Annotated in this window: 42 protein-coding genes and 1 pseudogene (1 of these 43 running past the window's edge); 11 read left to right on the top strand and 32 right to left on the bottom strand. The window is 59.5% G+C overall.

Annotation, left to right across the window (positions count from 1 at the left end):
* Nucleotides 1-2,559: the 3' portion of an ATP-binding protein gene (locus RIN49_RS19195; protein WP_309121771.1), read on the top strand. The gene continues 495 nt to the left of window position 1, outside the view; only the last 2,559 of its 3,054 coding nucleotides appear in the window; the start codon falls outside the window, past its left edge; the stop codon is at nucleotides 2,557-2,559.
* A gap of 16 nt (nucleotides 2,560-2,575) precedes the next feature.
* Here the strand turns inward: RIN49_RS19195 and RIN49_RS19190 are convergent, their stop codons facing one another.
* Nucleotides 2,576-3,709 carry a response regulator gene (locus tag RIN49_RS19190; protein ID WP_309121770.1) on the bottom strand — a complete coding sequence of 378 codons (1,134 nt, stop codon included), beginning with the start codon at nucleotides 3,707-3,709 and terminating at the stop codon, nucleotides 2,576-2,578.
* 90 nt (nucleotides 3,710-3,799) lie between these two features.
* On the opposite strand from RIN49_RS19190, the gene RIN49_RS19185 reads away from it, so the two are divergent.
* Complete coding sequence (locus RIN49_RS19185; RefSeq protein ID WP_309121769.1) at nucleotides 3,800-5,509, top strand: alpha/beta hydrolase family protein; 1,710 nt, start codon at nucleotides 3,800-3,802, stop codon at nucleotides 5,507-5,509.
* Between the two features lie 52 nt (nucleotides 5,510-5,561).
* Here the strand turns inward: RIN49_RS19185 and ligA are convergent, their stop codons facing one another.
* The 9 genes from ligA to RIN49_RS19140 form a co-directional block, all read right to left on the bottom strand.
* Nucleotides 5,562-7,592, bottom strand: a complete 2,031-nt coding sequence (gene ligA / locus RIN49_RS19180; protein WP_309121768.1) for an NAD-dependent DNA ligase LigA — start codon at nucleotides 7,590-7,592, stop codon at nucleotides 5,562-5,564.
* 147 nt (nucleotides 7,593-7,739) lie between these two features.
* Nucleotides 7,740-10,034: a DNA helicase PcrA gene (gene pcrA / locus RIN49_RS19175; RefSeq protein ID WP_309121767.1), complete on the bottom strand. Its 2,295-nt coding sequence runs from the start codon at nucleotides 10,032-10,034 to the stop codon at nucleotides 7,740-7,742.
* A gap of 54 nt (nucleotides 10,035-10,088) precedes the next feature.
* Nucleotides 10,089-10,784: a heptaprenylglyceryl phosphate synthase gene (pcrB, locus tag RIN49_RS19170; RefSeq protein ID WP_309121797.1), complete on the bottom strand. Its 696-nt coding sequence runs from the start codon at nucleotides 10,782-10,784 to the stop codon at nucleotides 10,089-10,091.
* Between the two features lie 168 nt (nucleotides 10,785-10,952).
* Entirely contained in the window at nucleotides 10,953-11,183 is a 231-nt protein-coding gene (locus RIN49_RS19165) for a hypothetical protein (protein ID WP_309121766.1), read from the bottom strand.
* A 167-nt stretch (nucleotides 11,184-11,350) separates the two neighbouring features.
* Nucleotides 11,351-12,337: a pectinesterase family protein gene (locus tag RIN49_RS19160; RefSeq protein WP_309121765.1), complete on the bottom strand. Its 987-nt coding sequence runs from the start codon at nucleotides 12,335-12,337 to the stop codon at nucleotides 11,351-11,353.
* The gene (locus RIN49_RS19155) at nucleotides 12,337-13,374 is read right to left on the bottom strand and encodes an alpha/beta hydrolase (protein WP_309121764.1); all 1,038 of its coding nucleotides are present in this window, start codon (nucleotides 13,372-13,374) and stop codon (nucleotides 12,337-12,339) included. Before RIN49_RS19155 ends, RIN49_RS19160 begins: the two co-directional genes overlap by 1 nt.
* Before the next feature lie 136 nt (nucleotides 13,375-13,510).
* Complete coding sequence (locus tag RIN49_RS19150) at nucleotides 13,511-14,308, bottom strand: spore coat protein (protein ID WP_309121763.1); 798 nt, start codon at nucleotides 14,306-14,308, stop codon at nucleotides 13,511-13,513.
* Complete coding sequence (locus tag RIN49_RS19145; RefSeq protein ID WP_309121762.1) at nucleotides 14,308-14,556, bottom strand: hypothetical protein; 249 nt, start codon at nucleotides 14,554-14,556, stop codon at nucleotides 14,308-14,310. Before RIN49_RS19145 ends, RIN49_RS19150 begins: the two co-directional genes overlap by 1 nt.
* A gap of 164 nt (nucleotides 14,557-14,720) precedes the next feature.
* The gene (locus RIN49_RS19140) at nucleotides 14,721-17,228 is read right to left on the bottom strand and encodes a U32 family peptidase (RefSeq protein WP_309121761.1); all 2,508 of its coding nucleotides are present in this window, start codon (nucleotides 17,226-17,228) and stop codon (nucleotides 14,721-14,723) included.
* 174 nt (nucleotides 17,229-17,402) lie between these two features.
* On the opposite strand from RIN49_RS19140, the gene RIN49_RS19135 reads away from it, so the two are divergent.
* Complete coding sequence (locus RIN49_RS19135; protein ID WP_309121760.1) at nucleotides 17,403-18,371, top strand: sugar phosphate isomerase/epimerase family protein; 969 nt, start codon at nucleotides 17,403-17,405, stop codon at nucleotides 18,369-18,371.
* Between the two features lie 125 nt (nucleotides 18,372-18,496).
* On the opposite strand, the gene RIN49_RS19130 is transcribed toward RIN49_RS19135, so the two are convergent.
* The 4 genes from RIN49_RS19130 to RIN49_RS19115 form a co-directional block, all read right to left on the bottom strand.
* Nucleotides 18,497-19,231 (bottom strand): glucosamine-6-phosphate deaminase, encoded by a 735-nt coding sequence (locus RIN49_RS19130; protein ID WP_309121759.1) that lies wholly within the window; start codon nucleotides 19,229-19,231, stop codon nucleotides 18,497-18,499.
* A gap of 55 nt (nucleotides 19,232-19,286) precedes the next feature.
* The gene (locus RIN49_RS19125; protein WP_309121758.1) at nucleotides 19,287-20,540 is read right to left on the bottom strand and encodes a hypothetical protein; all 1,254 of its coding nucleotides are present in this window, start codon (nucleotides 20,538-20,540) and stop codon (nucleotides 19,287-19,289) included.
* Between the two features lie 152 nt (nucleotides 20,541-20,692).
* Nucleotides 20,693-21,607: a helix-turn-helix domain-containing protein gene (locus RIN49_RS19120; protein WP_309121757.1), complete on the bottom strand. Its 915-nt coding sequence runs from the start codon at nucleotides 21,605-21,607 to the stop codon at nucleotides 20,693-20,695.
* Between the two features lie 92 nt (nucleotides 21,608-21,699).
* On the bottom strand, nucleotides 21,700-21,906 hold the full coding sequence (locus RIN49_RS19115) for a DUF2759 family protein (protein WP_309121756.1): 207 nt from the start codon (nucleotides 21,904-21,906) through the stop codon (nucleotides 21,700-21,702).
* A 250-nt stretch (nucleotides 21,907-22,156) separates the two neighbouring features.
* On the opposite strand from RIN49_RS19115, the gene RIN49_RS19110 reads away from it, so the two are divergent.
* The 6 genes from RIN49_RS19110 (at nucleotide 22,157) to RIN49_RS19085 (ending at nucleotide 29,706) form a co-directional block, all read left to right on the top strand.
* Nucleotides 22,157-23,932, top strand: coding sequence for a sensor histidine kinase (locus RIN49_RS19110; protein WP_309121755.1), 1,776 nt, complete (start codon nucleotides 22,157-22,159; stop codon nucleotides 23,930-23,932).
* The gene (locus RIN49_RS19105; protein WP_309121754.1) at nucleotides 23,922-25,388 is read left to right on the top strand and encodes a helix-turn-helix domain-containing protein; all 1,467 of its coding nucleotides are present in this window, start codon (nucleotides 23,922-23,924) and stop codon (nucleotides 25,386-25,388) included. The genes RIN49_RS19110 and RIN49_RS19105 overlap by 11 nt, the downstream gene beginning before the upstream one ends.
* A gap of 159 nt (nucleotides 25,389-25,547) precedes the next feature.
* Entirely contained in the window at nucleotides 25,548-26,858 is a 1,311-nt protein-coding gene (locus RIN49_RS19100) for an ABC transporter substrate-binding protein (RefSeq protein WP_309121753.1), read from the top strand.
* Between the two features lie 99 nt (nucleotides 26,859-26,957).
* The gene (locus RIN49_RS19095) at nucleotides 26,958-27,836 is read left to right on the top strand and encodes a carbohydrate ABC transporter permease (protein WP_309121752.1); all 879 of its coding nucleotides are present in this window, start codon (nucleotides 26,958-26,960) and stop codon (nucleotides 27,834-27,836) included.
* Nucleotides 27,826-28,713 (top strand): carbohydrate ABC transporter permease, encoded by an 888-nt coding sequence (locus RIN49_RS19090; protein WP_309121751.1) that lies wholly within the window; start codon nucleotides 27,826-27,828, stop codon nucleotides 28,711-28,713. Before RIN49_RS19095 ends, RIN49_RS19090 begins: the two co-directional genes overlap by 11 nt.
* Nucleotides 28,714-28,818: 105 nt before the next feature.
* Nucleotides 28,819-29,706 (top strand): SHOCT domain-containing protein, encoded by an 888-nt coding sequence (locus RIN49_RS19085; RefSeq protein WP_309121750.1) that lies wholly within the window; start codon nucleotides 28,819-28,821, stop codon nucleotides 29,704-29,706.
* Nucleotides 29,707-29,772: 66 nt separating this feature from the next.
* Here RIN49_RS19085 and RIN49_RS19080 read toward each other — a convergent pair whose 3' ends face one another.
* The 3 genes from RIN49_RS19080 to uvrB all read right to left on the bottom strand — a co-directional run bounded on the left by RIN49_RS19080 (nucleotide 29,773) and on the right by uvrB (nucleotide 35,176).
* Nucleotides 29,773-30,111, bottom strand: coding sequence for a hypothetical protein (locus RIN49_RS19080; protein ID WP_309121749.1), 339 nt, complete (start codon nucleotides 30,109-30,111; stop codon nucleotides 29,773-29,775).
* Between the two features lie 129 nt (nucleotides 30,112-30,240).
* A complete protein-coding gene (gene uvrA / locus RIN49_RS19075) occupies nucleotides 30,241-33,141 on the bottom strand; it encodes an excinuclease ABC subunit UvrA (RefSeq protein ID WP_309121748.1) in 2,901 nt (966 codons plus the stop codon).
* A gap of 37 nt (nucleotides 33,142-33,178) precedes the next feature.
* Nucleotides 33,179-35,176, bottom strand: coding sequence for an excinuclease ABC subunit UvrB (uvrB, locus tag RIN49_RS19070; protein ID WP_309121747.1), 1,998 nt, complete (start codon nucleotides 35,174-35,176; stop codon nucleotides 33,179-33,181).
* 79 nt (nucleotides 35,177-35,255) lie between these two features.
* Between uvrB and RIN49_RS19065 the strand changes: the two genes are divergently transcribed.
* Entirely contained in the window at nucleotides 35,256-36,452 is a 1,197-nt protein-coding gene (locus RIN49_RS19065; protein ID WP_309121746.1) for a glycosyltransferase family 4 protein, read from the top strand.
* Nucleotides 36,453-36,504: 52 nt separating this feature from the next.
* Here RIN49_RS19065 and RIN49_RS19060 read toward each other — a convergent pair whose 3' ends face one another.
* The 9 genes from RIN49_RS19060 to ftsE form a co-directional block, all read right to left on the bottom strand.
* Nucleotides 36,505-42,792 (bottom strand): CARDB domain-containing protein, encoded by a 6,288-nt coding sequence (locus tag RIN49_RS19060; protein ID WP_309121745.1) that lies wholly within the window; start codon nucleotides 42,790-42,792, stop codon nucleotides 36,505-36,507.
* Between the two features lie 8 nt (nucleotides 42,793-42,800).
* The gene (locus RIN49_RS19055; RefSeq protein ID WP_309121744.1) at nucleotides 42,801-43,967 is read right to left on the bottom strand and encodes an S-layer homology domain-containing protein; all 1,167 of its coding nucleotides are present in this window, start codon (nucleotides 43,965-43,967) and stop codon (nucleotides 42,801-42,803) included.
* Between the two features lie 264 nt (nucleotides 43,968-44,231).
* Complete coding sequence (locus RIN49_RS19050; RefSeq protein ID WP_309121743.1) at nucleotides 44,232-44,642, bottom strand: hypothetical protein; 411 nt, start codon at nucleotides 44,640-44,642, stop codon at nucleotides 44,232-44,234.
* Between the two features lie 52 nt (nucleotides 44,643-44,694).
* Entirely contained in the window at nucleotides 44,695-45,165 is a 471-nt protein-coding gene (locus RIN49_RS19045; protein WP_309121742.1) for a hypothetical protein, read from the bottom strand.
* Nucleotides 45,166-45,317: 152 nt separating this feature from the next.
* On the bottom strand, nucleotides 45,318-46,652 hold the full coding sequence (locus RIN49_RS19040; protein WP_309121741.1) for a PDZ domain-containing protein: 1,335 nt from the start codon (nucleotides 46,650-46,652) through the stop codon (nucleotides 45,318-45,320).
* A gap of 103 nt (nucleotides 46,653-46,755) precedes the next feature.
* Nucleotides 46,756-48,225 (bottom strand): S41 family peptidase, encoded by a 1,470-nt coding sequence (locus RIN49_RS19035; protein WP_309121740.1) that lies wholly within the window; start codon nucleotides 48,223-48,225, stop codon nucleotides 46,756-46,758.
* Nucleotides 48,226-48,343: 118 nt separating this feature from the next.
* Nucleotides 48,344-49,564: a murein hydrolase activator EnvC family protein gene (locus tag RIN49_RS19030; RefSeq protein ID WP_309121739.1), complete on the bottom strand. Its 1,221-nt coding sequence runs from the start codon at nucleotides 49,562-49,564 to the stop codon at nucleotides 48,344-48,346.
* 19 nt (nucleotides 49,565-49,583) lie between these two features.
* Nucleotides 49,584-50,501, bottom strand: a complete 918-nt coding sequence (ftsX, locus tag RIN49_RS19025; RefSeq protein ID WP_138195972.1) for a permease-like cell division protein FtsX — start codon at nucleotides 50,499-50,501, stop codon at nucleotides 49,584-49,586.
* Entirely contained in the window at nucleotides 50,491-51,177 is a 687-nt protein-coding gene (gene ftsE, locus RIN49_RS19020; RefSeq protein ID WP_309121738.1) for a cell division ATP-binding protein FtsE, read from the bottom strand. The genes ftsX and ftsE overlap by 11 nt, the downstream gene beginning before the upstream one ends.
* Before the next feature lie 213 nt (nucleotides 51,178-51,390).
* Between ftsE and RIN49_RS19015 the strand changes: the two genes are divergently transcribed.
* Complete coding sequence (locus RIN49_RS19015) at nucleotides 51,391-52,932, top strand: VanW family protein (protein ID WP_309121737.1); 1,542 nt, start codon at nucleotides 51,391-51,393, stop codon at nucleotides 52,930-52,932.
* Nucleotides 52,933-53,132: 200 nt separating this feature from the next.
* Here RIN49_RS19015 and RIN49_RS19010 read toward each other — a convergent pair whose 3' ends face one another.
* The 6 genes and pseudogenes from RIN49_RS19010 to RIN49_RS18985 all read right to left on the bottom strand — a co-directional run.
* A complete protein-coding gene (locus RIN49_RS19010; RefSeq protein ID WP_309121736.1) occupies nucleotides 53,133-53,819 on the bottom strand; it encodes a DUF559 domain-containing protein in 687 nt (228 codons plus the stop codon).
* A 225-nt stretch (nucleotides 53,820-54,044) separates the two neighbouring features.
* Nucleotides 54,045-54,542, bottom strand: coding sequence for a DUF4188 domain-containing protein (locus RIN49_RS19005; protein ID WP_309121735.1), 498 nt, complete (start codon nucleotides 54,540-54,542; stop codon nucleotides 54,045-54,047).
* Between the two features lie 8 nt (nucleotides 54,543-54,550).
* On the bottom strand, nucleotides 54,551-55,207 hold the full coding sequence (locus tag RIN49_RS19000; RefSeq protein WP_309121734.1) for a TetR/AcrR family transcriptional regulator: 657 nt from the start codon (nucleotides 55,205-55,207) through the stop codon (nucleotides 54,551-54,553).
* Nucleotides 55,204-55,422, bottom strand: a complete 219-nt coding sequence (locus tag RIN49_RS18995; RefSeq protein WP_309121733.1) for a 2TM domain-containing protein — start codon at nucleotides 55,420-55,422, stop codon at nucleotides 55,204-55,206. Before RIN49_RS18995 ends, RIN49_RS19000 begins: the two co-directional genes overlap by 4 nt.
* Nucleotides 55,423-55,537: 115 nt before the next feature.
* Entirely contained in the window at nucleotides 55,538-56,965 is a 1,428-nt protein-coding gene (gene argH, locus RIN49_RS18990; RefSeq protein WP_309121732.1) for an argininosuccinate lyase, read from the bottom strand.
* 92 nt (nucleotides 56,966-57,057) lie between these two features.
* Nucleotides 57,058-57,671 (bottom strand): annotated as a pseudogene (locus tag RIN49_RS18985) (argininosuccinate synthase domain-containing protein); the annotation flags it as partial.

Below are 57,671 nucleotides of genomic sequence, written 5' to 3'. Positions count from 1 at the left end.
GACGACGACGAGCCGACGATCGAAATTCTGATTCACGCTTCGTCCCATGCGGGTCCCGGCGGCATTACGCAAACGACCCGTTTCGGAACCGTGGACGCGATTCATTCCCGAACCTTGCTATCGACCGGTTTGCAAATCGGATTATGCATCATATTTTTGATCCACGGCTTGTACGCGGCCATGCTGGTCTTCTTCGGGGTCGCCAATAGAGGACTGCTTTATTTTGCGCTCGTCATGATCTTGGGGATTCTCATCGTATTGGTCGCGGACGATCGGCTGCTCTTCGTGTGGTTTCCGCTCCCTTACGAATATACGACCAAAATTTGGATCCTATCCTATGTCGGCGTCGTAGCATTCCTGCCCCCGTTGCTCGACCATATGTTTCCCGGCTGCGGAAAGCCCGGATTGTTGCGGGCCTTCGCCGTTTACTGCGCCGTCTACGCCTTGTTCGTACTGCTGACGCCGGCCCGGTACGTCATGTCCGCATTGTTCGTAGTGTCCTCCATTCTGCTGTTGTCTACGATTCTCTCGGGACTCATCTTGAAGAATGCGATCCGGAAGAGCAAGGATGTTATGTACGTGCTTTGCGGCATCGCCGCGATCGGCGCGAACATCGTCTGGGCCATTATCGAAAGCAGAACGACGTTGGAGTTGATGCATTACCCGTTCGATCTGGCCATCGCCGTGCTGGCGTTCGCAGCCTTCTGGTTCAAGCGATTTTTCCAGGCCAGACATGAAGCGATCCTTCTTGCGGACAAGCTTCAGCAGGCCAATCGGGAGAAGGATCGTTTCCTCGTCAATACGTCGCACGAGCTTCGAAATCCGCTCCACGGCATCATGAACATTACGCAAAGCGTGTTGGACGACTCGGTTCGCCCGGTCCCGGAAGAACACAAGAGAAGGTTGGAAATCCAGGTTGCGGTAGCCAGACGGATGTCCTTGATGCTGGACGATTTAATCGACGTCACTCGTCTGAAAGAAAGCACCGTCCGATTGCAGATCGGCAACGTGCGCATTCGGCCGGTCGTCGACGGCATCCTCGAGATGCTCCGATTCATGCTGGACGGCAAACCCGTCGCTTTGCTCATCGACGTTCCCGACGAATTCCCGGCCGTCAAGGCCGACGAAAACAGACTCGTACAAATATTGTTTAATCTTCTGCATAATGCCATCAAATTCACGGATGAAGGCAGCATCTCCGTCTACGCCGAGCGAACGGACGCGGCGGCGCATATTCATATTCGGGATACGGGAATCGGGATGGACGAGAGCACGCGGCAGCGGATCTTCCTGCCGTACGAGCAAGGGGATTCGGAACGGGCGAATGCCGTCGGAGGCTTCGGACTCGGGTTGAGCATCGCTAAGCAGCTGGTCGAGCTCCATGGCGGAGACTTGAGCGTCGCTTCCGTTCCCGGAGAAGGCTCCCGATTTACGATCACGCTGCCATTGGCCGAAGAGACCGATCGTACCGAAAGCGCGGAAGCTTCTCGAAACCTCATTGCGATCGGGAGCGCCGACTTCGTTGCGGATCGAACGCAAGTCGTCCACCTCCCGGCTTCGTCCGTCGATTCGGAACACCCGAAAGTATTGGTCATGGACGACGACAGCATCAATCTAGCGATTCTGGTGGATATTTTGCGCACCGTTCCGTATCACGTCGCGACCGCCATGAACGCGGCGGATGCGATCGACAAACTCGAAACGACGACGTACGACCTGATCATCACGGACGTCATGATGCCGCAGATGTCCGGGTATGAATTCACTCGACGGATTCGCGAGCGCTTCTCCATGGCCGAACTCCCGATCCTGCTGCTTACGGCAAGGAGTCGTTCGGAGGACGTTCTCGCCGGGTTCCAAGCCGGGGCGAACGACTATGTGACGAAGCCGGTCGACTACTGGGAGCTCCGTTCCCGCGTCCGGGCGTTGATCGAATTGAAATTATCGATCGAGGGACGGCTTCGGATGGAGGCCGCCTGGCTCCAAGCGCAAATCCGGCCGCATTTTCTATACAATACAATTAATTCGATCGCCGCGCTGGGCACGATGGATATCAAGAAGATGCAAAAATTGCTCGAAGAATTCAGCAAATACCTTCGGACCAGCTTCGATTTCCATAACACCGACCGATTGGTGTCCATCGAGCGGGAGCTTGAACTCGTGAAGTCTTATTTATTTATCGAACGGGAGCGGTTCGGAGACCGGCTGGACGCGCGGTGGGAATTGGAGGCGGATCTGACGTTCCTATTGCCGCCGCTGGCCATCCAGACGCTTGTAGAGAATGCCGTAAATCATGGCATTCTTAAGCGGGCCAGCGGAGGGACGATTCGCATTCGGACGGCGCGTTCGGGGGATCGGATCGACGTGTCCGTCAGCGACGACGGCGTAGGCATGAGCGCGGAGGACATCGCTCGAGCGCTCGAAGCGCCGGTCGACGTCAGCGAGGGGATCGGTTTGCGAAATACGGACCGTCGACTGAAGCAGCTGTACGGGAGGGGCATTCGCATCGAGAGCGTTCCCGGACAGGGGACGACCGTGAGCTTTCAGCTGCCGAGATAAGGAATGATCCCGACGATCATTCCTTATTTTCCAGCTTCCATTGCAGGTACCACTCGGTAATATACGGACTCGGGCTTTCGCTGACTTCCTCCAGCAGCACGGTCGTAAGCTCGCGATACTGCCGATGCACCGATACGTGATTATTCGTCGCCGCATAAAGTTTCATCAAGGCGAAGCGGGCTTCTTCCGCCGAGGGCTGCCGGCTGCAAATCTCGAAGTATTTCTCGATCGCCTTCGGATAGTTACGGCAAGACGTATACCATTCGGCCAACTCCGTCATGGCGCGGATCCATAGCAGCTTTAACCGAAACCGCTCGCTCTCCGCCCATACGTATTCGTAATCCTGCAAGTAATCCCCGGTATATGCCGCCATGACCTGCTCGATCTCCTCGATCGTCCGGTCGTCGACCGGCAAGAGCGACTGCAGGCGCTGTTCCCATTCCTCCACGTCCAGTCGAACGTGGTCCACATCCAGGATGTACCCTTCCGTCGCGTTCGAGAGTTGAAATCGGGTGCTCATCGGTTCCAACGTTTTTCGAATATGATAAACCGCGGTGTACAATTGCGAGAACGCCTTATTCGGCTCGTATTCCGGCCATAGCAGCTCGACGAGCGCGGATTTGCGAACCAGTTGACCTCGATGCTGCAGTAAATACAAGAACAACTCTTGGGCTTTGGCGGTTCGCCAGCGAACGGGCGCGAACGGCTTGCCGTCCGCCTCGATCAAGACTTGTTGAAACAGCTTCATCCGAAGGGCCGGCGTTGCCGAAGCTGCCGGGTTCGCCCCCCCTCCGAGACGGTCCTGAATCCGCTTCAGCGTGATGGTTAAGCGTTCTTTCCCTACCGGTTTCATTACATAATCCAAAGCGTTCAGCTCGAACGCTTTGATCGCGTACTCGTCGTAGGCCGTGCAAAATACGATGTTCAGTTTCGGCTTCCGTTCCAACAACCGTTCGGCCAGTTCGACTCCGTTCACTTCCGGAAGGTGGATATCCAGGAACGCCACGTCTACATCGTGATCGAGGATAAAGGCCGTCCCCTTGCCGGGATCGACGAACTTCCCTGCAATGTCGATGTCGGCGATGTTTCGAAGTTGATGTTCCAGATAGGTTAACGCTAATAGTTCATCGTCTATCAGGACAACTTTCATCGTTATCCCCTTCCACCCGTAGTTGACAGGAACTTTACATCTTCCCCTATCGTACTACTTAAGAGGTTTCATGAACAAGGAGGAACATCGATGATGAAAATGAAACGACTCGCGGCCTCCGCCGCCGCTCTCGCCCTGCTCGCGAACGCCGTTCCGGCCGCCGCGGCGGACAGCCGCTCTCCGGTCTCCATGTGGGTGAACGGAAACGCATTGACGTTCGCGGAGGCGCGGCCTTACGAAGAAGCCGGCAACGTCCTCGTCCCGATTCGGGCCGCCGCCGAACGAATCGGCTTCCGTGTCTCGTTCGACGCCGATACCTACGAGGTCGGCCTGTCCTCGCCGGACGTGAACGTAACGTTCCGAGCCGGGACGGCCGCGGCGACCGTCAACGGACGGGAGACGGTCTTCGCCCCCGCTTCCGCCGTCGTTCAGAACCGCGTCTTCGTACCGCTGTCTTTCTTCGAGACCGTGCTCGGCTTCGAGACGGCATACCGGGATGACGTGAAAGCGGCCGAGGTTCGTGGCGGCGCGCTCGACCCGAAGGCGCTCGTCGCGGACATTGTCTCTCTCCTGGTCGACGGCAGCTATCAACAGCTGTCCGACGAGTGGTTCGCGGACGAGCTGAAGGCGGCCGTCCCGGTCGAAGCGCTCGCGGCCGGGTGGGACGACGCGGCGCCGATCGCCGGCGCGTTCCTCGGCGTCAAGTCCGCGCAGACGGCGCCGCTGGACGCGGAGACGCTCGGCGTCGAAGCGGTCGCCGCCTTCGATCGTATGAACTTCAAAGTTTCCCTAGCGATTAATGGGGAGCGGCGATTGGTCGGCCTGCTGCTGCAGCCGGCCGCGACGGAGGCGGCGGCGCCCGCCTCCGTCGTCGAGGAGGAGGTCGTCGTCGGAGCCGGCACCGCTTACGAATTAGGCGGCACGTTGACGCTGCCGGCGGCGGCGGAAGGGCCGGTGCCGGCCGTCGTGCTCGTCCAAGGCTCCGGCCCGAGCGATCGGAACGAGACGGCAGGCGCTTATGCGCCGTTCCGCGATCTCGCTTGGGGCTTGGCGCAGCAAGGCATCGCCGTGCTGCGGTACGACAAGCGGACGTACGCCTACGGCGACAAGTTCACGCCGGAGGAAGCGGCCGCCATCACCGTCGCGGAGGAATCGGTCGACGACGCCGTCGCCGCGGCCGAGCTGCTCAAGCGGGACGGGCGCATCGACGCGTCGCAGGTGTATGTGATCGGCCACAGCCAAGGCGGCATGCTCGCGCCTCGCATCGACGCCGAAGGCGGCGACTTCGCCGGCTTGGTGCTGCTCGCCGGCTCCCCGCGCACGCTATGGGAGCTCATCTACGATCAGAATATGGCGTTCATCGAGGCGATGGACGACGCGGACCCCGCGAAGCAGGCGAACCTGAATTCCATCGAAGCGGAGTACAAGAAAGCGCAAAGCGTTGCCGCAATGACCGACGACGAGGCGAAGAACCGTTCGGTCTTCGGTTTCCCGGCCTATTACTTCAAGGAGATGGACGCTTTCGACCTCCCCGCCTATGTCGAGGAGCTGAAGAAGCCGGTGCTCGTCCTGCAGGGCGAGGATGACTTCCAAGTGTATGCGGAGAAGGACTTCGCGATGTACAAGGAGATCTTCGGAGAGCGGGACGGCGTAACGTATAAGCTGTATCCCGGCTTGAATCATTTCTTCGTCGACTATGACGGTCCCGGGGCGGGGACGCTCGGGGAGTACAACGTGCCCGGCGCCGTATCGCAGGACGTCATCGACGACATCGCGGCTTGGATTTCGAAGCAGAGCTAAAAAAGAGCCGCGGGAGCATGGGTGTCGGAACCCTCGCTCCCGCGGCTTTCTGTTATTCGATGCCCAGCATGCCGCGCAGCACCGCTTCGTCGTCGATGATCGCGACGCCGAGCTCCTGCGCCTTCGTCAGCTTGCTGCCGGCGCTCTCCCCCGCGATGACGAAGTCCGTCTTCTTCGACACGCTTCCGGCCACCTTCGCGCCCCGCGCCTCGAGCAGCTTCGCCGCTTCGTCGCGCGTCATCGTCGGCAGCGTGCCGGTCAGCACGACCGTCTTGCCGAAAAACGGCGAGTCCGCGAGCGTTTCCGCATCGACGGCCGGCGCCTCTTCGACATACGGATCCACGCCCGCGGCCAGCATCCGAGCGACCGACTCTTTCACGAGATCGTCCGCGAAGAACGTGTGAATGCTGTCCGCGACGATCCCGCCGACGTCCGGCAAGCCGACAAGCTCCTCCGGCGTCGCCTTCATGATCGCCTCGAGCGATCGGTAGTGGTCCGCCAGCATCTTCGTCGTCGTCTTGCCCGTATTCGGGATGCCGAGGGCGTATAAGAACGATGCCAGGTCCCGCGTCTTGCTCTTGTCGATCGCTTCGATCAGCTTCTGCGCCTTCTTCTCGCCGAACCGCGTCAGGCCGACCAGATCTTCCTTCGTCAGGTAATACAGATCCGCCGGGTCCTTCACGTCGCGCTCTTCCAGCAGCTGCTCCGCCGTCTTCTCGCTGAACGTCTCGATATCCATCGCGTCCCGCGTGGCGAAGTGCGACACCCGCGCGACGATCTGCGGCTTGCAGCCCAGCTTGTTCGGGCAGAACAGATGCGCGCCCCGCTGCTCGACCTCGTGCCCGCACGCCGGGCATACCGTCGGCGCGACGACCTCGCGCCCGACTTCTTCCGACGCCTTGCCCAGAATTTCCGGAATGACGTCGTTCGCGCGGCGAATATATATTTCCGTGCCGATGCCGAACCGCAGCCCCTTGCGCTCGATGTCGTCCATGTTGTTCAGCGTGCAGTTCGACACCGTCACGCCCGCGATATCGACCGGCTCCACGAGCGCCAGCGGCGTCAGCTTGCCGGTGCGCCCCAGGTTCCAGACGACGTCGTTGAGCACCGTCGTCGTCTCTTCCGCCTCGAACTTGAACGCCACCGCCCAGCGCGGGAACTTATCCGTGTAGCCGAGCGCCTCGCGCGTGCGCAGGTCGTTCACCTTGACGACGGCCCCGTCGATCAGGAAGTCCAGCTCGCGGCGCGTCCCGGCGAGCCGCGTCAGCTCGTCGTGCACCGCCTCGATCGTATCGAAGTGCCGGGCGTACGGATTGACTTTAAATCGGTTGGCGCGCAGAAACTCGAGCATCTCCACATGCGTCGAGAACGGTCGGTCTTCCGACGTATGCCCGACGTTGTAGAAGAACGCGTCGAGCTTGCGCTCCGCCGTCACGGCCGGATTCAGATTGCGGAGCGCCCCGGCCGCCGCGTTGCGCGCGTTCTTCAGCGGCTCGGCTGCCGTCTCGTTGTATTTCTGCAGGACGGATAAGTACATAAAACCTTCGCCCTGCACCTCGATGACGCCGTTCTTATACGGAATGCTCGCCGGCACCGAACGGATCGTGCGCACCTGCGCGAGAATGCCCTCCCCGACCGTGCCGTTCCCGCGCGTGGACGCTTGTACGAGCTCCCCGCCGTCGTACGTCAAATTGAGCGTCAAGCCGTCGAATTTCAGCTCGAGCACGAACGACGGCGCCGGCAGCGGCGCGTCCGGGTGTTTCTCGTTGTAATCGTTCACGAGCTTCTGCACCCGCGTATGCCACGCAAGCAGGTCGTCCTTCGTCTGCGCCTTGTCGAGACTCCACAGCCGGGCCAGATGTCTGTGCGGCTCGAAGCCCTTCAGAATGCCGCCGCCGACCCGCAGCGTCGGGGAATCCGGCAGCACCTCGCCCGTCTCCCGCTCCAGCGCCGTCAGCCGGTCGTACAGCTTGTCGTACTCCGCGTCGCTCAGCTCCGGCCGATCCAACGTATAATACAAATAATTGTGATGATTGAGCTCGTCCACGAGCCGCCGCATTTGCTCTTTCGCCGTCGCCGTCATCCGCGCCAACCTCCGACTATAGGTAGTTATTTCCATGATACCCGAAAGACGGCGGAATAACGAACGACGAGGTTCATTTTATTTCCGCCGCGCTTTCCGCAAAAATAGCGAACATCGCTGTTCGCTATTCTTGGATGCTTCTATCCGCTACACCTTCGTGATCGGCGCGAACCGCGACAGCAGCTTCTTCACGCCGACCGGCGCCGGGAATGCGATCTGCAGCTCCTTGTCGTCGCCGTCCCCGCGCACCGACACGACCGTGCCCGTCCCCCACTTGCCGTGGGCGACCTTGTCGCCCGGCGCGAAGTCGGCGCCCGCGGCGCTGCCTCCGGCGAACGTCGGCTGCGTCTTCGTCACGCGCGGCGGACCCGCCGTGAAGGCGCTCTTCGCCGCGTCGCCGAGCGCCGACGACCCGCCGCCTCTCGGCCCGCTGCCGAACGACGAGCCGCCGAAGCCGCTGCCGAAGCCGCTCGGCCGCGTGCCGAACGTCGGCCGTCCCGGGGACACCACTTCCTTGTACTCCTCCGGAATTTCCTGCAGGAATCGCGACGGTCCGTTCGCCGCCGTCCGTCCGAACAACGTCCGCATGCGCGCGCACGTCAGGAACAGCTCTTTCTCGGCGCGGGTGATGCCGACGTACGCTAGCCGTCGCTCCTCCTCGAGCTCCTCCGGATCGTTCGCCGACCGGCTGTGCGGGAATACGTTCTCCTCCATGCCGGCGATGAACACGACCGGGAACTCCAGTCCCTTCGCGCTGTGCATCGTCATGAGCACGACCGCGTCATTGCCTTCCTCCGGATCGTTGTTCATCGAATCGATGTCGGCGATGAGCGCAAGGTCCGTAAGGAACGACACGAGCGACTTGTCCTCGTTGCGCTTCTCGAAGTCCTGCGTGACGGACAGGAATTCGTCGATATTTTCGAGCCTTGCCTTCGACTCCAACGTGTTCTCCCGCTGCAGCTCCATTCGATATTCCGTCAGCTCCAGCGTCTTCTCGGTCAGCTCCGTGACGGACAAATATTCGACCATGCGGGATAAATTATCGATGATTTCCTTAAACTCCCGCAGCGCGGTCGCCGCCCGCCCCGTCACGTCCACCTGCCCGATGCCGTCGATCATCGCGTACATCGACACCCCGCGAGCGGCCGCGGCCGCGCCGAGCTTGTCGATCGTCGTGTCGCCGATGCCGCGCTTGGGCACATTCACGACGCGCACGAACGAGATGTCGTCGTCCGGGTTCGAGATCAGCCGCAAGTACGCGAGCAAGTCCTTGATCTCTTTCCGATCGTAGAACTTCACGCCGCCGACGATCTGGTACGGGATGTCCGACTTGATCAGCACTTCCTCGATGACGCGCGACTGCGCGTTCGTCCGGTACAAGATCGCATGATCCGCGTAGGACTTGCCCGCGTTGCGATTTTTCCGGATCGTGCCGGCGATGAAGTAGCCTTCTTCATGCTCCGAATCGGCCAAATACAGCTGAATCTTATTGCCTTCGCCCGCGTCCGTCCACAGATTTTTCGGCTTGCGGCCCGGATTGTTTTTGATGACTTCGTTCGCGGCGTTCAGGATGTTGGCCGTCGAGCGGTAATTTTGCTCCAGCAGGATCGATTGCGCTTCCGGGTAGTCCTCCTCGAAGTTGAGGATGTTCGAGATATCCGCGCCCCTCCACTTGTAGATCGACTGATCGGAGTCGCCGACGACGCAGATGCGGTGATGCTTGTCCGCCAGCATGCGGCATAGCATATATTGCGCCCGGTTCGTATCTTGATACTCGTCCACGTGGATATATTGAAACTTGTTCTGGTAAAACTCCAACACCTGCGGCTCTTCCTTGAACAACCGGATCGTCGTCATGATCAGATCGTCGAAGTCGAGCGAGTTGTTCGCCTTGAGCCGCTCCTGATACTTCTTATACACTTTGGCGACGAGACCGTCGAAATAATCGCCGATGTTCTGCTCGAATTTCGCCGGATCGATCAGCTCGTTCTTCGCATTGCCGATCGCCGCTTGGACGGCGCGGGGCTCGAACTTCTTCGTATCGATGTTCAGGTCCTTCATTACATTCCTTATGACCGACAGCTGGTCCCCGGAATCGAGAATCGAGAAGCTCTGCGAGAAGCCGATCCGTCCGATGTCCCGCCGCAAAATGCGCACGCACATCGAGTGGAACGTCGATACCCAAATATCTTGCCCCTGCGGACCGACGAGCTTGCCGACGCGATCCTGCATCTCCCGCGCCGCCTTGTTCGTGAACGTGATCGCCAGAATGCTCCACGGCGCTACCTTCTTCTGCCCGATCAAATACGCGATCCGGTGCGTCAGCACCCGCGTCTTGCCGCTTCCCGCGCCCGCGAGAATGAGCAGCGGACCGTCCGTCGCCTCGACCGCCTGCCGCTGCCGCGGATTCAGCTTCTTCACCGCTTCCAGAATATCTATCATGAGCGCTCAAACCTTTCTACCCTAAATCTATGAAAATGCTCCCGTAACCCGACCCTACGATTGTACAACCCGAACGGTGTCGAGCGCACGAGCCAAAGATTGATAAATAATATTGCCGACGACGATCGTATCCGCCGCCCGAGCCGCCGCCGCGGCCTTCTCCGCGCCGTCGATGCCGCCGCCGTAGAACAGCCTCGCGCCGTTCGTCAGCGCCGCCCGAGCCCTGGCGACCGCTTCCATGTCGCCGAACGCGCCGGAATATTCGATATAGACGATCGGCAGCCGGAGCAGCCGGTCGGCGAACCTCGCATACGCGACGATGTCCGCCTCGTCGACCGGCTTCGCTCCGGCGACGCGCGCCGCCTCGCAATCCGGATTGGCGATCACGTACCCTTCGGCCGCGATCGTCCCTTCCTTCGGCAGCAGACTGCCGTACCGCTTCAACGCCTCGATATGGTGGCCGATAAGGTAGTTCGGGTCGCCGGCGTTCAGCGCCACCGGGATCAAATACGCGTCGAACCCGGGCACGACCGCGTCCAGCGTCGTCACCTCGAGCGCGCAAGGCAATTCGTACCTGCGCAGGCGCGACAAAAGGTCGACCGTGTCGTCATAAGTGACCCCGCTCGACCCTCCGACCATGATGGCGTCCGTTCCGGACAAACATAAAGCTTCCAACGCTTCATCGCCGATCCGCTTCTCCGGATCCAGCTTGAAAACATGCTTCCATTCTTCGACGATCCGCTCGACCATGACGCCCCCCAAAGATAAACGGCCTCGCCGTCTTTGCAAGACGGTTTACCGAGACGATTCAGGTATTCCCTCCGCAGGACATACTTTCTGAATCGTTGAACATGAAAAGACACGAAAACATTTGTTCTTCTTTTTCCAGTCTAAACGAGGCGCAAAGGCATGTCAAACCTATGATTTGGCATAATCGTCGTACTTGCCGTCCGGCTCCTTCGACATCGCGCGGATGATTTTCGTTTCCTCGGCGATCGGGTCCCGCTCCGCGCGAATGCGGTATTCGTACGGGGCGCTGATCCGCTCGCGCGCCTCCTCGTTCGCATTCGGCTCCCTTTCGTTCCTAATGCCGTCGTGCAGCGTCTCTTCGAGCACCCGCTCGAGCTCGTGGCGCCGTTTGTCGTCCATGGTAGTCCCCTCCCTTCAATCAGGCTTCGCACGCTCCCTTAGAATACCCAATCGCGCCCAAAGTGCGTACGATGGACGCAAAAGGACGTCCCCTCTTCCCGCGTTCTGCGTCAGGGGCGGGACGAGGCGAGAACACAAAGAGGCCGCCCCTAAGGACAGCCCCTCCCTCACGCCTCGGGGTTCCACCCGTCGCCCCCGGCCAAGACGCGGCCCGGCGCGAACCGCGCCGCCTCCGCCGCATCGAGCCGCCTCGCCCACGGAACGCGGCGGGACGGATCGGCGCCGGGGCCGATGCCGCCGACCTCCAGAAACCGGACGGTCGCCTCCCGCTCCGGCTTGCCCCAGTTGTCCCAACCCGCAGGCGCAATCGCCTCGTTCATGCGGCAGCCGACGAAGGCGGCGGCGGCGTCCTCCCGCCACGGCCGGCCGAGAAACACCGAGCCGGGAGGCGCGTCGCCCGTCAGCGCGCAGTCCAAGAAGACGTAGCCGTACTCCGCTTCCCGCGGCGTCGACGGCGCGGCGATCCAGCCGTTCGGCGCGCCCGACGCGGCGTCCGACGACGCGCGCCGCCGCGAAAACAGCTCGCACCCGCGAAACACCGCCGTCGCCGAGCCGAAAATATAATCGACGTCCCCCTCGATATAGCAATCGCGGTAATACTGGCGCACGTGCCGCCGCGGGAAGACGTCGCCGGGCCCTCCGAACGCGGCGCGTCCCGCCGGCGCCGGCGGCAGCGGCCCGGTAAACAACGTATCCTGCGCGCCGACGATCCGGCACCGCCGGAATATCGCCCGATCGCCGTCCGCGTACACGGCGATCGCCTGGCCGACCTTCTCGCCCGGCCCCGCCGTATTCGCGAACGTCAGGTCCTCCGCCAAGAAGTCGTCCCCGCCGAAATAAGCCGTATACGAGTGAAACGTATGATACGGCTCTCCGTTCGGGAACGTCTTCAACGCGTAATCGTCGTACGCGACGACCGTCCGCTCCGCGCCCGAGCCGAGCAGCCGCACCTTCGGCCTCGTCACGAACAGCTTCTCCCGATACAACCCCGGACGCACGACGATCGTCGCCGGGTCGCTCGTCGCCGGCAAGCTGTCGACCGCGGCCCCGATCGTCGGGAAGTCGCCGCTCCCGTCCGCCGCGACGACGATCATCAAGGCGCCTCCTCCCCGTCCCCAAGCATCGAAGCCAGCCAATCGTAAGCGACCGCGCCGCCGATCTCGTGCCCGCCTGAGAAGAAGTCGGCCCGCAGCCGATCCTCCGCCCCGTACGCGGCATAAATCGCGCGAAGCGCTTCGTACGCCTCGATCGCCGGGCCGCGAGGGAACACCTTATCCTTGTCGCCGCTCTCGATCAAGAGCGGCCTCGGCGCGACCAAGCCGATCGCGTCCGACATCGCGAACGCCGCCGACAGGCCGGGGATGTAATTGTCGATGCAATGATTCCGATCCAAGATGCTTCCTTGGAACGTGTTCGCGTACCCGCTCACGACGGCGGCTCGAAGCCGTTCGTCGACCGCAGCCGCGAAGGCGGCTACCAGTCCCCCGCCGGAGATGCCCATGATGCCGACCCGGTCCGCCCGGCCATCGGCCCGCCCCTCGAGATAGTCGACGGCTCGCAGCGTCTCGAACGTCCGATACCCCGCCAGCGTCTTCCCCGCCATCAGCAGATGCGCGGCGATGCGGAAGCAAGAGTTCGCCTTCGGACCGCCCGCGGCATCCTCCGCGAATCGGCGTTCGCCGAAACCGAGCAGCTCCGGCGCGACCACCAGGAAGCCGCGGCGCGCCAAGGCGACGGCGAAATCCTTATGGAGCCCGGGATCGCCCCGCCGCTCCGACCCGTCCGGCTCGAGCCCGACGATGTCCTTGACGCCGTAGCCGTGTCCGTGACAGGCGATCACGGCCGGAAGCGGCCCTTCCGCGCGCTCCGGGGTCAGCACGTACATCGGCATGCGCAATCCTTCGAACGTGGTAATCTCGACGCGTTCCCGAGTATATCCGTCGAGCGCGACGCATTCGGTCGCGACCGGCGCCAGCGGAGCCTTCTCCTCCGGAAATCCTCCCAACAGCTCCTTGAGCCTCGCAACGGCCGCGGTTCTCCACTGCTCCCGATCGGCTTCCGGATCGAACGCATGCCCGGCTCGTATGCCGTTCATGAATTCGCGGAAGTACGTCTCGAGTTGTCTCCCCATTCGCTCCACCCCATTCGAGCTTTTCCCCAATTATATCAGAGGCCATCGGGAAACGGTTACATTCAGAAAATGAACGCAAATAAGCCCTGCGCGCTCAAGAAGAGCTTGCGCAGGGCATATGGCGGCGGCTGCCCGCTTATGTCGTCAGCTGCTCCGGATCGTTCGCGGCGGCTTCGACGGCCGGGCTCGCCTTCGCGCGGCGACCGCCGCTTCGCTTCGGCGCCGGCGGCGCCGTCGGGGGCGCTTCGTGCGCCGGCTCGGCGGTCGGCGATGCCGCCGCCGGCGGCGCGACAGCCCCGAGCGAAGCCTCCTCGCGCACCGCGGACGAGACGGCCGGTTCCGGGTCGCGCTCCGGGGCCGGCGCTTCCGTCGTTCCCGCGGCGCCGTACTGCGGCTGCGCTTGCGACGGCTGCTGCGCTTGCGGCTGCGGCGGCACGTACGAGCCCCCCGGCAGCCCGCCGAACGGCATATTGTGCGGAAGCGCGAACTCCGGCGGCCGGGCCTGAGGCTGCTGCATGTTCATGTACGGGCTGTATCCTTGGTTCCGGGGCGCGTAGGACATCTGCGGGACGGTCGGCGCCGCGGCGGATGCTGCGGGCGTTCCGGCGCGTCCGGCTTGAAGCGTCCTCGCCAAGCGGACCGTCTCGGCCGCTTGCGCCGCCGCGCGCCGCACCTCCTCGGCCGGCGCGGCGAACGCCGGCTCGAGCAGCCGGTTCTGCTGCAAAATCGCCGTCAGCTGCTCGTGCTTCCGCGCCGTATCGTACGCGAGCCGCTCGAAGACGCGGCGGACGTCCGGCGACGTCGACTCCAACGCGGCTTCCGTGTAGCCGATCGCCGCTTGCCGCAGCTCGGCGAGAATGACCCCGGACCAGACGCGGTCCGACGCCTCCCCGCGGCGCATCGGTTGGGCTCTACCGACGGTATTCGTATACATCAAGAGAAGACCCCCGCATTCCTCGGCGTCGGGCTTGCCGTTCCCGCATAAGCCTGCAACACTCTCGTAAGCTCCTCCAAGCGCTCGCCGTTCCGGTCCGCCTGGTGCGCGAAGTAGCTGCGCAGCTGCGGCTGCTCGCACTCCGACGCGCCTTGCGCGAACAGCCAGGTCAACCGCTCCTCCGCCTTTAGCGCTTGCGCGAGCCGTACGAGCTCGAGCGACGTCATCGTTCGTTGCGAATCGTTCATAAGTCGGATGATGCCCCCTTCCGAAAATACCCATCTCTTGTAGCGTGCGACAACGGGGACGATTTTATACATTATTATGGAAAATGCAAAAAAAGCGCCCTCCGCCGATAAGGGCGAAAGACGCTTCCATATGACGTCGGCCGAGGGTGCCTCCCCGCCCGCCTTTACTTTACCAGCTGCCCGCGCGTCACGCCGAGTTGGTTCGTCGCCTTCAGCGAGCGCCATACCTGCGTGCCGTTCACCTCGGCGCGCAGCGCCTTGCCATACAGGTTCAGCACCTCGACGACCTTATCCGGCGCCTCCTCGAGGAATTCGATCCGATACGACGGCACGCCGAGCTCGAGGAAGTGGTCGAGATACTCCGCGCCCGACTGCTCGATCGCGTTGTACACCGTATTGCGGCAGCCTTCGTCGACGCGCACCGGGTGCGACATGCCGATTCGGTCGCGTAACGACACGCGCTGCTCCTCGCACGGACGGCCGCAGTTCGTGTAATCCGTCCCTTCGCTGAGGAACGTGCAATACACGCAATGCTCCGTATGGAACATCGGCAAATGCTGATGCAGCACGATCTCCATGCGGTCCGTCGGACTCTTGCCGAGCAGGTCGATCATCTGCTGGATATTGAGGTCGTACGACGGCGTCACGCGGGACAGTCCCGCATCGTTCAGGAACAGGTTCGCCGTCTTATGGTTCGCGATGTTCAGCGAGAAGTCGCCGATCAGCTCCGGATGCTCCGCCGACGGGTTCATCGTGAAATGGCGCGCGAACCAATACACCGCCCCCGTATTCCGCACGAGCACGGCATCGGGCTTCAACCGCAAGATATTTTGAAAATACCCCGTCTCCCCCGGCATATGAATCCGCGGCGTGGCTAGCGCGATTTTCTTGCCCGCCGCGCGCACCGCTTCCACCGCCGCCGGGAACTGCTTAATGAACTCGAAGTCGGCGTAGACGAAGTCGACGTCCGTGCGCGACGCCACCGCCTGCACCTGCTCCAGGTTGCGGCACAACGCCGTCAGGCGCGGCTTCGCCGGACGCGGCGCCGGACGCGCCGCATCGCTGTCGGCGCTCGCCGGGCGCTTGATATACGCCGGCGGCCGGCGGCGTTCCGCTTCGAGCAGCTCGACGGCCTTACGCCGCATCCGGTTCAGCTCGCTCATCGGCACGATGACCGGCCCGGACAGCTGCGCCTCGATCGCGTTCAGCTCGAACAGCGTGCCGCCGAGGCGGCCGAACTGGTCGCGCAGCAGCGTCTCGTCGATCGGACGCTTCTCCGCGACCGCGAGCGGCAGCTCGGAGACGACCGTCGCCGTGAAGCCGGTCGACTCGTCCGTCCACAGCGACACGAGCGGCTGTCCCGCTTCGCCGTAGACGCTGACGCCGACCGGGAACGTCCGGTACGGCTTGTCCGTCTCGAACGTCGCGCGCAGACGCTTGTCGAGCGCCGGGTCGCTCGTCCGCCAGACGCGGTCGCCGACGCGCACCCGCTTCAGGTCGACGTCGTTGCGCCCCATCACGATCTCGGCCAGGCCGCCGGGCACTTCGCCTTCGACCTTCGCGCCGCGCTGCTTCAAGTCGTACACGCGGCCGCCTTCTTCCTTCTTGGTCGGGTCGCCCGCGTCGAACACGAGGCCGTCGCCGCGCTTCAGAGACGCCTCAAGCTCGACGATCACGCCTTCGCGCGTGATTTCTTTGACTCTGCCGAGGAACACGCCGCGGCTCTTCGGGAACGTCCCTTCGACCAGCTTCTTGTTATTCGTTCCTTCAAGGAAGCCGTACGTAAACCCGCGGGAGAAGCTCTGCTGCAGCTCCAGCATCTCTTCCTTCGACGGCTTCGCGTCGACGCCGTCGAAGTACTTGTCGATCGCCGCGCGGTATTTGCTCACGACGTTAGCCACATACTCCGGGCTCTTGAGGCGCCCTTCGATTTTGAACGACGTGACGCCCGCTTCGATCAATTCCGGCACGAGCTCGACGGCGGCGAGATCCTTCGGCGACAGCAGATACGTGATATCGCCCATCGGCTTATGCTCGCCGTTCACCATCATGTCGTACGGTAGGCGGCACGCCTGCGCGCACTCGCCGCGGTTGGCGGAACGGCCGCCCCACATCTCGGACGTGAGGCATTGGCCCGAGTAGGACACGCACAGCGCGCCGTGCACGAACACTTCCATCGGCAGGCGCGCCTGCTCGCCGATCGTCTTGATTTGCTTCAGGTTGTTCTCCCGGCCGAGCACGACGCGCTCGAGCCCGTACGGCTTCGTGAACTCGACCGCCTCCGGCGACGTGATCGTCATCTGCGTGGAGCCGTGGATCGGGAAGTCGGGGGAGAGTTCGCGGATCATTTTCACGAGTCCCAAGTCCTGTACGATCACCGCGTCGACGCCGGCGTCGATGCAGGCTTCGATCAGCCGCTTCGCGTCCTCCATCTCGTCCTCGAACACGAGGATGTTGAACGTGAGGAATCCTTTCACGCCGTACGCGTGCAGGAACGACATAATGTCGGGCAATTCGTCGGTCTGAAAATTCGCGGCGCGCGCGCGGGCGTTGAACTTCTCCACGCCGAAGAATACGGCGTTCGCTCCGTTGGCGACCGCCGCGCGCATCGCGTCCCAATGGCCCGCGGGGGCCAACAATTCGATATCTTCTCTTCGCAATTCGCGATTCATTCGGGTCCTCCTGGCCGCGGATAGCGGCAACGTCTTTCTACATATGATAACAATCGAGTCATTCGGATACAATGTTCGGGGACAATGACGTCATTGTACAGGTTTCTCCTGTCTTTCTTTAGTGGTATAATTTGTGATGGTTGTACGACCCATTCCTGTCGGAGGTGTACTCACTTGAAATTAGGCGTATTTAGCGTATTGTTCGCCCAGAAGTCTCTCGAGGAAGCGCTCGATTATATCGCGGCCAGCGGTCTCGGCGCGGTCGAGATCGGTACGGGCGGCTACCCGGGCAAGGCGCATGCCGATCCGGACGTCTTGCTCGCCGACGAAGGCAAGCTGAAAGCATTCAAACAAGCGGTCGAGTCCCGCGGCCTCATTATTAGCGCTCTTAGCGTCCACGGCAATCCGCTGCATCCGCAAAAGGCGATCGCGAAAGAATTCCACGACGATCTCATCAAGACGATCGAGCTCGCGCAGCGCCTCGAGGTGCCCATCGTCAACACGTTCTCCGGCTGCCCGGGGGACCACGAGGACGCGAAGTACCCGAACTGGCCGGTCGCGCCGTGGCCGAACGATTATCAAGAAATTTTGAAGTGGCAGTGGGAAGAGAAGCTCATCCCGTACTGGAAGGAAACCGGCGACTTCGCCGCCGCCCGCAACGTGAAGATCGGCCTCGAGCTGCACGGCGGCTTCTCCGTCCATACGCCGGCGACGATGCTTCGCCTGCGCGAGGCGACGAGCGAAGCGATCGGCGCGAACCTCGACCCGTCCCACCTGTGGTGGCAGGGCATCGATCCGGTCGCGGCGATTCGTTACCTCGGCCAAGCCGGCGCGATCCATCACTTCCACGCGAAGGATACGTCGCTCGAGCAGAGCAACGTCAACAAATACGGCGTCACCGATATGCAGTCGTACACGCAGATGTTCGATCGCGCTTGGCAGTTCCGCACGGTCGGCTTCGGCCACAGCATGAAGGAATGGGCGGACATCATCTCCGCGCTGCGTCTCGTCGGCTATGACTACGTCGTCTCGATCGAGCACGAGGACGGCCTCATGTCCGTCGAAGAAGGCTTCACGAAAGCCGTGGGCAATCTGCAGTCGATCCTCATCCGCGAGCCGCTCGGCGAGATGTGGTGGGTGTAAGTTCGCGCGTCCGCGCCTCCGACGTTGCCGTCGGGGGCGTTTTTTTGATTCGCGAACTTCAGGAACAAAAAAAAGGTTCATGCGCACTCGCATGAACCTGAATGGCGGTGCCGAACCGCGTCGCGTTACCCCAATCGTTGCGCGGCGGCCGGATCGAGGACGACCTCCGCGTCCGGATGCAGCTGAAGCAGCGTAGCCGGCACCTCCGTCGTGACGGGACCCGTCAACGCGCGCGCCACGATCTCCGCCTTCCGGTCCCCGACGGCCACGAGAACGAGCTTGCGGGTTTTCGCCACGGTTCCCCATCCGAACGTGATCGCTTGCGTCGGTACGGCTTCGATCGAGCCGCCGAACAAGGGCGCGTATAACGTCCGATTCACCTCCGCGATATCCGTCACGAAGCAAGTCGCCGGCAGCGCCGGAGCCGGCTCGATAAAGCAAACATGCCCGTTGATTCCGATCCCGACGAGCTGCAGGTCGATGCCCCCCGCCTCGCGGATGAACGCCTCCATGCTCGCGCACTCCGCCTCCGGTTCCTCCGCCAGGCCGTCCGGGATCGCCCAACGGCGCTCGTCGAACCGAATCGCGTCGAACAGGTGCGTCCGCATGTAGGCGTAATAGCTCTCCGGATGGGATCTCGGCAGGCCCAGCTGCTCGTCGGGGTTCACGAACGAGCACCGCCGGAAGTCGAGCCGCCCCTCCCGTTCCCGGCGGACCAGCTCGCGGTAGATGCCCGTCTCCAGCGGCGTATTGCCCGTCGTTAAACCGAAGACGGCGTCCGCCTTGCTCGACAGCGTCCGCTCGAACAAGTCGGCGACGAAGCCGCCGATCTTCTCGCGCTCCATCACATGGATCTTCACTTCGAACGTCCTCCTTCGTATCGCCGGACGATTCCCAACCGCTCGCGAAGCGCCCTCATGTAGCGGCCTTCCGTTCCGCCCGCTGCACCTCCGACCAGAAGTGGGCGAGCTCCTTCTGCGCCACCTCGCGAACGAAGGCGATCGGCTCGCCCATCAAATCCGGCGCCCACTTCCGTCCCAGGTTGGCGTGCACGACCTCGTCGGCCCAATCGTAATCCTGGAACTGCGCCATCAGCGGATGCTTCGCTTCGTCCCGGCACCATTCGAATTCTTTCTTCTTGCCGAGGCTGACCATCGCGCCTTCCTCGATGCCGATGCTGAGCCATGCGTACTTCGCGGACGGAATCTTCTCCGCGTTGATGTCGTAATCCGACGTGTATTGCGGGCGGCTCTTCCACTCGTACCCGTCCGCTTCGAGCGCCGCCTGGCCGAACATGGCGTGCCGGGCTTCGTCCCAGATGTGCCGGGCCAGATCGCGGTAGAACGCCCACGGCATATTGCGCTGCGTATACAAGACGCCGGCGATCAAGTCGCAGGCGGTCATCTCCTCTTGCCGAACGCGCATCTTGAACGCGAGCTCGCGCGCGATCGGATCCGCCGGCGGAGGCTCGACGCTCGTGCGGATGAGCGTCGTCGGGCCCATCGTCTTCGCGCAGCGCTTCGACGTCTTCGGGATCGCGTACGGCTCGTTCGAGCGCCAACGGCGCGGCAGATCGGTCGATCGCGGACCTTCGCCCGTGACGCCGCCCGCCGCCGCGAGGAAGCTCCGCATCTTCGCGGCGAATTCCGCGCCGTCCTCCGGCTCCGACGAAGCGCTCCGCAGCGATGCCAGCAGCTCGCGCCCCCATGCGATCTGGTCCTCGAGATCGAGCATCGCCGTCCGCAGCAGACGAATCGTCGGCTGATCGACGATCTGCTGCGTCTTCGCCGCATGGTCCCGGAACGCCGCCAGCATCGCCGGCTTGATCACCTCGTAGACGGCGCTCGCCCATTCGAGATCGGTCCGCGCGTGGACCAGCTCTTCGAACAGCAGCGTCAAGCGCGAGTCCGGCTCCTTGGTCAGCGTCGCCGAAGACGTCCGCAGCTCCGGTATGCGGATGTGCAGCTGCTCCGCCGCCTCCGCATCCTCGTAGAGATGCTTGCACATCCCGATTCGCAAATCCCAATCGTCCCGATTCGGCAGCTGACCCGCGGCGGCCCGCAGCAAGCCTTCGTGCAGCGCGCGATACCGCTGCAGCACGGCCGCGTTCCGATCGACGCCGTAGGCGCCGACCGCATATGGATTTTGAATGCCCGCATACTCGATCATCTCATCCGTCCCCTTCCCTGTCTCCCCATGCTCTTCTTCATCATGGCAAATCCGGGAAGCCGATGTCGATGGCTCGAACCGAACAATAGGTGTACGAATTTGACATGATACCCGGCATCCGCGCCAGACGCCTCGTAAGCGCTGTCATTCCTCTACGAAGGAAACGAAGGCCCGAACATCCGGTTGAGCGGATACGGCGCGGCGATATCGTTCGGCGGCGCAAGATGCAAATTCAAGATGCGAGGGTCCGCGTGCCGATCCCGGTACTGCGTCGCGGTGATCCCCGCGTGCCGCACGAAGACGCGGCTGAAGTACTGCTCGCTCTGAAACCCGACGCGGTAGGCGATCTCCTTCACCGACAAGTCTTGCAGGCGCAGCAGCTCCGAGGCCCGCTCGATCCGGCGCCGCAAGACGTATTGCTTCGGCGACATGCCGAGCGAGGACACGAACACGCGCGTGAAATACTCGTGCGACCAGCCCGCGCGATCCGCGAGCTCGCGGATCGAGATGGACTCATGAAGGCGCTCCTCCATCTCCGCGAGCGCATTCGTAATCTGCAGCGGGACCGACGGGCGCTTCCCTTCGGCGAAGCCGGCGCCCGCGCGCGACGCCGTACTCAGCTCCTCGAGGACGGCCAGCAGCAGCGCCGACGTTCGTTCTTGATAACGCGGCGCGGCCGCGCTGGCCAAGTAGACGATATATTTCAACAACGCCGGCACATGCGGAACGCCGTCGGCCCGAACGAAGACCGGCAGCGCCTCGGGCGACACCCCGCCGCCGTCCGGCTCCAATACGAAATGGCAAAAGATATGGCGGATCGGTTTCTCCGCATCGAAGACGTACGCATGCGTCTCCCCCGGCTTCGTCAGCAGATAGCAAGGCTCATCCAGCTTATACGTGCGTCCGCCGGTCTCGTACGTCGAAGGCGAGCCGGCAGGGAAATAGACGACCTCGTACTCTGCAATCTCTCGCGGTCCGAGCTTCCAGCCGCCGCGGATGACGAAGTCGCCGCAGAACGACAGCCGCGGCAGCCGCCGCGAGCCTTCCTCGGTCACGAACCCCTCCAACGTATCATCTCCTCTCGAAGCGACGCTTCCTAACGCCATTGTACCAAAAAAGGAAAAGGAGCGGCCGCAGCCGCTCCCCGTCCCTTATGGAATTACGCCAAACCGATCGCGGCCATCACGTCGTCCAACGCGTTGAACCAATTCAGCACCATGACCAAATCGGTGAACAAGAACACGAGCAAGACGAGAGCGCTGAAGCCGGCGGCGAACTTATTCTTATGCTGCACCGCGCGCATGAGCGCGAATACCGACAATACGGTAAACAAGATCATGAAAATATCAAATGGATCGAAATTCAAGCTTGACCCTCCTTCGATGGTAAGACGGTCGTTTCCGCCGTTTCTGTACTATTCGTTCCCTATTCTAGCCTACATTCATGCTTATCATCCCTATGTTACTAGCGGACGACCCGGAACGCAAGTCGCAGTTCGCGACTGTAACCAATTTGTCACGTTTGACGCTTTTCCCTCTTCGGTATTGCGTTTCGGGGCGCCTCCCATAGATAATAGTGCCAAGCAGTCCCCATGGATTGGAATGGAGGCGGTGTCAATGGCAAGATTCACGTGGCCGACGTTTTTTCGCTCCATCGCAGGCCAGCTGTTCCTTCTCATCTCGATCGGCATGATCGTGCCGGTCGCCATCGGCGGATACCTTAGCTATCATCAATCCTCGAATCTCGTTAAGGATCAAGTCGGGAACGTCGCCTCGCTGACGATCACGCAGGTCAGCAATAAGCTGAACCTGATGTTGAAAGACCTCGAAGATACCTCCCTATTCGTGCTCGGCAACCCCGTCATTCAGAAAGCGATGACGATCGACCCGGGATCGGCCCCGCCTTACGACTATATGCAAGTCAACAGCGACGCCATCGACTTGCTATACTTGATCCACATGAATTCTACCGAGATCATGGACATCTTCATCCTGGATCACCAGCGCAAAAATAATATTCTCGGCTCCAGCGTCGTGTTGAACGGGCTATGGGACACCCCATGGTACGACCGAATCGTCGAAGCCGACGGCCTGCCCGTCTGGTTCGGCATCCAACGCGAATCCTTCTTGCGCCGCGCGGACATCGGCATTCCGGTCTTCGGCATGGGCCGGGCGATCAAGAGCCAGGCAACCGGCGACGTCATCGGCGTCCTCTTCATCGAAGTGCGCGCGACGCATCTGACGCAGCAGCTGAACAACGTTACCTTCGGCGAGACGGGGTATACGTTCATCGTCGACCAACAGAACCGATACGTATACGAGCCGCGAGGGGCTTACGGGCAGCCTTCGGCCTTCAGCCTCTCCTCCAACGACTACTACATTCAACATAACGGGCAAGAGACGCTGCTGCTGCCCGAACGACTCATGAACGGCTGGTACGTGACCGGAGTCGTCCCGATCGAGGAGCTGAACGAAGGCTCCAATCAGATCCGCGGCTTAACGCTGATGATACTGGTCTGCTCCGCTCTCTTCGCGTTGTCGATGGGCGCACTCGTCACGTTCCGCGTCGGCCGGCCGCTCATTCAGCTCAGCCGGCTTATGCAGCGCGGCGCTTCCGGCGACCTGCGCGTCCGCAGCGGCTTTACGTCGCGCGACGAAATCGGGAAGCTCGGACGCAGCTTCGACCGCATGCTCGAACAGATCGCTCTGCTCATGAAAGAGATGAAGACCGAGCAGGCGGAGAAGAAGAAAGCCGAGATTCGGGCCATGCGCTACCAGATTAACCCTCATTTCCTCTACAACACGCTGAATACGGTACGCCATCTCGCTCGCTTCAACCGAATGGAAGACGTCAATCGATCGATCGCCAACCTCATCCCGCTGCTCGAGGCGAGCATCGAGCGCAACGGCACCTTCGTGCCGCTCGGCGAGGAGTTGGATTTGTTGGAGAAGTACATGGTCATTCAACAATATCGGTACTTCGACCGACGCCTGGAGCTGCGGATCCGATGCCCCGCGCACCTGCAGTCGATGATGATTCCTAGAATGCTGCTTCAACCGATCGTGGAAAACGCCGTCTTCCACGGCATCGCTCCCAAAGACGGCCCGGGCGCGATCGAGCTGGACGTCGCCGAGGACGGCGCGTACGTCGTCATACGCATCGCGGACGACGGGGTCGGCATCGAACCGGAGCGGCTCGGCGGGCTGCTGTTGGAGCAATCCACGTCCGCGAAAGGCATGACGAAGATCGGCTTGTTCCATGCCCATCAAGCCATTCGGCTGTTCTACGGGTCCGACTGCGGCCTAGACATTCGCAGCGTCCCCGGGGAAGGCGCGACCGTTACGATTCGTCTACACAAGAGCGTACCGAAGGAGGAACGTTATGTCGTTTAATGTGTTGATCGTCGACGACGAGCCGATGGCGAGAGCCGGACTGCTCAGTATGTACGATTGGGATCGGAACGGCTTCCGCGTCGTAGGGGAAGCGTCCGACGGTCGGAAGGCGCTGCAGCTCATGGAGGAAATCGATGCGCATATCGTGATTACGGATATCGCCATGCCGGTCATGGACGGTCTCGAATTCGCCCGGATCTCGAAAGAGCGGTTCCCTAGAACGAAGATCGTCCTCTTAAGCTGCCACAACGAATTCGACTACGCCCGCCAAGCGATGCGCCTCGGCGTCTCCGAATACTTGCTGAAGGTCCGGTTGGAATCTCCTCTCCTCGAGCGGACCCTCGTCTCGCTTCGCGAACAACTCGTCGCCGAGACGCGCGCGGCGAAGGAGCAGGCGCTTACGAAGGCGCTCGAACGCATTACGCCGTGGGAATCGCATCCCTTCGCGGCGGATGCGCCGGCTTATACGGTCGCCGTGCTTCTCTTCGAGCCCGCCGACTGCAACGGCGAAGCGGACAACGGCTTCGAGTCGGCGCGCAACCGGTTCTACGAAAGCTTCCCGGAAGGGCATGCCGCGAGACACGGGAAGGACCAGCTCGTCTGCTACATCCCCGCGTCGTCCAACGGGAAATCGATCGAGCTGACGTTCGCGGACATCCAGCGCGCCTTGTCCGAGCGGGACGTCCCGCTTTCGATCGGTTTATCGCTCCTTCAGTCCTCGTCGGCGTCCGGAGCATCGTTCTTAGCCGCGTATGCGCAAGCGCTGGAAGCGGCGGAACGGCGGTTCTTCGTCGGCCCGAACCAGATCGTGTCGTATTCGTCCAAGCGCAGCGTCGGCGGTCGCGACGGGCAGCGCTTTTTCGAAACTATGCATTGCCTTAAGAAGTTCTTGGCGGACGGATTTATGGAGAAAGCCCACGAACAGCTTGTGAGGGTCGCAGGCGACTGGGGCTCCCGCTGGCGCCGCGCGGACGTCATCGACGAGGCGAAGCAGCTGGTCCGTCTGTTTCAAGGCGAAACCGCGCCGCTCGGGGTGATCGATGCGTGGCTGGACGATTGCCCTGATCTCTCGACGCTCAAAATGCGCGTGTTCGAACGATTCGACGCCCTGTGGGGCCGCATCAACGGCGGAGAGCTCGACCGGACGGGGTGGGTGCAAAGGGCGATTCTGTACATCCATGAACGCTATTCCGAGGATCTCTCCTTGGCGGACGTCGCGAATCATGTCTCGCTCAGCCGCAATTATTTCAGCGACCAGTTCCGGAAGCACACCGGTCTGACGTTCATCGATTACGTCACGATGACCCGGATGGCCAAGGCCAAGGAACTGCTGCGCGAGGGACGGTTGCGGGTTTACGAAATCGCGGAGCGGTGCGGCTTCAACGACGTCAAACACTTCAGCAAGCAGTTCCGCAAGTACACCGGCAAGCCCCCTTCCGAGTACTCGGGCCGGTGAAATTGATTAACGACGAAAATAAAGCGCTTTCATTCGTTTCATCGAAGAGCGTAACAAAACACACCATTTCGAAAACATTTCCCGGTGCGCCTCTTCGGTGCGCTTGCTAAGATGGGTTTTGCAAGCCTTTTCAAAATCCTTAGGAAACGGGGGCTTCATATGAAAGGGAAAATGAAACTGTTGGCTGCAAGCGTGCTCGGCGCCTCTCTCCTGCTTCAAGCGTGCTCCAGCAGCTCTACGGCCGGAGGCGGAGCCGGCGGCGAGGTCGTGAAAATCACCTGGTCGACTTGGGGCAACCCGGGAGAGTTGACGCGCTTCCAGGAGTTTACGGCGGAGTTCAACAAACGTCATAAGAACATCCAGGCGGAGCTCATCCCGATCCCGAACGACGGCTACGAACAGAAAATATTAACGCAGTTGAGCGGCAATACGGCTCCGGACGTCTTTTACTCCGGGGACGGTCTCGTCTCGCAATTGATCGCCAACAAGTCGGTCGTTCAACTGAATTCATATATGGAACAGGAAGGCAGCGCCCTCGGCCCGAACGAGCTCGTCGACGGTCTGTACGGCGCGGCGAAGCTCGGCAGCGAAATCTGGGGACTGACGGTCGACTGCAACCCGATGCTGCTCTGGTACAACAAGCAGGTGCTGCTCGACGCGGGGATCTCGGAGGACCCCGCGACGCTGTACGAGCAAGGCCAATGGAATTGGGACGCGTTCCAAGCGATGACCGACAAGATCCAAGGCGCCGGCAAATACGGCTTCGTCATCGACTCCTGGTGGGCGCCGTACTATAGCTGGGTCACCTCGAACGGCGGCAGCGTCTACGACAAGGAAGGCAACTTTATCCTCAACACCGACGCGAAGGGCAAGGAAGCGATTCGCTTCTTGTACGACAACATCAAGTCCGGCGGTTTCACGTTCGCGGGCTCCCTGCCGAAGGGACAAGGCGGCGACGCCATGTTCATGTCGAACCAGCTCGGCTTCTTAGGCGCAGGCCGCTGGATGCTGCCCGTCTTCAGCAAGAACGATGCGCTGCAATACGACGTCGTTCCGTATCCGACCAATACGGGCAACAAAATCGAGCCGGCGGGCATCCCGACCGCGTACATGGTTATGAACGCGAATACGAAGGATCGCGACGCGGCTTGGGTATTCATGTCCGAGTTCGTGAACAAGGAAGGCCAGACGTTCCGCTTGCAAGGCGGCGGCAACGCGGTTCCGTCCATCGTCGGCGTCGACGATCTCGTGCTCGAGGGCAACGACCCGGCGCACGCGCAATACTTCCTGGACGCGCGGGAAGTCGGCTATGCGCTTTGGAACGAAGAAGCGGCGGTTCCGGGCCTCGCGAGCGAGGTACAGACGAAGTTCGAGGAGCTGTGGCTCACCGACGTCGGGTTCGACGCGGGCTTAGACAATGTCGCGGCCGCGGCGGCGAAGAAAATCGCGGAATACCGGTCGAGCAAGTAATCGGTCGCCGGCTAGGAAGGCGGCGCGCGGCCTGCGCCCCGCCTTCTTTTCCTTCCTATCAGGGTTGAAGTTGAGTCGAGAGTGGAGGAGGAGGAACTCATGAGTAAACGCCGTTCGGACGCGATCTGGGGGTTCGTCTTCATTCTGCCCCAATTCGCCGGCATGCTTCTCTTTTCGCTGCTGCCCCTCGTGTTCGTATTCGTCCTTAGCACGATGAAGTGGGACGGGTTCGGCGCCCGCCAATTCATCGGACTCGATAACTTCGCGTATATGCTGACCGATACGGACCTTGGGATCGCGCTGAAAAATACGCTATGGTACAGCGTCCTTACCGTACCGAGCCAAATCGTAATCGGCCTGCTCGTCGCGCTGGCGCTGAATCGCGTGGCCGGGAAGACGTTCTACCGCGTCGTCTATTTCATGCCTACCGTCACGGGCACCGTCGCCGTCGCCATCGTCTTCATGTGGCTGCTCAATCCGGATTTCGGCATCGTGAACACGTATATCAAGCAGTTCTTCGGCGTCGTCGGCCCGCGTTGGCTCACCGATCCGAACTACGTCATCCCGTCGATTTCTCTCTTAAGCGTGTGGCTCGGCATCGGCTTCAACATGGTCATCTTCTTGGCCGGACTCCAAGGCATCTCGCGTACGTACTACGAGGCTGCGGAGATCGACGGCGCCAGCCGGTTCCAGCAATTCCGCAGCATTACGCTGCCCCTGCTGTCGCCGACGACTTTCTTTATTACGATTATCGCGATCATTAATTCGTTCAAGGTGTTCGATCAGATTCTCGTCATGACCGGCGGCGGCCCGGGCAACGCCAGCCGCGTGCTCGTCTTCCACTTGTACGATTACGCGTTCCAAGATTTCTCGTTCGGTCGAAGCTCCGCATCCGCGGTGTTAATGTTCCTCATCATTCTTGTGCTGACGTTGATACAGATGCGCATCTCGAGGCGGTGGGTCCATTATGAAGGGTAATGTGGCGGAGGCGGCGATCGGCCGCCGCGCGGCTGTCGCTGTGCGGAGGCGGCCCCGCTTCTCGATCGGCGACGTCGCGCTTCACCTCGTCTTGATCTTGGGCGCTTGCCTCATGATCTTGCCGTTGTTCTGGATGATCAGCAGTTCGTTGAAGGATATCTCTCAGATTTTCTTGATTCCGCCCAAATGGGTTCCCGATCCGTTCATCTGGACGAACTTCGAACGATCGCTGCAGGCGCTGCCGTTCGGGCGAGCGTACTTCAACAGCATCTACATGTCCTTGCTCGTCGTGCTGCTGCAGCTATTCACCTGCGCTTTAGCCGCTTTCGCGTTCGCGAAGGTGCGGTTCCCGTTCCGCGACACGCTCTTCATCTTGTTCGTCGCCATGCTCATGGTTCCCGAGCAAGTCACGATCATTCCGCTGTACCTCATTATGAAGGAGATCGGTTGGCTGGATACGCACCTCTCGCTCATCGTGCCTCCGGCGCTGTTCAGCGCGTTCGGCGTGTTCCTGCTCCGGCAGTTCTTTAAGACGATCCCGAACGATCTGGAAGAAGCGGCGATCGTGGACGGCGCGAGCCTGCCGACGATTTTCTTCCGGATCATGCTGCCGCTGATCAAGCCGTCGCTGTCGGCGCTCGGCATCTTCACGTTCTTGTACATGTGGAACAACTTCTTCCACCCGGTCATCTTCCTCAGTTCGCCGGACTTGTTCACCGTGCCGCTCATGCTGAACATGTTCAAGGGGTTGTATATTACGGACTGGACGCTCATGATGGCCGGCTCCACCATTGCGCTCGTGCCGGCGCTGATCGCGTATTTATTTACCCAGAAGTACGTCATCGAAGGGATCGCGATGACGGGAATCAAGGGATAATTTTCAGCGAACCTTCAGTCCGCGCTCAAGGCGCCTTCAGGTTGACGGTCTAAGATAGAGGTTGTAAGGCGGAAGACAACCTCTATCGAAAGGCGGTAACTCTTTATGAACCGGATGAAAATGATGACGGCGAGCGCTCTCGCGTTCTCGCTTGCGATCGGCGGCATCGCCTTCGTGAACTTGCAGGCGGAGGCGGCGGCGCTGCCGGACGATAGCGCCGCCGGGACGTCCGTCGCCGAAAGCTCCTCCGCGACGGCCGACCGTCCGCTCCGCGGCGGCGCCCGAGGCTTCTTCGGGTTAGGTGCCATTCAGGACGACCTAGCGACGTACCTGTCGCTGGACGCGGCGACGCTGCAAGAGAAGCTGCAGACGCAGACGCTGGCGGCGGTCGCCGAAGCGCAAGGCATCTCGCAAGCCGACCTGACCGCGAAGCTGACTGCGCTGATCGAAGCGGCGATCGCGGCGGCCGACGCCGACTCCCCGCTGCAAGCGCTCGATGCCGCCAAGGCCGCGGAGCAGCTGCTCGACCGGACGGGCGCCTTCTTCGGAGGCAAAGGCGGGATTCGCGGCGGCGGCGGCAAAGGGTGGGCGGTTGCCGACGCTACCGAACTCCAGACGCTGCTCGGCATGACGGAGGCAGAGCTCCAAGCGGCGCTTCGCGAAGGCAAGACGTTCGCCGTCATCGCCGGCGAACAAGGCGTCGACGTGCAAGCCGTTATCGACCTGCAGGCGAAGCGCATGACGGAGAAGCTGGACGACGCGCTCGCGGCAGGCACGATCACGCAGGAGCAATACGACGCGCGGAAAGCCGATATCGTCGATCGGGCGACGGACATGGTTAATAACGGGTGGAGCCGGGGCGAGCGCGGTCCCGGCGGGCATGGCGGCCGCGGCTTCGGCTTCGGCGGGGACAATGAGCCCGGCGCGGCCGCTCCTGCCGCTCCGACCGACGCGGCTGCGTCGGCAACCTCGACGGCAGACGTCTCCGCATAAAGTCTTAGTGAAAAAAGCACGCTTACGGCTCCCTCGCCGCAAGCGTGCTTTTTCGTGTCTTGTATTCTAAAAGTCGTCCGTATATCCGTTTTGCAGCCCTTGCAGTACGTTCATCGACTGGATATGCGATCTCGTCTTCGACGTGCCCAGCTTGTACAGCAGCCTATATACTTCTGTTAGGTGTTGATCTACGAATGCGTGCGACACGAGCTCCTCTTCGAGGATTTTCGGGGAATGCATGCGGATCCAGTTGTTCAGATCGGTTTCCGTTTCCGATTCGAACAGCTCGTACAGCTGGTGCACCTCCGTCGGCGTCGCCTCGATTTCCAGCTCGTACGCGGCATCGCCGCGATGCTCCGTAATCGTCTTGGCTTGCGCCGAGACGTAGTAGGTTTGCTTTTCCATGAGGGTCGGACCTCCAAAAACATGTGGTACACCTAGATTTCCCACTTGGCGAAATTTCGTGCAAAGCAAAAACTCCCAACGCCTCGGCGCCGGAATCGGCTGCGCAAGGGTTGGGAGTCGGTGGTTCGCTTATACGGCCGCGTTTTGCGGTTTCCGTTTCTTCTTTTCGTCTTGCGGCTCGGCCGCGGCTTCGGTCCGTGCGCGATCGCGCTCCAGCACCGGCTTCAAGTATTTGCCTGTGTACGAGGCCGGCACTTGGCACAGATCCTCCGGCGTCCCCGTCCCGACGATCGTACCGCCGCCGCTGCCGCCCTCCGGCCCGAGATCGATCAGCCAATCGGCCGTCTTGATCACGTCGAGGTTGTGCTCGATGACGAGCACCGATTCTCCGGAGTCGACGAGGCGATGCAGCACCTCGAGCAAGCGGGCGATATCGTGGATATGCAGACCGGTCGTCGGCTCGTCGAGAATGTACATCGTGCGCCCCGTGCTGCGACGATGCAGCTCGGACGCCAGCTTCACGCGCTGCGCTTCGCCGCCGGACAACGTCGTCGCCGGTTGGCCGAGCTTCATATACCCGAGACCGACGTCGAGCAGCGTCTGTACCTTGCGCTGAATCTTCGGCACGTTCGCGAAAAATTCGCAGCTGTCTTCGATCGTCATATCGAGAATGTCCGCGATCGACTTGCCCTTCCACTTAATTTCGAGCGTTTCCCGGTTATACCGCTGCCCTTTGCAAATTTCGCAAGGCACATAGACGTCAGGAAGGAAGTGCATCTCGATCTTGATGATGCCGTCCCCTTTGCACGCTTCGCAGCGGCCGCCCTTGATGTTGAAGCTGAAGCGGCCCTTCTTGTAGCCGCGAATCTTCGCTTCGTTCGTCACGGCGAAGACGTCGCGGATGTCGTCGAAGACGCCCGTGTACGTCGCCGGGTTCGAACGCGGCGTGCGCCCGATCGGGGACTGGTCGATATCGATCACCTTGTCGATATGCTCGAGTCCCTTAAACTCCTTGTAGGCGCCCGGCCGCGTTCTCGCGCCGTTCAAATCGCGCGCCAACGTCTTATAGAGAATTTCGTTCACGAGCGTACTCTTGCCGCTGCCGGATACGCCGGTGACGGCCGTGAACACGCCGAGCGGAATTTTCACGTTGACGCCCTTTAGATTGTTTTCCTTCGCGCCCTTAATCTCGAGCCACTTGCCGTTCGGCTCTCTGCGCTTCTCCGGCACCGGAATGAATTTCTTCCCGCTCAAGTATTGACCCGTCAGCGAGTTGTCGTCCTTCGTGATCTCCTGCGGCGTGCCTTCGGCGATGATGCGTCCGCCGTGAATGCCGGCGCCGGGACCGATGTCGATGATGTAGTCGGCCGCCAGCATCGTATCCTCGTCATGTTCGACGACGATCAACGTATTCCCGAGATCCCGCATATGCTCGAGCGTCCGGATCAAGCGGTCGTTATCCCGTTGATGCAGCCCGATGCTCGGCTCGTCGAGAATGTAGAGGACGCCCATCAGGCTCGAACCGATCTGCGTCGCCAATCGGATCCGCTGCGCTTCGCCGCCGGACAACGTGCCCGCCGACCGGCTCAACGTCAAATAATCGAGACCGACATTGTTGAGGAACCCTAGTCGCGAGCGAATTTCCTTCAAGACGAGCTGCGCGATCGTACGCTCCTTCTCCGACAGGTTAAGATTGTCGATGTATTGCATCGCCTCGTTGATCGACAAGCTCGTGACGTGCGCGATGTTCCGGTCGCCGACCGTCACGGCGAGAATTTCCGGCTTCAACCGCTGCCCCTTGCAAGAGCCGCAAGGCTTCGCGCTCATATACTGCTCGATGTATTCGCGGATGCCGTCGGACGCCGTCTCGCGATAGCGACGCTCCAAGTTCGGCACGATGCCTTCGAACGGCACGTACGCTTCGCGCGTAACGCCGAAGTCGTTGTCGTAGCGGAACCGGACGCGCTCTCCGCCGGTGCCGTACATCAGCACCTTCATCTGCTCCTTGCTCAATTCGCACACCGGAACGTCCGCAGGGATGTTGTAGTGCTCGCACACCGCGGCCAGGAATTGCGGATAATAGTTGGACGTGCTGCCCGCCCAAGCCTCGAAGGCGCCGTCGACGATCGTCTTGGACTGATCCGGGCAGAGCATATCCGGATCCACGATCATCTTCGCGCCGAGGCCGTCGCATTCCGGGCACGCCCCGAAGGGGCTGTTGAACGAAAACATGCGCGGCGCCAGCTCGTCCATGCTGAATCCGCACTCCGGACAAGCGAGGTTCGAAGAGAACAACAGCTCTTCCTTCGTGTCCAGCACGTCGACGAGCACCTTGCCCTCCGACAGCTTGAGCGCCGTCTCGAGCGAGTCCGCAAGACGCGCTTGGACGTCGTCCTTCACGACGATCCGGTCGACGACGACCTCGATCGTGTGCTTCTTCGTCTTCTCGAGCGCGAACTCCTCCGTCACCTCGCGCATCTCGCCGTTGACGCGCACGCGAACGAAGCCTTGCTTTCGGATGTCTTCGAACACCTTCACGTGTTCGCCCTTCTTGCCGCTGATCATCGGCGCCAAGATTTGCAGCTTCGTCCGCTCCGGGTATTCCATGATGCGGTCGACCATCTGCTCGACCGTCTGCGACGAAATTTCGATGCCGTGCGTCGGGCAATGCGGCCGGCCGATTCTAGCGAACATCAGCCGCAAGTAATCGTAAATCTCCGTTACGGTGCCGACCGTCGAACGCGGGTTGCGGCTCGTCGTCTTCTGGTCGATGGAGATCGCCGGCGACAGACCTTCGATCGAATCGACGTCCGGTTTATCCATGTTGCCGAGGAACTGCCGCGCGTAGGCGGACAACGACTCCACATAGCGCCGCTGTCCTTCGGCGTAAATCGTATCGAACGCGAGCGACGACTTGCCGGATCCGCTCAAGCCCGTCAGCACGACGAATTTGTCCCGCGGGATCGTCACGTCGATATTTTTCAGATTGTGCGCTCGCGCGCCTTTAATCACGATATTTTCATGAGCCATCTTCCTGTTTCTCTCCTCCTCGGATCCCGCGCCGGCGTTACCCTTGCGCCCTCAACTCTAAAATTGCGTCGCGCAGCTCCGCCGCTCGTTCGAACTGCAGATCCTTCGCCGCTTGCTTCATCTCTTGCTCGAGACGCTCGATCACCTGCTCGCGATCCTTCTTCGACATCTTCTCCGTCTTGACGTCGGCGAGGTAATTCGCCTTCGATTCCGCCACCTTCGTCGCTTCGATGACGTCGCGAACCTTCTTGCGGATCGTCTGCGGCGTGATGCCGTGCGCTTCGTTGTGCGCGAGCTGCTTCGTACGGCGGCGCTCTGTCTCCTGCATCGCCTTCGCCATCGAGTCGGTGATCTTGTCGCCGTACATGATGACGCGCCCGTCCGCGTTCCGCGCCGCCCGGCCGATCGTCTGAATGAGCGACCGCTCCGCGCGGAGGAAGCCTTCCTTATCGGCGTCGAGAATCGCGACCAGCGACACTTCCGGCAAGTCGAGGCCTTCCCGCAGCAGGTTGATCCCGATGAGGACGTGGAATACGCCGAGGCGCAAGTCCCGCAAAATCTGCATCCGCTCGAGCGTCTTAATGTCCGAGTGCAGGTATCGTACCTTGATGCCGATCTCTTTCATATAATCCGTTAAATCCTCGGACATCTTCTTCGTCAGCGTCGTGACGAGCACGCGCTCGTCCTTCGCGATCCGCTCCCGGATTTCGCCGATCAGGTCGTCGATCTGCCCCTTCGTCGGACGCACCTCGATGACCGGATCGATGAGGCCCGTCGGACGGATGATCTGCTCGACGACCGTCGGGCAATGCTCCAATTCGTAAGGTCCCGGCGTCGCCGAAACGAAGATGACCTGTTTGATCTTCTCTTCGAACTCCTCGAACTTGAGCGGGCGGTTATCCAGCGCCGACGGGAGACGGAAGCCGTGGTCGACGAGCACTTCCTTACGCGCCCGGTCGCCGTTGTACATGCTTCGCACCTGCGGCACCGATACGTGCGACTCGTCCATGACGATCAACAAGTCGTCCGGGAAATAATCGAACAGCGTGTACGGCGTCGCGCCCCGCGGCCGGAACGTCATCGGACCGGAATAGTTCTCGATGCCGGAGCAGAAGCCGACCTCGCGCATCATCTCCAGATCGTACCTCGTTCGCTGCTCGAGGCGCTGCGCCTCCAGCAGCTTCCCTTGGCCTCGCAGCTCCGCCAGCCGTTCTTCGAGCTCCTGCTCGATATTGACGAGCGCCCGCTTCATCGACTCCTCGTGCGTAACGAAGTGGGAAGCCGGGTAGATCGCTACGTGCTCCCGCTCCCCTACGATCTCGCCCGTCAGAACGTCGATCTCCGTAATGCGCTCGATCTCGTCGCCGAACAGCTCGACGCGAATCGCCCTCTCGTGCGTCGACGCGGGGAAAATTTCCACGACGTCGCCCCGCACGCGGAACGTGCCGCGGGCGAAGTTGAAGTCGTTCCGTTGATATTGAATGTCGACCAGCTTGTGCAAAATTTCGTTCCTCGACCGCTCCGTCCCGACGCGCAAGCTTAATACAAGATCGCCGTACTCGTTCGGGGAACCGAGGCCGTAAATGCAAGAAACGCTCGCAACGATGATGACGTCGCGGCGTTCGAACAAGGCGCTGGTCGCGGAGTGACGCAGCTTGTCGATCTCCTCGTTCGTGCTGGCGTCCTTCTCGATGAATGTATCGCTTGCGGGTACGTACGCTTCCGGTTGATAATAATCATAATAGCTGACGAAGTATTCCACCGCGTTGTTCGGGAAAAACTCCTTGAACTCGCTGCACAGCTGCGCCGCCAGCGTCTTGTTGTGCGCCATGACGAGCGTCGGCCGGTTCAGCCGCGCGATCGTGTGCGCGATCGTGAACGTCTTCCCGGTGCCGGTGGCGCCGAGGAGCGTCTGGTACTTTTTCCCGGCGAGGACGCCCTCGACCAGCTGCTCGATCGCTTTCGGCTGATCGCCCTGCGGCGTAAATTCCGATACGAGCTCGAATTTCTTATCAATTGGATTTATCCCGCGCATTCGATCACCAGACCAGTAAGAGAATATTTGTTCCCATTTTTGTCATTATACCATTGTGTCGGTGGGGGTGCAAACCTGTTTGCGTGGTACTATACTCCATTTTTCCGTAGAGCTTGGATCCCGCTCCATCGGCGGCGTCGGCACCTGCATCGACGAGCTGCGCCGCGTCCGAGACCCCGACGTCGGCTACGTCTGCCTCGTCTCCGCCCCCCCGACGGAACCCGCCATGGACGCCGATGTCGTCTATGCCGGATTCTATGATATGGATATCCTCAATCGTCTCGAATTCGACGTCGCCGTCTTTCATTATTACGGGCTCGCTTACTTGGCCGATGCCTCGTTCCTGAAGGGACGCCCGCTCGCGTTCGTCGTCCATTCCGTTCCTACGACCGAACCCTGGAGCTTGCTCGATCCGTACGGGGGCAACCTCGGCATCGCCCGAGCGTTCGAACGACTGTGCGACGCCGCGGAATGGATCGTCTGCGTCTCCGACGCGGAGCGAGGGAAGCTGCTGCTGATGTACCCCGATCTCGAACGGAAAACGGTCACCCTCCGCAACGGCTCCTCCGCGTTCGAGGACGTCCCGCTCCGTCTCGACGCGGACCGGAACACGTTCGGCTTTCTCGGCCGAGCCGACGAACGCAAAGGGCTTCGCGAGCTCGTCCGCGCCTTCGCGGAAGTCGACGGCCGCTTGCGCATCGCCTGCGGCGACGAGGACCCGGAGCTGCTCCGCGCCGTGCGGGACGACATCGAGCGCCTCGGACTGCAGGATCGCGTCTCATGGCTGGGCCGCGTGACGGGGGACGCCGATAAGGCGGCGTTCCTCCGTTCGCTCGACGCGCTCGTCGTCCCTTCCCGCTGGGAGCCGTTCGGCTACGTCGCCTTGGAGGCGCTCCGCGCCGGGGTTCCGCCCCTCGTCGGCCGTCAAGGGGGCATGCTCGAAATCGTCGGGCCGGACTACCCTTACGCTTTCGACCCTACCCGACCGGACGAAATCGCCGCTTGTATCCGCCGGTTTCAGCGCGACCCGGTCGACGTCGTCCGCGAGGCCGTGCAGCGCGCGAGGCACTACGCGGCGCCGCTCACCGCGGAGCGGATGGCGGCCGCGTATAAGCGGTTGCTGCGCGAAGTCCGGCACGCCCCGCTTCCCGCGGACCCGCCGCCCCGCGGCCGCAGGTTCGGCCGGGAGGATGCGCCGATCCCTCCTGCGCTCGGGAGCGCTTCGGCGACGCCGAAGCCGGTGCGGCCTCCTTTTCCGAAGGAGGTTCGTACCTAATCGTGTGCCGAAAAGCCGTGTCAGGTCTCTCCGACCCGGCACGGCTTTCGTATTACAGTCTCTGTTGATATACGATTGCGTCGAACATGCTGCCTACAATATTGAATGGTACATCGTCCGTCTCTATATGGCCGTTCGACCAAGTGACCGTAAACCGCATGACGTACGGCCCGTCGGTCAGCGTTGTGGCGTGATCCGACTCGACCATCGTCCCCGAGAAGTTGACGCGGTCCCCGCCGGTTAACTCTTTCGTATCCCCCGTCGCCGTCAGCTCCGCAACGACCGATACCGGTTTCGTCGTACTCGAGCCCGTATTCGTCACGGTCGCGCTCAACACGAACGCCTCTCCCGCCCAGAAATCCGTGATCGCCCGGGGGCGATCCGGGAATTTGGCGTTATGCGTCTGGCGATACGTCTCCCATTCCGCCGTATGCGACACTTGACCCGCGATCGTAAGGTCCTGAACCAAAATCGTCTTCGTTCGCTCGCCGAAGGCGCCGTGCGGGTCGGTCGCTCGGAGTCGGACCGTATAGATTCCCTGCATCGCGTCGGGCAACGTAATGTCGGTCGTAGTCCCGTTCACCGTCATTCCGTCAGGCCTCGTAATCGTCCATACATACGTGAGCGCATCTCCGTCGGGGTCCGTCGAAGTATTCACTAGATTCAGATCGTCTTTCTCGTAGACGGTCGCAGGCGTCCAGGTGAAGTCCGCGATCGGCGAGCGATTCACGAGGAGCCATCGAATTTCGGACCATGACGACCATTCGATGCCGTCGAACACCCTGACGCGGGTGCGGAGCTTCTCGCCGAGCGGCAAATCCGTATCGACCGACCAGCTGCCGTTCGTCGACGAGGTGTGCTGATACCATTGACCCGAATCCGCGCGCATAAGATTGTTCGCTTCGTTCGAGATCTCTACCTCGAAATACTCGAAAACGGTTCCCGGATCCGGGTCCGTTTGCGTCCATCGAACGATCGGTCTTGGCGTCGGCGACACCGTCGGGTTTGCTTGCGTTCCCGTCGGATACGTCAAACTCGCGACGGGCGCATGGTTGATGAAGATCCATGTCTGCGCGGACCACGCGGACCATTCCGTTCCGTCATGCACCCTGACGCGGACTCTAAGCTTTTGACCTGTCGGAAGGTCGCTTGTCGGTATCCAGCTTGCCGCCGTCGCCGTCGTGTTTTGCGCGAGCTCTCCGGAGTCAAGCACCATCAACGTGTTCGCCTCGTTCGTCACCTGAAGCTGGAACCGCGTAAATACTGTCCCCGGATCGGCGTCCGTTTGACTCCAACGCAGCGTCGGCCGTCTAGACGTCTCCATCGTAGGCGAAGCTTGTGTCCCGGCAGGGTACGTCATCGTTGCAACCGGCGGAGCGTTTGCAGGTATTAGGGTCACGTTTACGGATTGCTCGGCCCATTCGCTCCATACACCGTATTCATCGGCAACGGCCAATCGGGCGGTATACACGCCGGTTTCTCGCGGATGTGTCAATTTCTCATTGACGGTCACTCCGCTTGGCGCCGTGTAATTGTATTTCCGATTCAGTATGCCGCGAGTCGTGGCATAATCAATGCCGGTCGGTTCTGTCGAATAATTCGAAGGACTAAGCCACCGATCCGGATCATACGGCGTCTCGTTCCAGGAAATCGAGTGGTCCGCATTGGTGTGTAAGGTGAACTGCGCGATCGGACGGCGATGGACGATAATGTCTTGCTCGTCCGTATCCGATTCCATCCTGAACTCCTCGAATGCAGCATTCGGGTATTGATATCCGGGCGGCGCAGGGTCATCCGTAACCTCATAGGAAACTTTGTACTTACCGACTCTATCAAATGTCAGGATCGGTGAAGTTACCACCCTTCCGTTCAGAGAAGACAACCCCGAATATCCATCCCCTGCGTTCAAGAATTTGTTCGGTTCCGTGTGCATAAATGTCCACTTGGTTTTGTCATCGATTCTAGGATCGGATTCCGGATCGAGGTAGCTCGTCACATAATCGACCGTCGTATCGACAACGGCGGTGTTCATCGTAAGTCCTGCTGCACCTTCGTATTTCGCAACCGTGAAATTCTTAATAAGAACATGTTCTTTCTCGGAGTATGGACCGTACATGCCGGAAGCGAACTGGCTGTCCCTTACGTTAATGAGCGGAACGCCATCGACAGATGCCCGGAGTCGATCGCCGACCACTCGCAGCTTAAAGTTGTAATACTGTCGGTACTGCAAAGGGGAGTTCGCTTCACCCAAAATCGTTTTGATTCCATTAACGATTTTGGTGATTCGAACTTTCTCGCCCGTTACCTCAAGGCGGTACATATTCCGGTAATCTTGCATCCGAGCAGAAAGTCCGGCGGAAGCGATATTTGAAAACGCGTTGTAATGGAGCTTGATCTGTGCCGAAACTTCCCCGTCCCTTATTTGTTCATCGGACTTTTGGAATTGACCGAACTGATAACTATTCGCGCTCGCCGGAACGTCTGTTTCAACGATCCACCATATCATTGGAGTTGCATCATTATCGTCACGTACTGTGTAGAGTACAGCAACTTTTCCATCCCCGAAAAACTTAGGCTCGCTTACACCATATACAGGAGTAGCCCCGGTTCTAGGGATTGCCGTTATTTGTGTTCCGTTGAAATCATAAATATATAGCCCAGCATACGTCGCAAATGCAATGTTCCCATCAGACGTGATTGTTAAATTTACTGGACCATTTGGTATAGTAGCAACTTGGCTCATAGTGGAAACATCGTAAATGATCAGATTAGATGACTGATTATACACGATCCGATTCCCGGAAAATCCCAGTAAACCCGGCACACTTCCGAGGAGAGCGCCATCCGAAACCCGATATATTTCAAATGCTCTCTGATACGTACCGTAATTGTACCGATCAACAATCAAATTTTTCCCGTCTTCCGATATAAAACGTACAGGAGAATGCTGAGGGTGAGCACGGATTCCGCTGGTCCCACTTCGAGAAATAGTCCAGAGTACCGTGCCATCCGCCGATTTTTTCTGCACGTCACAAAGCTGCGTGCCATACGCATCAACACAGTTTGTAGCGTTAAAGGTGTTCCCGTCAGAGTCGCCGCCAAACATTGTGTTTAACCCGCCGTAGTACGAATCAGCCGTTATTGGTGCATTATTGAATGTCGGAAAACCCATAGAAGTAAAACCATACTTAGTCGGTGGATTCGTCCATACGTTGCTAGGTGGCGGGGGCGGAGCGTGTTCATAGGTCCTATCCACGTATAAGTTTACACTGGTTTCCTGTCTATAAATCGGTGTCGGTGTATATCCTCCGCTGACCCAACGTTGACTCTCGTAAGCTGCCCTTTTCAAATCCGAGATCCGGTATACTCGGGTGTACCATTTATAGCTCGAAGAACCAGTGTATCCATCTCTCCCGACCATCAAGAGCTTATCATTCTCGTTATCCACCGTAACCGTAAAATACTCTGTCGATGAGTTAAGACCAGCATCTATCGGCCAGTAATTGGTCGGATACAACGGGTTGCTATGAAAAAATACGCGACCTCTAGGACCAAGGAAAAGATCAGGATCGATAGAAGCACCGATAGCATAACAATTGTTATAGTACCAATCCGAGCAATACCATTCTACTTTCCTCTCCCTAACGTTGCTGCTCGTTGGCGAAACGTATTTCCCCATCAGATAGCTGCTCGTTGACAGCGCACCTTCTTGAATAAAAAAATCCTTCCGCTTGTTGGAGTTCTTAAAGTTTGACGCGTTCCAAGCTGGACTCAAGAGCTCAGCAGCACTAAAAGTTCTCGTTATAACGTTCGGCGGTGCGAAATCCGAGCCCTGAACATCAAAGTTCGCTTCAGGCGCTTGATTAACAACCCGGAAGAAAAATGCCTTTTCCGCCGATTTCTTCAGACCGAGTCCTTCTTTCGCGTAGATGACAATTTGACAATTCCCAACTTGATTCGGCGTGTATCCGAAACGTCCTGTTCCATCGGTAGTCACCGTAGTAAACGTCTCGTCTGCATAACTACCGTCATTATCTAAGTCACAGGCCATTCTGACGGTTTGCGTCTCGATCGGATCGCCGTCCGGACTATGCGTCCTGTCTCGGAACGAGATCGCGCTTCCGCGTATACCATAGCCGGGATTATCCATCTCTATGACCGGAGGTAAATCCGGTTGCACAGTCATTTCAGCAGTTGCAGGATACTTCGACCATAAACCAGTACTGTCCGCAACTTCAAGGGTAATGGGGTACTTGCCTGCAGATGGATAGATGTTTTGTACGCCTGTCCACCGGTATTGAGTAATCGTCCGACCGACTGGGCTATAACTATTTGCTCCGGAAATGGCCGGCGAATACGTCCGCCCTTCGACAACTCGATTCGGCAGCGTGATCACGGGAACTGGGTTCGGATCGACGATCGTCACGGTCGCTGAGCGCCACGTCACTGCCCCAAACTCATCGCGCATAGAACCCCACATCGTGTGCGAACCCTCTTGGATCATGACGACATTCCGCAAGTCGTCAAGCGTTTCCCCGTACGTCGTACGAAGCGACTTCAACCAATCATTACTTGCCCTGTCCCAATCCAGCATGTTCCAATAAATGTTGTCGCCATCCGGATCGTACGGCGTTGGTTCTTCGGGATCATCGACAAATATTAACTTCAACCGCTCGCCTTTAATTGCCTGTGTGATGGGAGTATTGCTGGTATCGTACGCATACGCCCATGCCAATCGGAACTCAGGCGGGTTGTTGGCGAAGTTGTTTACGATCAACGGTTTTGTTACCCAGTCAGTCGTTCCACAAGTTCCTGTCGCTTGGATGGAGATATTAACCGTTCCCGGTGCAATCTGTGAAGGATAGAAGCTTGGATATGTGTACGTAACCGTTCTGCTTATATTTGTATAATCGTCTGTCCGCGTTCCATTCGAACCGGATAACCGGATTTTATGCGATTGATAGGCGCAACCATTCGTGACCTGGATATTCGGAATCACTTGAAAGGATTCACGATAATCGATCGCATTTGGAACCACGTCAAGATCGGCTGTTATTCCGCCGATCGGTTCCGGGGACGTTGCTGTAAATGACTTAGTGATTGAATTGTTTGATTCGTTCCCCTCCGATATAACCCCAGTGGAATCTGCAGTACAAGTGAATGTTTTTGTACCAGCAGAGCTGAATGTAGCTGTGAAACTTACGACTGTTTGCGTACCAGATGCTAGAGAACTAATTGCTTGTGTTTTTAGGGTCGCTCCGGAATCGTCGTTTACCGTTACGGTAAATGACGCTTTTACATCCGTGCCTGCATTGGAGATCGTGCATGCGAATGGTGTCGCCGAACCGATCGAAATCGGGCCCGTATTTTTGAGATCTACAGCGACAAGATCCGGAACTGCAAGGGGCTTGTATGTTACTGAAACAGTGCCCCAATACGCATAGGTTTTCGCTTCCCAGATTGTGTCTGCGATCATGCGATAATTTCGAACCTGGGAGTAATTTGAACCTTCAGAATCTACAATGTATTCAGCTTCGTAATTTAACGCTAAAGCCAGTTTGATGCCTCCGTACCCAGCGTTACCTTCTCCAAACCATATTATTTGTAGATTTGGGGTGACTGGAACAGCATCAACTATCTTTGCATAACTTGGGCTTACATCAGCATTTTCAACCCGTGGCTTGCTGGAATTACCAACATCGGATTGAGAGAAGTAGTAATAGTCGTTTGGCTTAGGGATTTGCTTCGAGTAAGTCATTGCACGACCTGATCCATCTCTGAGCCATGCAGCCATCGGCTCCATGAAGGTACTTCCCGAATTTGTGACGTTGAGAGCGTTGGCCGGATAGAAGCCAGGGCAACTTGAGATACCTAAAGAGGAACCACAGGCATCACCTTCAAATTCATAGTTTTTATAGACGCCTGTGTCCGGATCATTCGCGCCAGTCCTCCAACGCTTACCATCGTTCGTCCGTGTCACCTTATGGCCAGGGTTAGTCTGCGAACGAGAGTAGACGGGCTGTTCTTCCCCCTCGAGAGTGGGGAGAATTATATTCCCACCTGAGACCTGCGCTCCGGTTCCACTATACGATTTTCCCGAAATGGTAGCAGTCCAACTTTCTACTTCTCTACCCGCTGCAATCGGAACTTTTATCCCCGACAAAGTGGAGGTGCTAAAATAATATTTGCCCCCCACCGCCGTTGATTTACCGAAGTTTAGATTAATTACATCTGCAGCATCGACGGTACTAGGAAATATCAGCATTTCCGACACAGTCGAAAAGATGAAAGATAACAACAGCAATAGCGCTGTCCATTTCTGATTTCGTCTTCCCATCATAAGCAAAATCACCATTCTTCGGCTGTCACATATTCAACATTCTGGAACATCATGTTGTATAGTGGGATGATTTTTGTTTTGGGGTCGGAATCAGCCAGCTTCTTATCTATCGCAAGGAAATACCAACCATCGGTTTTCCCTACAGTTTCGAGTCTGATTGCAGGGGACTCTTTGAAGGAAACCTTTAAGGATTCCTTTTTGATGGAGTGCAAATAGACTCGTGCATAATCCATCTCATTTTCAAATTTCCAGTCAAACGGCCACAAAGCTTTCTCTTTGGCTTTCGTGTTTTCGAGGTTCACATGCATTGCGATCAAGTATTTGTTATCCAACTTTGTTCCATCCGTCAGAACACCAATTGTCCGGAGCTCGGGAAAGTTGTTGTAATACGGAGAGTTTTTGTCTGTCATGTCCGTAACAAGGATTTGATCGATAGTCACTTTAAAATCAGGAAGATTAGTCCTCAGCTCAAGTGGCAGCTTTTTTGTGCGTGCGCCCCACATTGTTTCAAAGTTAGTGCCCCGCAAAGCGACTTCAGCATAGCTGGTGGCGACCTTATCGAAAGGCAAGGTTTCACCCGCCAGAATGGACAGGATTCGTTGTATTACTACAACGGATTGGGCACGGGTCGTAAGACCATCGACCGCAAGTTCCCCGTTCGACATCCCTCGGATAATCCCCCTCTTCGTCGCGTTGTACATAAAGGACTTGTCATCCATAAGCGCACTTGGATCTTTGAACTCAGGTTTAATAGCTCTGACGGCAATTCGCGACATTTCCAAGCGCGTCATCGGTTTATTTAAATTCCCGTCCACGAAATCTTTTTCTCGGTGAATGTTTGCCGCTATAGCGGCATCGACGTAAGGTTCAAACCATGGAGCGCCAGACTTTACCGTCCCCTTTTCCAAACCCAGGGCATCAACCACCATCTTGATGTACTCCGCTCTCGTGACGTTATTGTCCGGTTTGAATGTGCCGTCAGGGTACCCTTTCACGTAACCCTGTTTCAAGGCACCTTGAATATCGCTTGCCGCCCACTCTGGAATGGAGTCCTTAAACCCCGAAGAACCGGCAGCGTTGGCGGACGGTTCCGCAGCCGCCGTTCCCGACGCCGGGAACAGAATTCCAACAAGCGCCAAGCTTAACATCGCAGCAGTAAACATTTTCTTCATCATCGATCTCCCCCGTTCGAATCCCCACTCGAAAATCAACAAAAAAAGGACCGCAAACAAGGGGTTCTCCCCTGTAAGCACGGTCCTTCCGGCTTTTATGTCGTTGGGTATTGTTTCCTCTTATTATATAAAGCGATGCGCTCGTTGACAATCCTCCGAATCAAAAAATCCAGTTAAACCAGAACACGACGCTTGGAACATGGGGGTAGTTTGAGCTTCTTCCTAAAAAACAGGCCGCTTCGACGTAACGAGTACGGCCTGAACCTCTTATGAATCATGCGTCTTCCGAATGTCTCGAATCGAAGCCTCGTGATCGATCGACTTAATCGACAGTAACTCTAGGATCCGCTCATGCCGTGTTTGTGTCTCTTTCATTTCGGCGATGTCGCCTTTCATTTCGGCAACGTCTGCCTTGAGTACGGCAACGTCCGCCTTAAGTACGTCAACATCCGCCTTAAGCACGGCAACGTCCGCCTTAAGCACGGCAACGTCCGCCTTAAGCACGGCAACATCCGACTTTAATACATCAACATCGGCTTTCAACACGGCAACATCCGACTTCAACACTTCAATATCCGTTTTCATCACTTTCATGTCGCCCTTGATGCTTTGAATGTCCGCGCCCATTTCGTCCAGTCTTCCCAAGATCGCGGTCAGGAGCTGCTTCGTCTCGTCCATAACCGACACCCCCCGAATCTCGTAACGATATTATACCACAACCCCACCGTCGCTACATGGCCCATTCCCGCTCCGCTTCCCAACGGTTGCTTAAGCTTATGGCGCAAACCACGCGTTCGCTGACGTATTTCCGGGCGTAATCGAGTTCGATGTCCGTGATCCGTACGGTCATGTAACCAAGCGAATCTAACGCCTCGCTTTGTTCCGAAAACAACTCATATTCCTCTAAAGAAAGGTTCAGCCTGGCAGCGTAGTGATTCAACACTTCGAAGACGATCGGCTTTCGGTCTCTGCGAAGATACGAGAAATACTGCACATAGCCGACCTCTCGCCGCCCATCCAATGGGCAACCGCATTGCAAATACCGAAAATCATAGTCGAACATCGGACCCCAGACCGATTCCAAGAAGTTATCTGCCGCGTAAGACAAGCCGTCGCTCCACCCCTTACCTTCCAGCGCGCTCCGACACTTCTTCAAGTACGCATCCAGCTTCTTCGCCTTCCCCGCATCCAACCGCACCATCCCAACCATTCCTCCCTCGCGAACACGCAAAAAAGCCCCGACAGCCGGTTCCGGCCGTCGAGGCATGCTTTGCCATCGCACTTAGTGTTTTAATTAATTACCAATATATCACAGCGTTGCGGATTCAGACAAGCCCCAAAACGCGAGCAATCTTATAACCGCAGCGTCGTCTCCGACGACGGCGCAGGCAGCGCCAACCTCTCGCCGCCGCCGTTCCCGGCCATCCCGCCGGAAGACGAGCGCCGCGACTTCAGGAAGGAAAACAGCCCGCCCTCCTCGAATTCTACGACGTACAGCGCATGCTCGTCCGGGCACAGGACGATCCCGAGTTGGTGATGCTCGTTGGCGTATACCGCTCGCTGCAGGAATCGGCTCTCCCCGGCATGGTTCAGCACCTCGAGCTTCATGAACGCGGCGTTCATCCGCATAGCCGCATGCAGCTCGGCTCGGTCGCGAACCGGGATGCCGTTCACCTTGCGAAGCACGTGGCCCGGTTCGATGCCGAGCTCCGCCGCCGGCGAACCCGGGACGACCGCCAGCACCTTCAGCCCGCGCGCGTCATGAACGAAATACGGGCTGGCGAGCGCCTCGCCCCGTCGATCGAGCGCGACGATCAACTCATGCAGCGCGAAGCACAGAAGCGCCGCGGCCACCGCCGCCCACCACGTCGGTACGAAGTACACGACAATGCCGAGCGCCGTTACCGCAAGCCCGTATCCCCCGAGCCGGAAGGCGCTCACGCGCGCCTTGTTCTGCGGCAGCCGCGTAAGCGACAGCGAGTGGAATCCGACCAGCACCGGGAACGCGAGCGCCCCCCAACCGGCCGAACCCAAGTCGCCGCCGAACAACGTCGGCCAAGGCAGCGCGCCCTCGATGCCCGCGCCGGCGGCCATCGGCGTCAGCAGCAGCAGCGGCACCGGCCAGAAGCCTTGCAGCTGATAGCCGCCGACCGTCTTGCCGCGCTTGCCTTCGAAGAAGAGCGGCGTCGCCAGGCGGCCGGCCATCTTGTACACGAGCGCCGCCTCGGCCAGATGGAGCACGCCGACGAGCGCCAGCACGGACGGCAGATGTACGGATTGCACCTCGAACACGAGCGTCGCGGCGGTTGGAGGCAGCGTCGCGGCGTCGATCCAGCCGACGGCCGCCTGCAGCAAGCCGAGCACGCCGGCCGCATAAGCGAAGCAGAAGTATCTCACCCTCGCGAAGGACAGCAGCACCGCCAGCACCCACAACAAGAGCAAGGCGGGGATGGAGAGCTTTGCGCCTAGGAACAAGAAGACGACGGATACGCTTGCCCCGACCGCAGCGCCCCATAACAGCATCCTCCACCACTCGCTCCACCAAGAGTGCAGCTTCACGGAGAACAGTTTTCTTTCAATAACGGTCTGCTTCCTCGCGTGCAACGCGATAAACAGCAGCGCCAAATAATAAAACGGCGACGTCCACAGTGTTCCGAACGCCCGCAGCCATTCATTCAACACTTCCATGGATTCGTTTCTCCTACTTGATCAGGCATGATGAAAATAGAAAAAAGGAAGGCCGACTTCGACCTTCCCATTCCTTTTCGACAATTTCGCCCGGTTCTCCTGCCTACTTCTTTAACATCTTCTGGATTTGTACCAACGCCGCATGCATCTGCGCGTCGTTCGCCGGGTCCAAGTAACGCTGGATGACCCGCTCTTCCAGCTTCAGCGCCGTCGCTTCGTCGACGGTCCCGTTTTCCGGAAGATCGTTGTCCTTCTGGAACGCGACCACCGCCGCCTTCGTCGACTCGCTGAAATACCCGTCCGTCCGCCCCGGCGAGAAGCCGAGTCCGTCCAAAATCAACTGCACGTTCTTCACTTCGTCGCCGGCCATGTCGAACGTCAATTCCTTATCCTTCGGAATGGCGACCGCCTCGAACAGCTTCGGCTGCTCGACGACGATGTCCGGCTTGACGCCCGTCTCGTGAATCGTGTCGCCGTCCGGCGTCAGCCACTTCGCGATCGTCAGCTTTACGCCGCTGCCGTCGTTCAGCTTCACGGTGCTTTGCACGAGACCTTTGCCGAACGTCGTCTGGCCGACGAGCTTGCCGCCCGCGGACTCTTGAATGGCGGCGCCGAGAATTTCCGATGCGCTCGCGGACCCTTCGTTGATGAGGACGACGATCGGATACTTCTTCCCTTTGCCCTTCGACGTCGTCTTCTCGCGCTTCCCGTCGCGGTATTCGAGGTGCATAATCGTCTTGCCTTCCGGCACGAACGCTTCGGCGATCGACTGCACCGCCTGCACGACGCCGCCCGGATTGTTGCGCACGTCGATGACGAGACCCTTCATCCCTTGATCCTCGAGCTTCTTCAGCTCCTCCGCGAACCGCTCGCCCGTGTTCACCGCGAACTGGCGAATGCCGATCAGCCCGATGCCGTCTTCCAGCATGGAACCTTCCACCGTCTCCAGACTGATATCGTCGCGGACGACGATGATATCCATGACCGACGCGGAGTCTTTCCGCTGAATTTGCAGCTTCGCCTGCGTGCCCTTCGGACCGCGGATTTTCTCGACCGCCTTCGTCAGGTCCAGCCCTTGCAGCGACTCGCCGTTCACGGACAGAATGACGTCTCCCGCCATCAGCCCCGCGCGCTCCGCGGGAGAATTCTTGATCGGCGATACGACGACGATTTTCCCGTCCTGCAGCGCTACCTCGGCGCCGATGCCCGTGAACGTGGAGTTGATGTGCTCGGAAAAGGAAGCGACCTCCTCGGCATTCAAATACTCCGAGTAAGGATCTTCCAGCGCCTGCACCAAGCCGTCCAAAGCGCCCTCCGTCAATACGTCGCGGTCGACCGCCTCGACGTACCGCTGCTCGAGCAGCTTATATACGGCCGACAGCTTCGACAACTCGTCTTCGCTGAGGCCCCCTTCCCGCTCCTCCGGGCTGCCCTCCTCGGACACCGTTATCGCCTGCGACAAGCTGGCGACGACCCTGTGATCCAACGGTCCCGCGACCGTAAGCGTAACAATGCTGCTGGCGAATACCGCCAGCAGCACGAACGCAAGCACCGTACGGCCTTTGAACATCATGCGTTCACACCACCTTTTTCTAACGGACGCATGCGATTTGCCGCCGCCCATATACTCCAAATAGTATATGCAGGGCCTGTACCTGTTATTTACGAATTTATGAGTGCAAAGAAAAGGATTATCTCAAATACGGATCCGGATCGACGGCGACGTTGTCAACGTAGACGCCGAAGTGGAGGTGATTTCCCGTCGAGCTGCCCGTGGAACCGACTTCCGCGATCTTCTGGCCGGCGTCGACCGTGTCCCCGACTTTCACCTTGATGCCGCCGTTGCGGATATGGCCGTACAACGTACGGAACCCGTCTTTGTGCTCGATGATGATACAATTGCCGTAGCCGCCGTACCATTGCGCCAGCACGACCTCGCCCGACGCGGCCGCGACGATCGTCGTGCCGCCCGGCGCGCCGATATCCATGCCGGTGTGCGTATGCTTCTTGCCCGTAATCGGATGAATCCGCGTCGCGAACGGGGACGTGACCCGCTGGCTGTCCGGCACCGGCCACGTCAGCTGACCGCCCGTATATTTCACGACTTTCTTTTGCTGGGCTTTCTTTTGTGCGCTTTGCAGTTCCTTCTGTTTCTTCACGAGCTTCGCTTGCTCGTCCGCGTACGCCATCAATTCCTTCTCTTGATCTTCGGTCATCTCGAGAAGCTCATGCTCTTCTTCCTGCAAGGACGCGATGGCGACTTCTTTCTTTTCCTTCTTCGCCAGCAGCTCGGCCTTGAGGGACTCCGTCTCCGCGAAAAGCTGCTCTACGTATTCCAGCTGGTTTTCGACTTCGGCCTTCTTCCGCTCGACGGTTTGCTTGTCCTGGATGTTCAGCTCGAGAATTTCCTTGTCTTGCGACACGATCGACTGTAGGGCATCGATCCGGTCTAGAAAGTCTACAAAGCTTGTGGAGCTAAGCAACACGTCCAGGTAACTTACGACTCCGTTCATGTACAGCAGACGAAGCCTCGACTTCAGCAATCCGTCGCGCGTCACGACGCGCTCCTCGGCCTTGACGAGCTCTTCGACGGTCATATTCAGGCTTTCTTCGACCTCGTACATCTGCTCGTTGATCGAGTCGATCTTCTTGCTCGTGACGGCGATCTCGTTCTCGAGGCGGGCGAGCTCCGACTTCCCGGCTTCTTGGAACCCGCGGATGCGTTCGATTTCCTTCTCCGCCTGCTTCTGCGACGCTTCCGCCGCTTTCATCTGCTCTTTCAGCTTCTTCAACTGGGCGTTTACTTTATCTAGTTCGGAGCTTGCTGCCACGCCGACCTGCGGATACGCGCCGACCGAGGCGACCGCCAAGCTGACGGCCAACATCGTCGGTAACAGGAACCGTTTCAACATCGACTTCCTCCCTCGTGCGTTACACTTTCAAGAATTTACGTACCGACAGCGTGCTTCCCCACACGCCGATCACAAAGCCTAATCCGATTAATAAGCCGAACGTCACTTGCGCCACTTCGCCGAGCGGCAGAAGCGCGATCTGGAGCAAGCCGAGCTCCATCTCCGTGGAAGCGACGAGCTGGCCGTATCCGACGAAAATGATGACCGCCGGGATGACCGATCCGACCACGCCGAGCAGCGCGCCTTCGATGAAGAACGGCCAGCGAATGAACCCGTTCGTCGCGCCGACGAGCTTCATGATGGCGATCTCGCGGCGGCGGGCGACGATCGTGATCTTAATGGTGTTGGAGATGAGGAACATCGACATGAGCGCGAGACCTGCGACGAGCACCAAACCGACGTTGCGCACGATGTCGGTCACCTGGAACAGCGTCCGGACCGTGTCGGCCCCGTAGTTCAGCTCCCAGATCGGCGCCGGATCCTTGCCCGCGTTCAGCGCCAGGATGCGCTGCGCCACCAGATCGATCGTCCGAGGCTCGTACACCTCTACCGTGAACGAATCGGGCAGCGGATTGTTGTCGCCCTCTTGGCCTTCGAGCAGCTCTCGGCCTTCTTCGCCGAGACGTTCCTTCAGGAACTCCAGCCCGTCCTCCTTGGAAACGAACTCGATCCGCTTCACGCCTTCGATTTTGCCGATCGCGTTTTGGATCTCCGGCACCCGGCCGCGGTCGACGCTGACGTCGAGGTAGACGCGGATTTCGACCTCGTTTTCGATATCCTCCGTAAGCTTGTTGATGTTCATGGCGAGAACCATAAACACGCCTAGTATGAAAAGAGATATGGCAATGGCGCTGATGGACGCGAACGACATCCACCCGTTGCGCCAGATGCTTCGGAAGCCTTCGCGGAAGTGCCGGCGGATGGTGCTAATCCTCATAGCCGTACTCCCCTCTTTGCTCGTCGCGCGCGATGAGTCCGTTCTCGATCGCGATGACGCGCTTGCGCATCGTGTTGACGATGTCCTTGTTGTGCGTCGCCATGATGATCGTCGCGCCGCGGAAGTTAATCTCCTCGAGCAGCTTCATGATGCCCCATGACGTCTCGGGGTCGAGGTTGCCGGTCGGCTCGTCCGCCACGATGACGGTCGGATTGTTCACGATCGCGCGCGCGATCGCCACGCGCTGCTGCTCGCCGCCCGACAGCTGATTCGGATACGCATTGCCCTTATCCTTCAGCTTGACGAGCTCGAGCACCTCTTGCGTCCGCTTCTTAATGACGCGGGACGGCGCTTCGATGACCTCCATCGCGAAGGCGATGTTTTCGTACGCGGTCATCTTGGGCAAGAGTTTGAAGTCCTGGAAAATGACGCCGATGTTGCGCCGTACGAACGGGATTTTGCGCTGTTTTAACTTCTCCAAGTTAAATCCGTTCACGAAGATCGTGCCCTTCGTCGGCCGCTCTTCGCGGTAGATCAATTTCATAAACGTAGATTTGCCGGCGCCCGACGGCCCGACGATATATACGAATTCATTCCGTTCGACGCGAACGGACACGCCACGAAGCGCCTGCCCGCCGTCCGGATACGTCTTATAGATATCCTGCATCTCGATCAAGAAGGATCACTCCTGTATGCGCATAGGTAAGTATTTCGACAAGAATAGGGAAATTCCTCTAGGGAAATTGGCATTTCAACATTATGTAACATTATATCACTCGATTCGGGCGAAAAAGGGTGAATCTTCTTGGAAATTCGCAGGAAGAAATACCCGGCGCCCCTCATATACATGTAGGTATAATTCAATTTACTTGTACGAGGTGTGCCATATATGAAACCATGGGTCCTCCGCACGATGGTCGTCGGCGTCGGCATCGGCCTCGCGCTGACCGCGGGAACCGCGTTATACGGATTGCAGCGAACGCTGCCGTCGGGCATGACCTTGTCCGGATGGAGCGTCGGCGGATTGGAGCGCGGCGCGTTCCGCGCCGGTTTGGAAGAGCGAGTCGCATCGATCGCGGGCAAGGACGTCTCGATGACGGCCAAGCTGCCGCAAGGGGGCGGCGCGGTTGCGCGGTCGGTCAAGCTCGGGGAGCTTGGGCTTCGCACGAACGCGGCGGCGATCGCGGCCGAAGCGGAGCTGCTATTCGAGGGGCCGTTCTGGGAACGGGCGATGCTGCGGTGGCAGTGGCGCGGGCGGGAGCTGACGCTGGAGCTCGGGTTCGAGGAGGGCGCGTTGGCCTCAGCCGCGAAGAAGCGTTGGCCGGAGCTGTATGCGGCGCAGCCGGTCGACGCGAAGCGTACGATCGTGGCCGGCGATCGGATCGTCTACACGCCGGAAGTGTCGGCGCCGCGAATCGACGAAGCGAAGCTGCTGGCGGCGGCGCTTGCGGCATTGGGCGGCGAGTCGACCGGGGAAGCGGCTTCGCCGGGCTCGGGCCCGGGCTCGAGCGGCATGCTGCCGTTCCCCGAGGCGTTGAAGCCTGACGGTCGGCTGCTGTCCGCAGAGCCGCTGGGGTTCCCGATGCCCGTCGTGCAGCTGCAGCCGAAGGTGACCGTCGCGTCGCTGAAGGCGCAGGGCATCGAACGCGTCATCGCGTCGTACACGACCTCGTTCGCGACGTCGAAGGCCGGACGCAAATACAACGTGTCCAAGACGGCCGCCGTCGTCCACGACCGGCTCATGGCGCCGGGCGACGTATTCGATTACGCGAAGATTATTAAGGAAACCGAGGAGAAATTCGGCTTTCGGGAGGCTCCCGTCATCCTGAACGGCAAGATGGTGCCCGGCATCGGCGGCGGCATCTGCCAGGTGTCGACGACGCTCTATAACGCCGTGCTCCGCGCCGGCCTCGAGATCGTCGAGCGGCGCAACCATTCGCTGCCGGTGAGCTACGCGCCGCTCGGGCAGGACGCTACGTTCGCCAGCGGGTACATCAACTTCAAGTTTCGCAACTCGACCGACAAATATATTCTGATCCGCACGAGCTCGGAGGGCGGTCGATTGACGGTGAAGCTGTTCGGCTCCTTGGACGCCGGCGTCACGTACGAAATTAAGTCGGTGACGCTGCAGGAGATCGATCCGCCGACGAAATACGTGAAGAACGCCTCATTGCCCAAGGGCTCCGTCAAGCTGCTGCAGCGCGGCAAACCGGGCTACGTCGTGGAGACGTATCGATATAAGAAGATGAACGGCAAGATCGTCGACAAGGAGCGCATCTCGAAGGATACCTATAAAGCGCAGCCGTCCTTGTACGCCTCCAACGCGGGCGGGACTTCCTCGGACGACCGTAAGCACGATTCCAAGAGCGAGCATATCGTCGAGGACGGCGTGTTCGCCCCGGTATTCGACGAGCCCGCGGAGGGGATGTAGCGATCCGGCTCGAATAGGGAACACGAATGTTCTCTATTTTCGCTGGAAACCTTACAAACGGCCGAATAGGGAACACTGGTTTTCCCTATTTGCCCCCATTTCCCCGGTTTATCCGCTCCCCGGTGGAAATAGGGAACATTCCTGCTCCCTATTCTGCCTGTTTCCCCCTCTTCGCCTGAAATAGGGAACATCGCTGTTCCCTATTTCTCCATGCCTCGAAACAGCCGCTCGTGTTCGGAACGCAACGCGTACGCTCTGGCCCGAGACGAACCGCTTGCCACGCGAAACACGCCTTTCGCCGTCAGCTCCCGCAGCCTTCGACGAGCCGTATGCACGCAGATGTCGAAGCTCTCGCTCACCTCGCCCGGCGTGATCGGACGCTGTCGCCCGACCGCCAGACGAATGATGGCTTTCTCCCGCTCCGTCAACGCGAGGCGATCCTCATTCCCGATATCGCTCCACTTTCCGATCAGCAGCGTTAGGATTTGACGGCATAGCTGGGGACGTTCGTTGACCGTGTCATAACTGAACCGTATCACCTTCCAACCTTCCGCTTGCAAGAACGCCGCCCGCACATGATCGTCCTCGAACTTCCGCCGATCGGCATGCTTGGCATGGGGACCGATCCCCTCGATCTCGATCGCGATGCGCAGCGGCGGCAGCATATAGGCAAAATCCAAATACCGAAACCCTTGGCGAAAATCCGGCACCTCCCACTCCGCATGCAGCCGGTCGAAGTTGCCGAACATCGGCCACCAAACGTTGCGCAAAAACAGCTCTTCCGCATGTCTCTTCGTCTCCGTCAGCCTGCGGCGCCGCTCCCCGGCGCTTTCCTCGACCTGCCGTTTCGCGTAACCCGCCAGCTCTTGATCGAACCTGTCCGCCATCTTACATCCCCCTTTACACATGAAAAAAACGCCGCCCGCCCCAATGGGGTCGGACGGCGTGTGCTTCACGCTGATAACGTACTTCCGCTTCCGCTTCCGCTTCCGCTTCCGCTTCCGCTTCTGCTTCTGCTTCTGCTTCTGCTTCTGCTTCTGCTTCTGCTTCTGCTTCTGCTTCTGCTTCTGCTTCTGCTTCTGCTTCTGCTCTTCATTGTAGCTCGCCCCGGCTCACTCCGCAACGGCAGGCTCGTTGTCCCCCCCGAGACGTCGGCGCGCGGTTTCGCGGCGGCCCGTCGCCGGCACCAAGCCGGACGCCCGGCCGAGGCCGAACTTCGGCGTATTGACGTACACCGATTCGTATTTCCCTGCATCCACCATGTACGTCTCGTGGAAGACGCCCACGTGCTTCGAGCCTGCAGCCGCTTTTCGATTATAATCCTTCCAAGCCTTCAGATGCTTCGCCCCGTGACGAGCGTAGTTTTCCAAGTCCTCGTAGGACCGCCAGTACTGTATCGTCACCGGACCTCTCGGCGAGAGCAGGAACTGCGCATCCAAGAAGCCGAGCTCCTTATTGCGATACAGCTCCGAAATCATCGGCCCCATCGCCATCGCGACCGGCCACCACCGATGAATCGCCCACCAGCTGTTCACCTGCATCCCGATGACGAACACGACCAATTCGCCCTCATGCGCCGCCGTATGTCTTCCCGCCTGCACGTTCGCCATAGTCGACCTCACTCCTTCGCCCGAAATACCATCGCCAGATGAAGCTCGTACGTCTCCATGATGTCCTGCCGGCACATATGCGCCGTTAAGTAGCCGCCGTAGAACACGGTCGTCAGCCACTGACCGAGCACCGCGGAAGGCTCCCCGCGCGTGCAATCGCCGTCGGCCTTCGCTTCGTCGATCGTCCGTCGGAACAGAGCGAACAGGTCGACCGGGGTCGACCGCGCCCGGTCTTCCCGCCCCGGGAATAACAAATGCAGCTCGGCATCGGACAACGCCGGCATGCACGGGTGCATCTGAGATTCCGACAAAAAGCCGATCAAGCTGAGCATGAGCCCCGGCCGCGTGCGCGCCCCTTCCGCCACGCTCCCGAGCACGTGCCGGATCGCCCCCGCCCCGCGCAGGCGCCGCTCCTCGATCTCTAACAACCGTTCGAGAAGCCACACGTACATAAAATACACCAACACGTCTTCCTTCTGCGGGAAAAACTTAAAGAAGGTCACCTTCGATACTTCCGCCTTCGCGCAAATGTCCTCCAGCTTCACCGCCCGGAACGACGCCCCCCCGATCAGATCGAGGCTCGCCTCGTACAAGGCGATTTTCGCGCGAGCCTTCTTGATCTCACGCAACGGCAACGGCAGCGGCATCCGCTCCCCGGCGCTCATCGAACATCCTTCGGCGCGAAGACGACCTTCGCACCATGGGACACCAGTCCGATCCCCCACCCGAACAGCGGATACACGAACCAGATGTCTCCTGGCGTCGTCACTACGTTATAGACGGCTAGCCCCGTGTTGACCATGCCGAAAATCAAGGCATGCTTGTAAAACTCGTTTTCCATTCGAGCTCTGCTGCTGCGACGTTCCCCATACGAGTGCATCGTCCACCACCCTCCTCCGCGAAAAACTATACTGTTATATTTATATTAACTAAGGTAAACTTTTAAGTCAAGAAAAAGACCTCGCCGCAGCGAGGCCCCTCCACTCTCCAAACCGTTACTCTTTCGCCAAGCCCGACAACCGCGCATATTCCGCCGTCCACGCTTGCGTCGCGGCCAAAGACGCTTCCGCGCGCGCGATCGCCTCGCGCACCTGCGGGAACGCCGTGCCGCCGTACACGGCGCGCGCGTTCACCACGTGCTCCGGTTGAAGCACGTCGTAGATGTCGCCCTCGAACTCGGGGGCAAATCCCTTATATTCCTCCAGCGACAGCTCGAGCAGCACGATGCCGCGTTCGATGCAATGCAGCACGAGCTTGCCGATGATTTCATGCGCCTGGCGGAACGGGATACCTTTGTTCACCAGGTAATCCGCGATGTCCGTCGCATTCGAGAAGTCCCGATCGACCGCGCCCCGCATCCGGTCCGCGCGCACCTGCATGGTCGCGATCATCGGCGCCATGAGCCGCAGCGCGCCGCCGACATGCTTCACCGTGTCGAACATGCCTTCCTTGTCTTCCTGCATGTCCTTGTTATACGCGAGCGGCAGCGACTTCAGCACGGTGAGCAAGCCCACCAGATTGCCGTAGACGCGGCCCGTCTTGCCGCGGACGAGCTCCGCGACGTCCGGATTTTTCTTCTGCGGCATAATCGAGCTGCCCGTGCAGAACGCGTCATCCAATTCCACAAACCCGAACTCCGTGCTCGACCACAAAACAAGCTCCTCGCACAGCCGCGACATATGCGTCATGAGCAGCGAAGCCGCCGACAAGAACTCGACGATGAAGTCTCGATCGCTGACGGCATCCAACGAGTTATCGTACACTCGCGAGAACCCGAGCTGCTCCGCGACGTAATGACGATCGATCGGGAACGTCGTCCCGGCCAAAGCGCCCGCGCCGAGCGGCAGCATGTCCACGCGCTTGTACGAATCCATCAACCGCTCCGCGTCGCGGCCGAACATCGCGACATAGGCCAGCAGATGATGGCCGAACGAAATCGGCTGCGCCCGCTGCAGATGCGTGTAGCCCGGCAGAATCGTCTCCACGTTCGCCTTCGCCTGCGCGATCAAAGCTTCCTGCAGCGCGCCGAGCAGCTCGACGAACTCGACGACCCGCTTGCGCAAATACAGGTGCATGTCCGTCGCGACCTGGTCGTTCCGGCTGCGTCCCGTATGCAGCTTGCCCCCGACCGGACCGATATCGGCGATAAGCAGCTTCTCCACGGTCATATGGATGTCTTCTTCCGACGCCTTGAACTCGACTTCGCCGCGGCGCAGCTTCTCCAGCACCCGCCCGAGTCCGCCGACGATCGTCGCTACGTCCTCCGCCGGCAGAATGCCCTGCTTCCCCAGCATCGCCACGTGCGCGATACTGCCTTGAATGTCTTCCTCGTACAGCTCTTTATCGAAAAAGACCGACGCCGTATACTCCTCCACCAACGCGTCCGTCGCTTTCGTAAAGCGGCCGCCCCACAGCTTCGACATGTCGCTCGTTCCTCCTCTTCGCATGAACAATGGAAAGGAGCCGCCGACGCACCCGTCGGTCGACTCCGTTTTCGCAAATCGAATCTATCCGGTTATACGCCTTCCGCCCCGTGCACGCCGCTCGACACCTTGAGCCGCAGCGCGTTCAGCCGAATGAAGCCCGTCGCGTCGCCTTGGTTGTACGCCTGCGTCGGGTCCGCCTCCATCGTCGCGATGTTCGGGTTGTACAGCGTTACGTCGCTCTTCACGCCGGCCGCCATAATGTTGCCCTTGTAGAGCTTCAGGCGAACCGTACCTTCCACGTGCTTCTGGCTTTCGGCCACGAGCGCTTGGATCGCCAGACGCTCCGGCGCGAACCAGAATCCGTTATACACGAGCTGCGCGTACTTCGGAATGAGCCCGTCGCGCAGCAGCATGACTTCGCGGTCCATCGTGATCGACTCCATGATGCGGTGCGCCTTGAACAGGATCGAGCCGCCCGGCGTCTCGTACACGCCGCGGCTCTTCATGCCGACGAACCGGTTTTCCACCATGTCCACGCGGCCGACGCCGTGCTCTCCACCGATCTCGTTGAGCGTATCCATCACTTCGAGCGGGGACAGCTCCGTGCCGTTGATCGCCACGCAGCAGCCGTTCTTGAACGTCAGCTCGATGTACTCGGCTTCGTCCGGCGCCAGCTCCGGATCGACGCTCATGACGTACATGT

Source organism: Paenibacillus sp., assembly GCF_031177825.1.
In the GTDB taxonomy this organism is placed as follows: Bacteria; Bacillota; Bacilli; order Paenibacillales; family YIM-B00363; genus Paenibacillus_AE.
The sequence above is the reverse complement of the archived record's forward strand: the minus strand, read 5'-3'. Positions and strand labels throughout refer to the sequence as shown.

Coding starts and splice junctions, on each gene's coding strand:
- RIN49_RS19190 (WP_309121770.1), bottom strand. CDS start 3,709: ATGAAAGTTGTCCTGATAGACGATGAACTATTAGCGTTAACCTATCTG.
- RIN49_RS19185 (WP_309121769.1), top strand. CDS start 3,800: ATGATGAAAATGAAACGACTCGCGGCCTCCGCCGCCGCTCTCGCCCTG.
- ligA (WP_309121768.1), bottom strand. CDS start 7,592: ATGACGGCGACGGCGAAAGAGCAAATGCGGCGGCTCGTGGACGAGCTC.
- pcrA (WP_309121767.1), bottom strand. CDS start 10,034: ATGATAGATATTCTGGAAGCGGTGAAGAAGCTGAATCCGCGGCAGCGG.
- pcrB (WP_309121797.1), bottom strand. CDS start 10,784: ATGGTCGAGCGGATCGTCGAAGAATGGAAGCATGTTTTCAAGCTGGAT.
- RIN49_RS19165 (WP_309121766.1), bottom strand. CDS start 11,183: ATGGACGACAAACGGCGCCACGAGCTCGAGCGGGTGCTCGAAGAGACG.
- RIN49_RS19160 (WP_309121765.1), bottom strand. CDS start 12,337: ATGATCGTCGTCGCGGCGGACGGGAGCGGCGACTTCCCGACGATCGGG.
- RIN49_RS19155 (WP_309121764.1), bottom strand. CDS start 13,374: ATGGGGAGACAACTCGAGACGTACTTCCGCGAATTCATGAACGGCATA.
- RIN49_RS19150 (WP_309121763.1), bottom strand. CDS start 14,308: ATGTATACGAATACCGTCGGTAGAGCCCAACCGATGCGCCGCGGGGAG.
- RIN49_RS19145 (WP_309121762.1), bottom strand. CDS start 14,556: ATGAACGATTCGCAACGAACGATGACGTCGCTCGAGCTCGTACGGCTC.
- RIN49_RS19140 (WP_309121761.1), bottom strand. CDS start 17,228: ATGAATCGCGAATTGCGAAGAGAAGATATCGAATTGTTGGCCCCCGCG.
- RIN49_RS19125 (WP_309121758.1), bottom strand. CDS start 20,540: ATGATCGAGTATGCGGGCATTCAAAATCCATATGCGGTCGGCGCCTAC.
- RIN49_RS19110 (WP_309121755.1), top strand. CDS start 22,157: ATGGCAAGATTCACGTGGCCGACGTTTTTTCGCTCCATCGCAGGCCAG.
- RIN49_RS19105 (WP_309121754.1), top strand. CDS start 23,922: ATGTCGTTTAATGTGTTGATCGTCGACGACGAGCCGATGGCGAGAGCC.
- RIN49_RS19100 (WP_309121753.1), top strand. CDS start 25,548: ATGAAAGGGAAAATGAAACTGTTGGCTGCAAGCGTGCTCGGCGCCTCT.
- RIN49_RS19095 (WP_309121752.1), top strand. CDS start 26,958: ATGAGTAAACGCCGTTCGGACGCGATCTGGGGGTTCGTCTTCATTCTG.
- RIN49_RS19090 (WP_309121751.1), top strand. CDS start 27,826: ATGAAGGGTAATGTGGCGGAGGCGGCGATCGGCCGCCGCGCGGCTGTC.
- RIN49_RS19085 (WP_309121750.1), top strand. CDS start 28,819: ATGAACCGGATGAAAATGATGACGGCGAGCGCTCTCGCGTTCTCGCTT.
- RIN49_RS19080 (WP_309121749.1), bottom strand. CDS start 30,111: ATGGAAAAGCAAACCTACTACGTCTCGGCGCAAGCCAAGACGATTACG.
- uvrA (WP_309121748.1), bottom strand. CDS start 33,141: ATGGCTCATGAAAATATCGTGATTAAAGGCGCGCGAGCGCACAATCTG.
- uvrB (WP_309121747.1), bottom strand. CDS start 35,176: ATGCGCGGGATAAATCCAATTGATAAGAAATTCGAGCTCGTATCGGAA.
- RIN49_RS19060 (WP_309121745.1), bottom strand. CDS start 42,792: ATGATGGGAAGACGAAATCAGAAATGGACAGCGCTATTGCTGTTGTTA.
- RIN49_RS19055 (WP_309121744.1), bottom strand. CDS start 43,967: ATGATGAAGAAAATGTTTACTGCTGCGATGTTAAGCTTGGCGCTTGTT.
- RIN49_RS19050 (WP_309121743.1), bottom strand. CDS start 44,642: ATGGACGAGACGAAGCAGCTCCTGACCGCGATCTTGGGAAGACTGGAC.
- RIN49_RS19045 (WP_309121742.1), bottom strand. CDS start 45,165: ATGGTGCGGTTGGATGCGGGGAAGGCGAAGAAGCTGGATGCGTACTTG.
- RIN49_RS19040 (WP_309121741.1), bottom strand. CDS start 46,652: ATGGAAGTGTTGAATGAATGGCTGCGGGCGTTCGGAACACTGTGGACG.
- RIN49_RS19035 (WP_309121740.1), bottom strand. CDS start 48,225: ATGATGTTCAAAGGCCGTACGGTGCTTGCGTTCGTGCTGCTGGCGGTA.
- RIN49_RS19030 (WP_309121739.1), bottom strand. CDS start 49,564: ATGTTGAAACGGTTCCTGTTACCGACGATGTTGGCCGTCAGCTTGGCG.
- ftsX (WP_138195972.1), bottom strand. CDS start 50,501: ATGAGGATTAGCACCATCCGCCGGCACTTCCGCGAAGGCTTCCGAAGC.
- RIN49_RS19015 (WP_309121737.1), top strand. CDS start 51,391: ATGAAACCATGGGTCCTCCGCACGATGGTCGTCGGCGTCGGCATCGGC.
- RIN49_RS19010 (WP_309121736.1), bottom strand. CDS start 53,819: ATGGCGGACAGGTTCGATCAAGAGCTGGCGGGTTACGCGAAACGGCAG.
- RIN49_RS19005 (WP_309121735.1), bottom strand. CDS start 54,542: ATGGCGAACGTGCAGGCGGGAAGACATACGGCGGCGCATGAGGGCGAA.
- RIN49_RS19000 (WP_309121734.1), bottom strand. CDS start 55,207: ATGAGCGCCGGGGAGCGGATGCCGCTGCCGTTGCCGTTGCGTGAGATC.
- RIN49_RS18995 (WP_309121733.1), bottom strand. CDS start 55,422: ATGCACTCGTATGGGGAACGTCGCAGCAGCAGAGCTCGAATGGAAAAC.
- argH (WP_309121732.1), bottom strand. CDS start 56,965: ATGTCGAAGCTGTGGGGCGGCCGCTTTACGAAAGCGACGGACGCGTTG.